Source organism: Massilia sp. IC2-477, assembly GCF_020707265.1.
GTDB lineage: Bacteria > Pseudomonadota > Gammaproteobacteria > Burkholderiales > Burkholderiaceae_D > Telluria.
Map to the genome: position 1 here is coordinate 171,644 of NZ_JAJFEQ010000007.1, position 56,038 is coordinate 227,681.

Below are 56,038 nucleotides of genomic sequence, written 5' to 3' on the forward strand. Positions count from 1 at the left end.
TCGATGACGTTCGCCCTCACTCCACCGCTTGCAGGGCCTTCTCAATATCCGAGCGCGTATATCCCTGGGCAAAGCGCTCGATGAAGTGGTAGGCATACGCCCGCAGATATGAGCCCTTGCGCACGGCGAGGCGCGTCACGTTCGGCGCAAACAGGTGCGAGGCCTCGATCGCCCGCATCCCCTTGTCGCGGCCGTGATCGAAGGCCATCGAGGCCACGATCCCGACACCCATCCCCAGCGACACGTACTGCTTGATGACGTCCGAATCCATCGCGGTGAGCACGATGTCCGGCGCCAGCCCGGCTTCCACGAAAGCCGCGTCGATGTGGCTGCGGCCCGTGAAGCCGACGTCGTAGGTAATCAGGGGATATTCGGCCAGGTCCTCCAGCCGCAGCGGCGTGCTGGAGGCGAAGATCGGGTGGCCTTCCGGCGCCACCACCAGGTGGCTCCAGCGGTAGCAGGGGAAGGACACGAGGTCGGGGAAGGCGCTCAGGCCTTCGGTGGCGATGCCGATATCGGCCTTGCCCGACAGGACCCATTCCGCGATGTGTTCCGGTGCGCTCTGCTGCAGGGCGATGCGCACGCCCGGGAAGGCGTTGCGGAAGGACTGCACCACCTGGGGCAGCGCGTAGCGCGCCTGGGTGTGCGTCACGGCCACCGTCAGCGTGCCGCTGTCCTGGGCCGCGAACTCGGCACTGGCCTGCTGCAGGTTCTCGGCTTCCACCAAGAGGCGCTCGACGATCTTGAGGATGCCCTTGCCCGGCGGCGTGAGGCCGGTCAGGCGCTTGCCGTTGCGCTCGAAGATGACGACCCCGAGCTCTTCCTCGAGCTCGCGGATCTGGCGCGACACGCCGGGCTGCGAGGTGAACAGCGCATTGGCCACCTCGGTCAGGTTGAAGTCGCGGCGCGCGGCTTCGCGTACGGAACGCAGCTGCTGGAAGTTCATATGCCTACCTTTCAGATACCTTCGCCGGCGTCGACGAAGACTTCGATACGGCGCGGCTTGACCACCAGGGTGTCGCCTTCGCGGAAGCCGTGACGCGCAAACAGTTCGTTCGGCATCACCGCCTCGATCAGCTGCTGGTTGTCGGCGCGTTCCAGGTCGAGCTGGGCCAGCGGTCCGATCGCATGCGCGCGGCGCAGCTTGGCCACGACTCCACCCTTGTCGCCTTCGCCCGGCGTATAGCGCTCGACGTCGAGGTCGTGCGGACGGACGTAGCCGATACCCTCGCCGCTGCCCGCATGCTGCGGCACGTCGAGCTTGACGTCGCCGCTGGCCAGCACGCCATCCTGCACGCGGCCGTGGAACAGGTTGACGTTGCCGAGGAAGCCGTAGACGAAAGGCGACGCCGGCTTGTTATAGACGGCATCCGGCGTGCCGAGCTGCTCGATGCGGCCCTTGTTCATCAGGACCACCTGGTCGGCCACTTCCAGCGCTTCTTCCTGGTCGTGGGTGACGAAGATCGAGGTCACGTGCAGTTCGTCGTGCAGGCGGCGCAGCCAGCGGCGCAGTTCCTTGCGCACCTTGGCATCCAGCGCGCCGAAGGGTTCGTCGAGCAGCAGCACGCGCGGCTCGACAGCGAGGGCGCGGGCCAGGGCGATGCGCTGGCGCTGGCCGCCCGAGAGCTGGGGCGGATAGCGGTCGGCGATCCAGTCGAGCTGCACCAGTTCCAGCAGCTGGCGCACCTTGTCGCGGATCTGCTGTTCCGACGGGCGCTCCTTGCGCGGCTTGACGCGCAGGCCGAAGGCGACGTTCTCGAACACGGTCATGTGCTTGAACAGCGCATAGTGCTGGAACACGAAGCCGACCTGGCGCTCGCGCACGTGGCGGTGCGAGGCGTCTTCGCCGTCGAGCAGCACGGCGCCGGAATCGGGATGCTCGAGGCCCGCGATCACGCGCAGCAGCGTGGTCTTGCCGCAGCCCGAGGGGCCCAGCAAGGCGGTCAGCTGGCCGTCGGGGAACTTGAGCGAAACGTCGTCGAGCGCGGTGAACTGGCCGAACTGTTTGCGGATGTGCTGGACTTCGATGGTCATGCTGCGTGCTCCAATATGCGTGTGTCTTCCTTGCGGGCCTGATGCAGGCGCCATTCGACAAAACTCTTCACCGCCAGGGTCACCAGTGCCAGCAGCGCCAGCAGGGACGCCACCGCGAAGGCGGCCGTGAAGTTGTACTCGTTGTAGAGGATCTCGACGTGCAGCGGCATCGTGTTGGTCTCGCCGCGGATGTGGCCCGACACCACCGAGACGGCGCCGAACTCGCCCATCGCGCGGGCGTTACACAGGATGACGCCGTACAGCAGGCCCCACTTGATGTTCGGCAGCGTCACGCGCCAGAAGGTGGACCAGCCCGAGGCGCCCAGCACCAACGCCGCTTCTTCCTCTTCCGTGCCCTGCTGCTGCATCAGCGGGATCAGCTCGCGTGCAACGAAGGGGAAGGTGATGAACAGGGTCGCCAGCACGATGCCCGGCACCGCGAACAGGATCTTGATGTCGTGCGCGGCCAGCCAGTCGCCGAACCAGCCCTGGGCGCCGAACAGCAGCACGTAGATCAGGCCGGCGATCACGGGCGAGACCGAGAACGGCAGGTCGATCAGGGTCAGCAGGATGCTCTTGCCGCGGAATTCGAACTTGGCGATGGCCCAGGCGGCGGCGACGCCGAACACCAGGTTCAGCGGCACCGAAATGCCGGCCGCGATCAGCGTGAGCTTGATGGCGGACACCGCATCCGGATCCTTGATCGATTCGAGGTAGGTGTCCCAGCCCTTCTTCAGGGCCTCGGTGAACACGGCGGCCAGCGGCACGAACAGGAACAGGGTGAGGAAAGCCAGCGCCACCGCGATGAGCAGGTAGCGCACCCAGTTCGGTTCCAGCACGTTGGTGGTGGGCCGGCGCGCCGGGGCGGCGGCTTTCGGCGCCGCCTTGATGTTGTCGAGGACTGCGCTCATCAGTTGCGTACCCCTTTTCCTGCACGTTTGCGAGTCCACGCCTGCAGCAGGTTAATCGTCAGCAGCAGGATGAACGAGATGACCAGCATGACCACCGCGATCGCCGTGGCGCCCGCGTAGTCGTACTGTTCGAGTTTGGTGATGATGAACAGCGGCGTGATCTCGGACACCATCGGCAGGTTGCCGGCGATGAAGATCACCGAGCCGTATTCGCCGGTGGCGCGCGCAAAGCTCAGCGCGAAGCCGGTCAGCAGGGCCGGCACGATCGAAGGCAGCACCACGCGCCAGAAGGTCTGCAGCGGCGACGCGCCCAGGCTGGCGGCGGCTTCTTCCAGCTCGCGCTCGGCTTCTTCCAGCACCGGCTGCACCGTGCGCACCACGAAAGGCAGGCCGATGAAGGTCAGCGCCACCAGCACGCCCAGCGGGGTGAAGGCAACCTTGATGCCGAACTTGGCGAGCTGTTCGCCGATCAGCCCGTTGTGCGAATACAGCGCGGTCAGCGTGATGCCGGCCACCGCGGTAGGCAGCGCGAACGGCAGGTCGACCAGCGCATCGACGATGCGCTTGCCGGGAAAGGTGTAGCGCACCAGCACCCAGGCGACGATGCCGCCGAAGATGACGTTGATGAAGGCGGCCAGCAGCGAGGCGCCGAAGGTGAGCTTGTAGGAAGCGACCACGCGTTCGGAGGTGACGGCGGTCCAGAAGGCGTCCCAGCTCATCGTGAAGGTCTTCAGGAAGACCGCCGAGAGCGGGATCAGCACGATCAGCGCAAGGTAGAAAATCGTGAAGCCCAGCGAGATGCCGAAGCCGGGTATCACCCGGCCAGGGGATCTGCGTGGCGCGATGTGCGTCTGCACGAGGGAGGTCATGGAAGCCCTTATTACAAATTCTTCTAACGGGCTACCATATTCGCACGCAGCCCTTATATTACAAACGAAGCATTTCTTATTTGTATAGACACGGCAGCTATTACGACGTCAGAACACGAGCTTGGCGGCGACTCCGGTCAAGGTGGTGGCCAACAGCGCGCGCAGGAAGCGTTCCGGCACCTTGCGCGCGGCCATGGCGCCCAGGGTGATGCCCGGCACCGAACCGATGAGCAGGGTCAGGAGCAGCATCCAGTCGATCGAACCCAGCCACCAGTGGCCGACCGCGGCGATCGCCGTGAGCGGCACGGCGTAGGCGATGTCGGTGCCGGCCACCTCGGCCGGCGTGAGACGCGGGTACAGCATGACGAGCAGCGTGGCGCCGATCGCGCCTGCGCCGATCGACGAGACGGTGACGAGCGTGCCCAGCACGACGCCCGAGACAATGGTGGCGATGGCGAGCGCCCTGCCCTGCAGCTGGCGCCGTGGGTCCGCATTGACCCAGGCCAGCATGCGCGCGCGGAACAGCAGCGCGACCACGGTCAGCATCACGGAGCCGGCAATGGAATAGCGGATCAGCTGGCCGATCTCGGCGTCGAGCCCGCCGAAGTACTTCAGTGCAAGCGTAGCCACCAGCGCGGCCGGCAAGGCGCCCAGGCACAGGCGGCCGACGATCGGCCAGTGGACGGTGCGGTTGAAGCGGTGGGTGACGGTGCCGACACCCTTGGTGATGGAAGCGAAAGCCAGGTCGGTGCCGACGGCAACCGAGGGCGAGACGCCGAACAGCAGGGTCAGGAGCGGCGTCATGAGCGAACCGCCGCCTACGCCGGTCATGCCGACCAGCAGCCCTACTGCGAATCCCGCGAAAATATACGTCGTCGACATGCCTCTACCCTTACGTTAAGCCACAGCGTAAGGGGGCTCGGCAGTAAAGCAAACAACAGGTTTCTTATTTGCTTATGCGACGGGTGGTGACGCGTGGGCGGGAAACCCGCCCACCCTACGGCTTATTTGTTTGGCTGCGGAGTCAGGCGCAGGTAAGGACGCGGCGAGGTATAGCCCTTCGGATACTTTTGCTCGATAACGGCCGGATCCTGCACGGTCAGCGGAATGATGACGTCGTCGCCATCCTTCCAGTTGCCCGGGGTGGCCACGGTGTAGCCGTCGGTCAGTTGCAGGGCGTCGATCACGCGCAGCACTTCGTCGAAGTTGCGGCCGGTGCTCATCGGGTAGGTGATCGTCAAGCGCACTTTCTTGGCCGGGTCGATCACGAACAGCGAACGCACGGTGGCGGTGGCCGAGGCTTCCGGGTGGATCATGTCGTACAGGCTCGATACCGACTTGTCGGCATCGGCGATGATCGGGAAGCCGACCACGGTCTGCTGGGTTTCTTCGATGTCGCGGATCCAGTCGCGGTGCTTGTCGGCGGGGTCGACCGACAGCGCGATCGCCTTGACATTGCGCTTGTCGAATTCGGGCTTCAGCTTGGCGGTCAGGCCCAGTTCGGTCGTGCAGACCGGGGTGAAGTCGGCCGGGTGCGAGAACAGCACCACCCAGGAATCGCCCGCCCACTCATGGAAGCGGATCTTGCCGATGCTGGAATCCTGCTCGAAATCGGGGGCGGTATCGCCGAGGCGTAAGGTCATTGTCATCTCTCCAGGTGATTGGACTGCGGAAGCCGGTCACGGCCGGCCACATCAAGCCATAGTCTAAGAGGACTTGGCAATTAATCAAACGACAGGTTTGTTATTTGCTTGTACCGAGGGCGACAGGGTTGCGCTGCCGCTCAGAGATAACGGTTGTACAACACAACCGCCCAGGTCGCAAGCGCCAGCAGCAGGGTCAGGGCGACGGCCGCGCTGCCCATGTCCTTGGCCACCTTGGACAGCGGATGGCGTTCGAGCGAGATGCGGTCGACGATGGCTTCGATGGCCGAGTTGATGATCTCGACGATCAGCACCAGGATCAGCACGCCGATCAGCACCAGCTTCTGGAAGCTGGACACCGGCAGCAGCAAGGCAACCACGGTGGCGATGGCGATCACCACGATCTCCTGGCGGAACGCCGCCTCGCTACGCCAGACCCAGGACAGGCCGTCCGCGGTATTGCGGCAGGCTGCCAGCAGGCGCGCGATGCCGCGCTTGGTCTTGAATTCGCTGATCGGGTGTTCCATGTGTTTATTGAATATAAATGCCGGGCTGTCATTATGCCGCGCGCAAGACAGCTTGCACACAGCAGCCCGACGGTTTGCATCTGCGTTTCACATCATGGTATAAAGGTGTGAATACTGCACTGCACCAACCACATCATGAAAATGGAAACCCCAGAACCGGCTTCGGCGCCTGCCGCGGCCAAGACCTCGATCCAGGTGATCGAGCGCATGATGGCGCTGCTCGACGCGCTGGCCACCTATTCCGATCCGGTGAGCCTGAAGGAGCTGTCCAAGGTGTCCGGCCTGCATCCCTCGACCGCGCACCGCATCCTGAACGACATGGTCGTCACGCGCTTCGTCGACCGGGTCGAACCGGGCACCTACCGCCTCGGCATGCGCCTGCTGGAACTCGGGAACGTGGTCAAGAGCCGCCTGTCGGTGCGCGAAGCGGCGCTCGACTTCATGCGCGCCCTGCACAAGAAGACCCAGCAGACCGTGAACCTGTCGGTGCGCCAGGGCGACGAGATCGTCTACATCGATCGCGCCTATTCCGAGCGCTCCGGCATGCAGGTGGTGCGCGCCATCGGCGGCCGCGCCCCGCTGCACCTGACCTCGACCGGCAAGCTGTTCCTGTCGATCGACGATGCAAAAACCATCCGCGGCTACGCCACCCGCACCGGGCTGGCAGGCCACAACAAGAATTCGATCACCGACCTGGCGCGCTTCGAGCGCGAACTGAGCCTGGTGCGCGCGCGCGGCTATGCGCGCGACAACGAGGAACTGGAGCTGGGGGTGCGCTGCATGGCCGCCGGCATCTTCGACGACAGCGGCAAGCTGGTGGCGGGCCTGTCGATCTCGGCTCCGGCCGACCGCCTGCAGGAAGAATGGCTGGAAGACCTGGTGCAGACGGCGTCCAGCATCTCGGCCACCCTGGGCTACCGCCCTGCCCCGGCCATCTGACGATCGCGGGTGGCCGCCCAGAACAGCAAGGCCAGCAGGCTGATCGCTGCCCCCAGGATGCAGACGCCGCTCCAACCCGCGTGGGTGAAGCTGAGGGTCGCACCCATCGCTCCCATGCCGCTGCCAAGCGCGTAAAACAGCATGTAGGCGCCGACCAGCCGGCCGTGGGCCTCGCTGCTGGTGCGGAAGATCATGCCCTGGTTGGTGACGTGGATCGCTTGTCCGCCAAGGTCGAGCAGCACGATGCCGGCCACCAGCGCCAAGGGCGACAGGTGCATGAAGGACAGGGGCAGCCACGCCAGGCACAGCAGGACCAGCGCCAGCAGGCTGGTTTGCTGGCCACGGCCCTGGTCGACCAGGCGTCCCGCGCGGGTCGCCGCCAGCGCGCCCACGGCGCCGATGAGGCCGAAGGCGCCGATGGCGGTGTGCGAATATCCATAGGGCGGTACGCTCAGGGCCAGGACCAGCGCGCTCCAGAACACATTGAATGCCGCAAACATCAGCAGCGCAATGATGCCGCGCACCTGCAGCACGCGGTTCCGGCGCAGCAGGACCAACATCGAAGCCAGCAGGGCGCGATAGGTCATGGCGGAGCGGCCGCCGGCAAGTCGCGGCAAACCGCGCCACATCAGGGCAGCCAGCAACAGCATTGCCGCGGCAGCGGCGAGGTACACGCTGCGCCAGCCTGCGAGGTCGCTGACGGCGCCGGCAAACACCCGAGCCAGCAGCAGGCCGGTGAACACCCCGCCCTGGGTTGCCCCAACGATCCGTCCACGCTCGTGTTCTCCCGCGCTGCTGGCGGCATACGCAATCAGGCCCTGCGTCATGGCGGTGCCGAGCAGGCCGGTCAGGAGCATGGCCGCCAGCAGCATGCCGGGCGATTGTGCACAGCCGACCGCGACCAGCGCGACCACCAGCAAGAGTGCCTGCACCAGCATCAGGCGGCGCCGTTCGACCAGGTCGCCCAGTGGCACCAGCAGGAACAGTGCAAGCGCGCAGCCGGCCTGGGTGGCCGTGATGACCGCACCTACGGCCGCGTGCGAGATCGAAAAGTCGACAGCAAGCGCGTCCAGCAGCGCCTGGGCGTAATACACGTTCGCGACGCTCATCCCTGCCGCGCAGGCAAACAGCCAGGCAAGGCTGGCGGGCATCATGGGTCTGGCATCGGGACAGGCGGCATGCATGGGCGCTCCGGAACTGGTTTCAATTTAAAACCAGTTGAAGCCTAGCCGAGGTGGTCTTAAAATGCAACCACTTTGCTTTCCAGCCTCCCGCCATGACAACTCCGGAACCCATCAGCAGCGAACCTTGTCCCGTGGCGAGGTCGGTCAACGTCCTTGGCGATCGCTGGTCGCTGCTCATCGTGCGCGATGCCTTCGACGGGATTGCCCGCTTCAGCGAGTTCCAGCGCAGCCTGGGGGTTGCGCGCAATATCTTGGCGGATAGACTGCGGCGCCTGGTCGATGGGGGAATTCTCGCGACCCGGCCCGCGGGCAACGGTAGCGCCTACCAGGAATATGTGCTCACCGAGGCCGGCAAAAACCTGTTTCCCGTCGTCGTCGCGCTGCGCCAATGGGGCGAGCGCAACCTGTTCATGCCCGGTGAAGCGCATTCGGAACTGGTCGAGAAGAGAACGGGCAAGCCGGTACAGCTGATGTCGGTCAGGACCGAAGACGGGGGCGTACTGGGGCCGGACGATGCCGAGGTGCGCAAGCTTGCGCCCTCGCCCGGTACGGACACTTAATGTAGTGCCGGGGGCGGCGCTGCCGCGCTGAAGTTGCCGATCGCCGGGGAAGCGACCTTCTCGCCGAGGGTGCCGGGCGTCAGCACGTCGAGCTTGCTCGGGGCCAGCGCTTCCAGGAAGCGGCGCACGCGGCCGGCATCGGCGGTGCGTGACATCTTCCCCTTCGAATCCAGGAACACCATGATCACGTTGCGGCCGTGGATGGCCGCCTGCATCACCAGGCAGCGCCCTGCTTCGTTGATGAAGCCGGTCTTCTGCAGGCCGATGTTCCAGTCCGGCAGCGCCACCAGGTAGTTGGTGTTCGCGTAGCGCATCGGGCGGCCGCTTGCCTTGACGATCGAATTCGGGGTGGTGGAATACTCGCGCAGCAGCGGTTCCTGGTGGGCGGTGGCGACCAGGCGCGCCAGGTCGCGCGCGCTCGACACGTTACGGCTCGACAGGCCGCTGGAGTCGACATAGTGGGTGTCCTTCATGCCCAGTTCGCGCGCCTTGGCGTTCATCGCGTCCACGAAGGCCCCGATGCCGCCGGGATAGTTGCGCCCGAGCGCGGAAGCAGCACGGTTTTCCGAACTCATCAGGGCAATATGCAGCAGTTCGCGCCGCGTCATGCGGGTGCCGACGGGCAGGCGCGAGCTGGAATACTTGTGGCGGTCGACGTCGGCGTCGGTGATGCGCAGGGTTTCGTCGAGGTCCTGCCTGGCCTGCACCACGACCAGGCCGGTCATGAGCTTGGTGATCGAGGCGATCGGCAGGGCAATGTTGGCATTCTTTTCGAACAGCACTTCCGAGCTGTTCTGGTCGAGCACGAAGGCAACGTTCGAGCGCAGCGACAGCGGATCGGCCGTGCGGCGCAGGCCAGCGACGTCGCCCAGGCTGCGCGGATCGACGGCCGCGGCGCCGGCGGCGCGGCGCACCAGTTGGTAAGTCACCTTGCGCTTGCCGCGCACCATCTCGACGCGGCGCACCATGCGCGCGCGGTTGTCGTCGGCGATGGCCTGGGCCAGGTCCTGGCGCTTGGCGCGGGTCTTGCGTACCGCCTTGCCCGAGGCCCGACGCTGTTTTTTCTTGACGACCTTTTTCTTGCCGGACTTGGCTTCGGCCGACGCACCCGCACCCGCACCGGCGCCCGCTCCGGCACCGTAGACGGGCTGGAACGCAAACAGCAGCGATACGACGGCGGCCAAGGCAAGTTTAAACATCTGGAAACCCTTCGACGCAAACTGATGAGATACGGAATGCAGTGTAGCTGAACGACGCCCCATCGCAAGCGAAACTTATATTCCGTGCGGCAACGTTCCGAAAAACGACAAACCGTTTCCAATCAAGTATTTACGTCCACCTCACTCGCGGAATTGCGTGAAATCTTGAACAGGCACGCGTTCGGTCACGAGGGAATTTTCTATGCGGCCGGGATCGGCCCAACCGAGCGCCATACCGCACACCACCATTTCATTCTCCGGCAACCCGAGCTGCTGCGCAATCACGCGGTGATACTGTGTGAAGGCTGCCTGGGGGCAGGTATCGAGGCCGCGGGCGCGCGCGGCGACCATGATGTTCTGCAAGAACATGCCGTAATCCAACCACGAACCCTGCTCCATGATGCGATCGATGGTGAAGATCAGGCCGACCGGAGCGTCGAAGAAGCGGTAGTTGCGCGCGTGCTGGGCCGCCATACCGGCCTTGTTGTCGCGCGTGAGGCCGAGCAGGCTGTACAAATCCCAGCCCACCTTGCGGCGCCGGTCGACATAAGGCGAGATCCATTCGCGCGGGTAGTAGGCGTATTCCTCGGTGTGCTGGCGCGCCTGCTCCGGGTCGGCGTTCACCGCCAGGATGGCCTCGCTCAGGCTTTGCTTCGCCTGCCCGCTCAAGACGTAGACCTTCCACGGCTGGGTATTGGTGCCGGATGGCGCGCGCGCGGCCACCTCCAGGATGCGTTCGATGTCGGCGCGCTCGACCGGCTTGTCCAGGAAGGCGCGGATCGAGTGGCGCGAGGCGATTGCCGCATCGACGGCTTCCTGCTGGGGGCTGATGATCATGAAGTCTCCTTGTTTTGAACGACGAATGCGACACCCAGCACGGCCACCGCCATGCCCGCCAGCGCGAGCGGACTGAAGGCCTCGCCGAACAGCAGCCAGGCCATGACGGCGGTGGTGGGCGGGGTCAGGTACAGCAGGCTGGTCACTTCCGTGGCGCGGCTGCGCCGGATCAAGGTGAACAGCAGGAAGATGGCGCCGATCGACAGCGCGAAGATCGACCACAGCCAGGCCACGATGAAGTCCATGCTCCAGGTAACGCTGGAAAAGCGCGGGTCCAGCCCTTCCAGCAGCACGGCCAGCGGCACGAGCACGGCCACGGTGGCGCCGAACTGGATCACGGTGCCGGTGCGCAGGTCGAAGCCCGGGCAATAGCGCTTCTGGTACATGGTGCCGGCCGTGATGCACAGCAGCGCGAACACGCACAGGGCGATGCCGGCCGCCGTCAGGCCGGCCAGGTGCAGCTTGGCCTGAACCACCAGCGCCACACCGAGCAGGCCGAGCGCAAAGCCCAGCCACTGGCGCGGCCGCACCCTTTCCTTGAGCAGCGGCGCGCAAGCGGCCGTCAGGATGGGCTGCATGCCGACGATCAGTGCGGTCAGCCCCGCGGGCATGCCGATCTTGATCGCGGCCCAGACGCCGCCCAGGTAACCGGCCTGCAGCAGCAACCCGGCAACCGCCACGTGCAGGACCTGGCCGCGCGGCCAGGGTGCGCGCACGATAAACACCACCGGCAGCAGCACCGCCAGCACGCCGAGGCAGCGCAGGATCAGGAAAGTGAGCGGCGGCGCATATGGCAGCCCGAGCTTGGCCACGATGAAGCCGGTACTCCACAGGAACACGAACAGCAGCGGAACGGGCGCCAGCCAGGTCGCCTTTGTGACAGAATGCGCGCTGCTTCGGGTGCTGGGGGACATGAATGGGATGCTGCAAAGCAGCCTGTTTCGGTGACTTGGCGGAACGACAAGGTGCTAGTCTAGCATGCCGACGGAAGCGGCTCTGCCTGCCCCTTCGCGGAGCGTTTTCTTGCGCTAAATCAAACGTAAGTCCTTGAAATTTCTTGCAATCAATGCATTCAAGAAATTTATGCACACTTTATGGTGCGTCGCATCAAATCTGCTTGACTCCCCCTGAAAACTGGATGAAAATTTGCCCTGTTGCGGTGCACAAAAAAAGATTTCGTTCCTAAAGACGGAAACATCTGCCTCACCGGTCCAAGCAACATTTCATCCACTGAACACATTGAATTTTGGAGAGCCACATGTTTGCAATTCCTGAGCAGTTTTCGAATGCCACCAAAGCCAACCTGGAATCGCAGTTCGCCCTGCTGTCCTCGCTGACCGCCAAGACCTTCGAAGGCATGGAGAAGCTGGTCGACCTGAACATCAGCACTGCCCGCAGCACCCTGGAAGATTCGTCGAACGTCGCCCGCCAGCTGCTGGGCGCCAAGGATCCGCAGGAATTCTTCTCGGTGACCGCGTCGCAGGCCCAGCCGACCGCTGAAAAGGCCCTGTCGTACAACCGCCAGCTGGCCGCCATCGCCACCGGCACCGGCGCCGAGTTCTCGAAGGCCGCCGAAACCCAGATCGTCGAAACCAACCGCAAGGTCATCGCCCTGGTCGACGAAGTGAGCAAGAACGCCCCGGCCGGTTCGGAAACCTTTGTTGCCGCCGTCAAGACCGTGATCAGCAACGCCAACGCCGGCTACGAGCAGTTCAGCAAGACCAGCAAGCAGGCTGCCGAAGCGATCGAAAACAACGTCAACGCAGCGGTGAGCCAGTTTTCGGCGACTGCTCGCAAGGCTACCGCTACTGCGACTGCTGCGACCCAGACCGCTGCCGCCTAAGCTGCGACTGGTCAATGAAAAAGCCGGGACGCTGTCCCGGCTTTTTGTTTTTCGGGCCACCTACTCGCCCAGGTAGGCCGCCTGCACCCGCGGATCATCCAGCATCTGCGCGGCATTGCCCGTCATGGTCAGGCTCCCCGACTCCATCACATAGCCGCGGTGCGCCGCCTGCAGCGCCAGCTTGGCGTTCTGCTCCACCAGCAGGATCGTGATGCCCTGGCTCGACACGTCGCGGATCACTTCGAAGATCTTCTCCACCATGATCGGCGACAGGCCCATCGAAGGCTCGTCCAGCAGCAGCAGCGTCGGGTGGCACATCAGCGCGCGCGCCATCGCCAGCATCTGCTGCTCGCCGCCCGACAGGGTGCCGGCCAGCTGGCTGGAACGCTCCTTCAGGCGCGGGAACACCGCGTACCACTTCTCGATGTCTTGCGCGATGCCCGCCTGGTCGTTGCGCGTGTAGGCGCCCATCAAGAGGTTCTCGTGGATCGTCATGCGGGTGAACACGCCCCGTCCTTCCGGCACCATGGCGAGCTTTTGCTGCACCATGCGGAAGGACTGGGTGCCGCGCAGGGGCTTCCCAAGATAACTGATCTCGCCTTCCACCTTGCATGGCGGGAGCGTGCCAGTGATCGCTTTCAGGGTGGTGGTCTTGCCGGCGCCGTTGGCGCCGATCAGGGTCACCAGTTCGCCCCGGTTCACTTCCAGGTCCAGGCCCTTGACGGCCTTGATGCCGCCATAGGCGACCTTCAGGCCAGATACTTTCAGGATGTTGTCGGTCATTGATGCGCCCCACCGAGGTAGGCCTTGATCACGGCCTCGTTGTTTTGGATCTCCCTAGGGGTACCTTCGGCGATCTGCTTGCCGTATTCGAGCACCGTGATGCGGTCGCACAGGCCCATCATCAGCTTGACGTCGTGCTCGATCAGCAGCACGGTCTTGCCTTCGTTCTTGATTTTCACGAGCAGCTCGCGCAGGGCCAGCTTCTCGGTGGCGTTCATGCCAGCCGCCGGTTCGTCCAGCGCCAGCAGCTGCGGGTCGGTCGCGAGCGCGCGCGCGATCTCGAGGCGGCGCTGGTCGCCGTAGGACAGGTATTTCGCGGTGCGATGCGCAAACTGGCCGATGCCCACGAAGTCCAGCAGCTCCTGCGCCCGCGCGCGGATCGCCGCTTCTTCTGCGCGCGCCGCCTTGTGGCGGAAGATCGCGCCGAACACGCCCTGGCGGGTGCGTACGTGGCGACCCACCATGACGTTTTCCAGCGCGCTCATCTCGCCGAACAGGCGGATGTTCTGGAAGGTACGCGCAATGCCCGCCTTCGCCACCTCGTGAGGAGCGGAGGGCGAGTACGGTTTGCCGGCGAGCTCGAATCTGCCGCTGTCCGGCTGGTACAGGCCCGTGATCACATTGAAGAAGGTGGTCTTCCCGGCGCCGTTGGGTCCGATCAGGCCAACAATCTGGCCGCGCTCGATGCGGATGCCGACGTCGGTCAGTGCCTGCAGGCCGCCGAAGCGCTTGTTCACGCCGGCGATGTTCAGAAGGATCTCGCTCATGCCTTGGCCCCCTCTTCGTCCTCGCGGGCCAGGGCGGCGTTCGGGCGCTCTTCCTTGTTCGGCGAAGGCCACAGGCCGGCCGGGTTGACCAGCATGATCAGCACCAGCGCCAGGCCGTAGAGCAGCTGGCGCAGCACTTCGGCTTCGATCACCACGGTGCCGAACAGCGCCTGCTGGGCCGGCTCCACCACGTGACGCAGCACTTCCGGCAGCGCCGCCAGCAGCACGCCGCCCAGCACCACGCCGGGGATGTGGCCGATCCCGCCCAGCACCACCATCGCGAGTACGGCGATCGATTCGGTCAGCGAGAACGATTCCGGCGACACGAAGCCCTGGAAGGCGCCGAACATGGCGCCGGCTACGCCACCGAAGGACGCGCCCATGGCAAAGGCGAGCAGCTTGACGTTGCGGGTATTGATGCCCATGGCCTTGGCCGCGATCTCGTCTTCGCGGATCGCGACCCAGGCGCGGCCCAGGCGCGAATGCTGCAGGCGCGAGGTAACAAAAATGGTCGCAATGGTGAGCGCCAGGAACAGGAAATAGTAGGCGTTCACCGAAGGCATCGAGAAGCCCCCGATGTGCACCGTGGCCTGCGAGCCCGCCTCGCCCGCCAGCGACACGCCGAACACGCGGATCGGGTCGATCATGTTGATGCCCTGCGGCCCGTTGGTGAAGTTGATCGGGTCGTTCAGGTTGTTCATGAAGATGCGGATGATCTCGCCGAAGCCGAGCGTCACGATGGCGAGGTAGTCGCCACGCAGCTTCAGGGTCGGGGCGCCGAGCAGCGCGCCGAACAGGGCCGCCACCAGGGCGGCCAGCGGCACGATCGCCCACACCGACAGGTGGATGCCGTTCTGCTGGATCTCGGGACCGAAGAAAGTCACCAGGGCTTCGCCCAGCGCCGGCGAATAATAGATCACCGACTCCAGCAGGGCCGCGAACTGGGGCGACGAGAACAGGCCGACCAGGTAGGCGCCCACCGCGAAGAAGGCGATGTAGCCCAGGTCGAGCAGCCCGGCGAAGCCGACCACGATGTTCAGGCCCAGCGCCAGCATGATGTACAGGAGCGCGATGTCGATGATGCGCACCCAGGAATTGCCGAACTGGGAAGCGAAGAAAGGAAAGACCAGCATCAGGGCCAGCACCACCGCCATGCTGGCGTAGGCCTGGCGCGGCTTGTGCTGGACGTCGAAAGTCAGGAGTGCCATGGTGTCCGTCCTCGGTTACGCGCGGTCCGCCACGCGCTCGCCCATGATGCCCGACGGGCGCAGGGTCAGCACGAGGATCAGCACGACGAAGGCGAAAATGTCCTGGTAGTGGCTACCCAGGAAGCCGCCGGTGAGGTCGCCGATATAGCCGGCGCCCAGCGCTTCGATGATGCCCAGCAGGATGCCGCCGATCATGGCGCCGTAGATGTTGCCGATCCCGCCCAGCACCGCGGCGCAGAAGGCCTTCAGGCCCGGCAGCACGCCCATGGTGAAGGTGATCGACGCATAGTTCGCGCCCCACATCACACCCGCCACCGCAGCGAGCGCGGCGCCGATGGCGAAGGTGGCGACGATCACGCGGTTCGAATCGACGCCCATCAGGCCGGCCACGCGCGGATTCTCGGCCACGGCGCGCATCGCGCGCCCCATGCGGGTGCGTTCGACCAGCAGGACCAGGGCGACCATCGCGGCGGCGGCCAGCACCAGCAGCAGGATCTGGGTGTGCGAAATCAGGGCGCCGCCAATCGACACCGGTTCCGGCGACAGCAGCTGCGGGAAGGGCAGCGGGCTGCGGCCCCAGATCATCATGGCGAAGGTCTGCAGCAGGATCGACACGCCGATCGCCGTGATCAGGGGCGCCAGGCGCGGCGCGTTGCGCAGGCGCCGATAGGCGACGCGCTCGATCAGGATGTTGACCAGCACCGCCACCGGGATGGCGCCGATGATCGCGATCGCCAGCTGCACATAGCCCGGCAGGCCGGGCGCATGGGCTTCCAGCAGTTTCAGGATGGTCAAGCCGATCATGGCGCCGATCATCAACACGTCGCCGTGGGCGAAGTTGATCAGGTTGAGGACCCCGTAGACCATCGTGTAGCCAAGGGCGACGAGGGCATACATGCTGCCCAGCACCAGGCCGTTGAGGATTTGTTGGATGAATGTTTCCATCGTGCGCGTTCGCTCTCCATTGCGGTCCAAGAAAAAACGGCACTCCGGGTAACCCCGCAGTGCCGTTCTGGCCTGGCGTTCATTCCGATTGCCATCATGATAAATGGCATTCAGGAAAACTTATACTGGAATTTGTTCCGTGTAATTACGCCGCCTTGGCGCCGTCCAGGCCTTTGGGCAGCGGGAACACGACGTTTTCTTCCACGCCCTCGAGCGCACGCACGCTGGCCGCGCCCAGAGCCTTGAGACGGTCGATCACGGCCTGCACCAGCACTTCCGGGGCCGATGCGCCAGCGGTCACGCCGATGCGCTTCTTGCCAGCGATCCATTGCGGATCGATGGCAGCGGCATTGTCGACCATATAGGCCGGCGTACCCATCTTCTCCGCCACTTCGCGCAGGCGGTTCGAGTTCGAGCTGTTCGGGCTGCCGACCACGACCACCACTTCCACCTGCGGCGCCATGAACTTGACGGCTTCCTGGCGGTTGGTGGTGGCGTAGCAGATGTCGCCCTTCTTCGGCTCGATGATGTTCGGGAAGCGCGCCTTCAGGGCATTGATGATGTCGGTGGTGTCGTCCACCGACAGCGTGGTCTGCGAGACATAGGCCAACTGGTCCGGGTTGTTCACCTGCAGCGTCGCCACGTCGTCCACGGTCTCGACCAGGTGCATACCCTCTTCCGCCTGGCCCATCGTGCCTTCGACTTCCGGGTGGCCGTCGTGGCCGATCATGACGATCTCGCAGCCCTGCTTGCGCATCTTGGCCACTTCAACGTGGACCTTGGTCACCAGCGGGCAGGTCGCATCGAAAATGGTGAGGCCACGCGCCTCGGCATCCGCACGGACGGCCTTGGACACGCCGTGGGCCGAGAACACCAGGGTGTTACCGGGCGGGACGTCTTCCAGTTCCTCGATGAAGATCGCGCCCTTGTTGCGCAGGTCTTCCACCACATAGGCGTTGTGCACGATCTCGTGGCGCACGTAGATCGGGGCGCCGAACTGGCGCAGCGCGCGCTCGACGATCTCGATGGCGCGGTCCACGCCAGCGCAGAAGCCGCGCGGCTGGGCAAGCAGAATTTCGTTTTCCATGAAGGTTTCCTGTTTTACAGAACCGAAATCAGTTTCACTTCGAATTGCAGGGACTGGCCGGCCAGCGGATGGTTGAAGTCGAACAGCGCGGTGGTCTCGCGCATTTCCAGCAGCACGCCGGCAAAGCGGCCGCCCTTGGGCGCGTTGAACTCGATCAGCTCGCCCACCTTGTAGTCGGCATCTGGCACCGAGTTCTCCGCCAGCGTTGCCTTCGACACCGGCTGGATCAGGTCGGGATTGCGTTCGCCGAAGCCTTCTTGCGCGGTGAGCTGGAAAGTCTGGTGCGCGCCCTCTTCCATGCCGATCAGTTTTTGCTCGAGAAAAGGTGCCAGTTGACCCTGGCCCAGCAGCAAGGTAGCCGGGGTGCCATTGAAGGTAGTGATGAGATCAGTACCGTCGGCGGTGGCCAACCGATAATGCAGGGTCAGGTAAGAAGATTCGTTGACGACGTTGGACATGTTCTTTGTGGTGACAGGCAGGCCCGTGACAGGCAAACCGCTATTGTAAGCCACGCCCGGCCCTCGCGCCTCCACGTGCCCTTTTTTATGGCAAGGATCAGACAATGAGAATCACCGAATGGCCCGAAGAGCAACGCCCGCGCGAACGCCTGCTGCGCGGCGGCCCCAGGGTACTGTCCGACACCGAACTGCTGGCGATCTTCCTGCGCGTCGGCGTGGCCGGGAAAAGCGCGGTGGCGCTGGCGCGCGACATGCTCGAGCATTTCGGCTCGCTGCACCGGCTGCTGCATGCGAGCTCGAGTGAATTCGGCGCCCTGCACGGCCTCGGCCCCGCCAAGTACGCCCAGCTGCAGGCGGCGGTCGAGCTGACACGGCGCGCAGTAGCCGAGGAGTTCGAGCGCGAAGGCATGTGCTCGCCAGAAGCGGTGCGCGCCTACCTGCGCCACCAATTCGCGCTGCAGGCCCACGAATCCTTCGTCGTCCTGTTCCTGGACGTGAAGAACCGCCTGATCAACTATGAAGAAATGTTTCGCGGCACGCTCACACACACCAGCGTGTATCCGCGCGAGGTGGTGAAAGCGGCGCTGCGGCGCAATGCTGCGGCCGTGATCCTGGCGCACAACCACCCTTCCGGCGTGCCCGAGCCGAGCGAAGCCGACCTGCGCCTGACCTCCAGCCTGGTGCAGGCCCTGGCCCTGGTCGATATCCGCGTGCTCGACCATTTCGTGGTGGCGGGAACACATGTGCATTCCTTCGCCGAGCATGGCCAGCTATAGGGGCGGAGGCGGAATAAGAGCGTGAAAACAGGGTGTTACGGAACTCATCGGCAATTGTTAAATTATGCGATTAGCATAAGACACAATTGTTTTTCGCAAGTGATTGATTTGTCGTGTGTTTCCACGCTATACTCTCGTTTTTCCAATCCTGGATATTCTTAAGGAGTGCACTATGGCACGTGTCTGCCAAGTTACCGGCAAGGGAGTGATGGTTGGCAACAACGTCTCCCACGCTAACAACAAAACCAAGCGTCGTTTCCTGCCGAACCTGCAGAACCGCCGCATCTTCGTGGAATCGGAAAACCGCTGGGTCTCCCTGCGTCTGTCCAACGCCGGTCTGCGCGTGATCGACAAGCTCGGCATCGATGCCGTGCTGGCCGACATGCGTGCCCGTGGCGAAAAAGTTTAATTAGGGAGCTATCATGGCAAAAACTGGCCGCGACAAAATCAAGCTGGAATCGACCGCAGGTACCGGTCACTTCTACACCACCACCAAGAACAAGCGCACCATGCCGGCGAAGATGGAAATCACCAAATTCGACCCGAAGGCACGCAAGCACGTGATCTACAAGGAAACCAAGATCAAGTAATCGATCTTGTTCCTCCGAAAAAGCCGCCGTCCCAGACTGGCGGCTTTTTTTATACTTGCGCTCAGCGGGCGCTCGGGTAAGCTTGCGCCACGATGACAGAACCGCAAGCCGCCCCACCCTTCCCGACCCACCGTATCGATGCCCTCGACGTGCTGCGCGGCTTCGCCCTGGTCGGCATCTGCCTCGTCAACGTCGAATTCTTCAATCGCCCCGTCGCCGAGTCCGGCGCCGGCATGGCGCCCGGCCTGCACGGCCTCGACTGGTTTGCCGCGTGGGTGGTCGCTTACTTCGTCAGCGGGAAGTTCTGGACCATCTTCAGCCTGCTGTTCGGCATGGGTTTCGCCGTGATGCTGGAGCGGGCCCGTACCAAGGGCCGCCCTTTCCTGCCCGCCTACCGGCGCCGCATCGCGGCCCTGCTGGTATTCGGCCTGCTGCACCACAGCCTGCTGTGGAGCGGCGACATCCTGATCAGCTATGCAATCGGCGCCCTGTTCCTGCTGCTGGCCCTGTTCGCGCGCGGGCGCTGGCTGCTGTTCGCGATCGTCTGCTGCATGGCCCTGTCGCTGCTGCCGGCACCCTGGCGCGAGTTGAATGGGCTGGCATTGCCGCTGGCCTTCGTGGGCCTGGTCGCGCTCTACCTGCGCGGCAAGCCGGGCGAGCCTGGATTTGCGCTGGCCATGATCATCCCCGGGGCACTGATCCTGCTGGCCGCACTGGTGCTGGTGCTGCAGGGATCGGAAGGCGCCCCCATGCTCGCCGTCGCAGGCAGCATCCTGCTCGCCCTCGGCCTGCTGGCCCGACGCCGTGGCGGCGAGGGACATGGCCGCCTGTGGCGCGCCGGCATCGCCATCTTCGTGCTGAGCTTCGGCTTCCTGGTTGCGGAAGGCGGCCTGCGCTACTTCTCTGCCGGCTCCCCGAGCCTGGGCCCGGCAGCCTCGACCGCCATCGACGGACGCGAAGTCGACCAGGACACCGCGCGCAGCCTGCGCCACCGAGAGCTGGTGCAGCGCATTGCCGAGGAACGCAAGGTGCTCACGCAGGGCAGTTACGCGCAGGCGGTCGCCATGCGGGTCGGCCACCTGCGCGAGCGCCTGCGCGACGAAGCGGGCTTTTCCATCGTGCTGGTCGGCGTGTTCCTGGTCGGCGTCTGGTGCGTGCGCAGCGGCATGGTAACCGAGCCTGTCCGGTGGCAGTCATTGCTGCGGCGCCTGGCCTGGATCGGCCTGCCGCTGGGCATCGGTGTCGGCCTGGCGGGCAGCCTGGTCGCGACCGCACGTCCTCCAGGCGTCGACGACCAGGGATGGGATTTCGCCTACGGCCTCCTGATGCTGGGCAGTCTGCCCGCCTCCTTCGGCTACATGGCCGCCCTGCTGCTGCTCCTGCAGCGCCGGCCGGGACTGGCGCGCGTGTTCGCGCCGCTGGGGCGCATGGCACTGAGCAATTACCTGATGCAGTCGCTGGTGCTGTCCCTGCTGTTCTACGCCCATGGCGCAGGCCTGTGGGGGATCGGGCGCGCGGCCCAGGTCGGCGTGGCGCTGGCGCTGTGCGCCCTGCAAGCCTGGCTCAGCGCGTGGTGGCTGAGGCGCCACCGCTATGGTCCGATGGAATGGCTTTGGCGTGCCTTTACGTATCTGCGCCTGCCGGAGCGGCGCCCCTCAGTAAATACAACACTGCCTTGACCCCGTATATTGCAATTTTCGCTGGACCGTGAAAGCATAAGGCGTTGTCGACTTCACCATCACCGGCATGTCCCAGCTGCTGAAGTTCCCTGCACTGCCTCTTCTTGCCGCCGGCCTGCTGTGCGCCCTGCCGGCACGCGCCCAGTCCCTTCCCGACGCGGTGCCGACGGTCGAAGTCAAGGCGGCCCATACCCGGCTGCTGCCGTACAAGGAATTGTTCTACCCCATGGCCAAGGCAGTCCAGCAAAGCCTGGCGGGACGCGCCGCGCTGGCGGTCCAGCTGCGTCCGGCGCGGCCCGGCGTGCGCACCGACGACCTGGCGGTCTGGCTGGAGGGAGGCGGCGAATCGCTGCCGGTGCGCGCGGACGCACATGGCCTGTACATCGTGCCCGTGGCCGACCGCATCGCTGCCCAGGACGGCAGCTTCTCCATCAACAAGAAGCCGTCCGACCTGCGCGCCAACCTGGTCCTCGTGCCCACCCTCGCCCCCGATGCCTGGACCATGGGCGAGATCCGGCGCCTGCTGCATGACGTGCACGCCACCCTCGACCCGCTGGTGCCCTGGCACCACCGCTTCCTGATGTGGGCCTTCACGCGCAAGCTCGGCGTGTCCGTGTGCAGCCTGTCGCCCAGCTCCTACGTGGACGTGCGCGACGGCGAGCGCCTGCTGGCCAGCTATCCCACCAGCGAGCCGGCGCGCAACCATGCGAATGCGCCGGTCTACTGCCACCGCTTCACCGGCAACGAAGACTTCGATCCGCGCGCCCGGCTGGTGCTGCCGGAAGATGCGCAGGTACTCCTGATCTGAACATAAAAAAAGGCTCCCCGCGGGGAGCCTTTCTCTTGCCGGCACAGGCCGGGTTTGCTTACGCGTAGCTGCGCAGGCGCAGCGAGAAGTCCTGCAGGGCCTTGATGCCCGAGGCTTCGGCACGTGCGCACCAGTCCTGCAGTTGCTGCAGCAGCTGGTCGCGGGTCGAGTGCGAACGTTCCCAGATTGCGCCCAGTTCCACGCGCATCTGGTGCATGGTTTCCAGCGCCTTGCTGTGCTGGAACAGCTCGACCAGCTGCTGCTTGTGCGAGGCTTCCAGCTTGGCCGGCTCGCGCTGCATCAGCTTGCGCGAGCTCTTCAGGAAGCGCGCTTCCAGTTCAGCCTTGTGCTTCAGGTGCTCGAATTCCTCACGGAAAGCGTGACGCACCGATTTCGCATACTTGGCCATCACGTCGTAGCGGTTGGCGATCACCGACTGCAGGGTGTCGAGGTCGGCCACCAGCTTGTCCTTGGCGAATTCCGGCTTTGGCGCAACCTTCTTGACCTTGGCCAGGCCCAGGGTTTCCAGGATGCGGATATAGCCCCAGCCCAGGTCGAACTCATACCACTTGCTCGACAGCTTGGCCGAGGTGGCGAAGGTGTGGTGGTTGTTGTGCAGCTCCTCGCCGCCGATCAGGATGCCCCACGGCAGGATGTTGGTGGCCGCATCGCTGCAGTCGTAGTTGCGGTAGCCCCAGTAGTGGCCGATGCCGTTGATGATCCCGGCCGCGGTGATCGGGATCCACATCATCTGGACCGCCCATACCGAGATACCGACGATGCCGAACAGGGCGAAGTCGATAAGGAGCATCAGCACCACGCCCATGGCGCTGTGCTTGGTGTACACATGTCGCTCGATCCAGTCGTCCGGGGTGCCATGGCCATACTTCTCCATGGTTTCCTTGTTCTTGCTCTCGGCGCGGTACAGCTCGGCGCCTTCGAACAGCACCTTGCGGATGCCGCGCGTTTGCGGGCTGTGCGGATCCTCTTCGGTATCGCACTTGGCGTGGTGCTTGCGGTGGATCGAGGCCCATTCCTTGGTCACCTGGCCGGTGGTCAGCCACAGCCAGAAGCGGAAGAAGTGGCTCGGGATGGCATGCAGTTCCAGCGCGCGGTGCGCCTGGTGGCGGTGCAGATAGATCGTCACGGCGGCGATCGTGATGTGCGTCAGTACCAGGGTGGCAATGACGATCTGCCAACCGGTGAAGTCGAGCAGGCCAGTCGACAGGAAGCTCAGCACGGCTTGCACGGGTTCGCTACTAAAGAAATTCATTCAGTCTCCATGGATATCGCGTCAGTACGCCAAACTTCTGGCGACCACAACCCGACATTTTACGCGGTTCCAGTGACGCGCGGCACGCGAAAGAGCCTTAAGGCATGCCTTATTTCAAGGTGCGGCGGGGGTGCGTGCCACAAGCGATGTGATATGTGCATCGAGCAGGCGCGTATCCATTGACGGATGACCAAGCTTGATCTCGCCCGACTGGACAAGTGCATGAATCTTCTTGTTCACATCGGAGATCGGCCCGCCCTGCCCGTTCTCGGGGTCGCCCAGCCAGAAGCCGACTTCCAGCTCGTAGCCGTCGGCGGCGAAAGCGTTCAGCAGCACGTTCGGCGCCGGATCGTCCAGCACCCGCGGCACACCGCGCGGCAGCGATTCGAGCAAGGGCATGATGACGGACAGGTCGCTGTCGTAGGACACGGTCAGCTTCGTGATGGCGCGCACGTTGCGGTTGGTCGAGGACTGGTTCAGCACCACGCCGGTGATCAGCATCTCGTTCGGCAGCAGGGTCTGGGTGCCGTCAGTCCCGCGCAACACGGTATAGCGCGTGTTGATGCGCGCCACCTTGCCGGAATATTTATCGAGCGTGATCGGGTCGCCGATGGTCAGGCTGCGTTCCAGCAGGATGATGAAGCCGGACACGTAGTTGCTCGCGATACGCTGCATGCCGAGACCGAGACCGACGCCGAGCGCACCGCCAAACACCGACAGCACGGTCAGGTCCAGCCCCGCCAGCGACAGGCTGAACAGCACAGCGACGAGGATCAGCACCGCCCGGCTCATGCGCGCCAGCACGACCTTGATCGAGCTGTGCATGCGGTCCACCTTCATCAGGCGTTCTTCCAGCGCGGCGCCGGCCCACAGCGCCAGCATCATCAGGACCACGATCGAGACAATGCCCTCGACCAGGTCGGCCAGCACGATCTTGTGCTTGCCGACCGGCAAAACAGTGCGGTCGAAGAAGCGGATCACCTCGGGCAGCACGCCCGTGATGTGCAGGGCCACGCCCAGCCAGACGATCAGGGCAAAGATCTTCTCGAAGGTCTGCAGCGCCTCGCCCAACTGGCCACGGCGCGCGAACACCCGCCGCAGCAGGTAGAAGAAGGTGCGGATCACCGCGAACGAGGACGCCAGCGGCACCGCTACATCGAGCAGGTGCACGCTCTGGTAGTTGTCCAGGACGGCGCGGGTGGTCACCAGGAGGCCGAGGATCAGCAACGGCGGCAGCACGCGGCTGAAACTGGCCATGCCGAGGCCGATCAGGCCACGTTGCTGCTCCTGGTGGCTGGCCAGCCAGGACCGGTGCATCAGCCGCGCCAGGCCCCAGCCGACGGCGACGCACAGGACAATGGCAAGCGCCTGCCACAGGATGGCAGGCTGGCGGATGTCGCCGAACAGGTCGGCCAGCAGTTGCTGGAGCGGCATATTCCAGTTTTACGCGTCGTCTGCCGGCTCGGCAGCCTCAACGGCCTTGGCCTTCGCCTTGCGTTCCAGCACGGCAGCGAAGAAGCCGTCGGTCTGGTGCTTGTGCGGCAGCATCTTGAGGTACTGGTCCATCTCGAGCGGGATCTTCTGCTCGGCCAGCACCTGGCTTGCCGGCACCAGTTCGAAGTCCGGATGGGTGGCCAGGAACTGCTCGACGATGACGTCGTTCTCTTCGTTCAGCAGGCTGCAGGTGGCGTACACCAGGCGGCCGCCGTTCTTGACCAGGCGCGCGGCGCCGTCCAGGATCGATGCCTGCTTTTCCTGCATCTCGGCAACCGCTTCCGGGCGCTGGCGCCACTTGACGTCCGGGTTGCGGCGCAGAGTGCCCAGGCCGGAGCAAGGCGCGTCGACCAGCACGCGGTCGATCTTGCCGGCCAGGCGCTTGATCTTGGCGTCGCGCTCGTGCGCGATCAAGACCGGATGCACGTTCGACAGCCCGCTGCGCGCCAGGCGCGGCTTCAGCTTCGACAGGCGCTTTTCCGACACGTCGAAGGCGTACAGGCGGCCGGTGTTGCGCATGGTCGCGCCCAGCGCCAGGGTCTTGCCGCCGGCGCCGGCGCAGAAATCGACCACCATCTCGCCGCGGCGCGCGCCGAGCAGCTGGGCCAGCACCTGGCTGCCCTCGTCCTGCACTTCGATCGCGCCTTCCTTGAACAGCGGCAGATTCTGCAGCGCAGGTTTCTTCTGCACGCGCAGGCCCAGCGGCGCATACGGCATCGGCTCGGCCGCGATCGGCGCCTTGGCCAGTTCGGCGATCACGTCGTCGCGGTTGGCCTTGATGGAGTTCACGCGCAAGTCGAGCGGCGCCGGGGTGTTCAGCACGGCGGCCAACTCCAGCGCCTCGGCCTCGCCGAATTGCGCCACGAGCTTGTCGTACAGCCAGGCCGGCAGGTTGGCGCGCATCTGCGGCGGCAGCAGACTGCGGTCGACTTCCTTGACGCGGGTGAGCAGATGGGTTTCTTCCTCGCTCAGGCCGCCGAGGGCGTCGATGCCCACGGTCTCGGCCAGGCCCAGCAGGGCCAGCTTGCGCATCGAGGGCGTGTTGCCGGAGCCGGCGAAGTCGGTGTAGAAGGATTTGTTACGCAGGACGGCGTACACCGCCTCGGCGATGACGCCGCGCTCGCGGCCGCCGAAACGGGGGTGGTCCTTGAAGTAGCGCGACAGGGTGACGTCGGCGGGCGACGTGAAGCGCAGGATCTCGCGCAATACTTCTTCGGTATTGCCGATGATCGCTGGAGGCAATCTCATGGTGTTCCTTAATTAAATGCTTGTGGTTTCGGCGGGCGCGAGGATGCGCACCTCACCGTTTTCAATACTGAGCCTGTCCTCGACGAACAGGCGCACCGCATACGGGTAGAGCTTGTGTTCCTCGACCAGCACGCGGGCGGACAGGGTCTCTTCGGTGTCGCCAGGGAGCACCGGCACACGCGCCTGCGCCACCACCGGGCCATGGTCGAGCTCGGCAGTGACGAAGTGGACGGTGGCCCCGTGTTCCTTCTCGCCGGCGTCGATCGCCTGCTGGTGCGTGGCCAATCCCGGGAACAGCGGCAGCAGCGAGGGGTGGATGTTCAGCATGCGACCGGCGTAGTGCTCGACGAAAGGCGCCGTCAGGATGCGCATGAAGCCGGCCAGCACGACGAGGTCGGGCGCGAAGCGGTCGATCGTCTCCTGCAGGGCAGCGTCGAACTCGGCGCGGCTCCCATATTCCTTGTTCGCGACAACGGCCGTCGGGATGCCGCGGGCACGGGCGAAATCCAGGCCCTTGGCTTCCGGCTTGTTGCTGATAACGGCCGCGATACGGGCCGGCCAGCCCTCCGCTTCCAGCGCGCGCACGACCGCTTCCATGTTGCTGCCGCGGCCGGAAATGAGGATCACGATGTTTTTCATAGCGCGCATTGTACCGTATCGCCGGCGGGCAACCGCGGCGGACGGCGCTGCGGCCAGCGACTCAGACCGGAATCGCGAAGGAGTAGAATACGCGGAACGGGACTTTCTTTTCGGCCCAGAATTCGGCCGCGTCACGGAACACGTCGAGCAGGTTTTCGCGTGCTTCCTTGTCGAATTTCTGCGCACTCGGCAATTGCTCGAGCACGACGAGGAAGCCAGGCTGGGGCCCTGCTTCGGCCACGGTCTCGGTCAGGCACTTGCGCAGCGCGTCGAAGTTCTTGCTGCAGGGTTTGGGGAAATAGAAGTTCTCGCCGATGCGGGCGCACACCTGCTGCTTAGTCAAGGTATTGGCGCAATGCGCATAGAGAAAGTGATGACCCAGGCGTGCAGCCTCCTGTTGCAGTTCGGCGACGCGGAACGCGCGGATCGACTGCACCAGATTGGGCGGCACTCTCATCAACAAACTCATTTTTTCCTCAGGCTGACCAGATGGGTGTGATGCGGCGCCCACAGCGCTACGCGTCGCGACGGCTGACATCCGCCACATTCTTCTCTCCCGTAGTTGTTTCCGCAGGCCAATTAAAGACCCTTAGTGTGTAAGGGTAACGTTTTGTGGTATTGGAAGCAACCCAAATGTGATCCAGGGAATCCCATTTGTAATAATTAGTATGTTCACATATGCACAACTTGTCGCTCCACCAACAGCTCTGCCATTCTGGCGGGGGATGCGAAAAGCTTGCGTTGCTGTTACATTTTGTTGCCACAGGGATTCGATGAGTTCGGCAGATCGGATTACCATAGGAACCATGGAAGTCCGGTCGGTCCCCACCCCACCAGACCCGTCGAATACACCACTACGAGGTAAGACCATGAACTTTCAAGCCAAACTGATCATCGCCGCCGCGGGCCTGGCTGCCCTGCCCCTGGCGCAGGCCCAGGATTTCGAAGATTTCGGCCGCGTGGTGCGCGTGCAGCCGCGCGTGGAACAGATCCGCACCCCGCGCCAGGAATGCCGCACTGACTACGTGCAGGTGCCGGTGGAGCAGCAACGCGGCGTTGGCGGCGGCATTGTCGGCGGCATCGTCGGTGGCCTGCTGGGCAACCAGGTCGGCAGCGGCAGCGGCCGCGTCGCTGCCACGGCAGCGGGCGCGATCGCCGGCGCCATGGTCGGCGACCGCGCGGAAAACGCCAACCGCGGGCCTGGCGGCGTGCAGGAACAGGCCGTGCGCCAGTGCCGCACCGTCGAAGCCTACGAGTCGCGCACCAACGGCTACGACGTCACCTACGAGTACCGCGGCCAGACCTACACCACGCTGATGAACCGCGATCCGGGCAACCGCGTCCGCCTGCGCGTCTCGGCGCAGCCGGTCGACGGCTACTGATCCTCAACCGGCTCCGCGCCGGCTTCCCGCAGCGCCCTTGCGCTGCGGGAAGCCCTCCCCCGATAATAGGGCGATTCAACCAGGTTGCCCTATGCTCATCAAACGCAAATCCATCGAACAGGCCGAATCCTCGCGCCGTCCCGCGCGCAAACCCAAGTTCGCTCCCGTCACCCTGTCCGAACAGGACGGCGTCCGCTACCTCCACTTCGGCACCGAATGGGTGCAGGGTGCGATGCGCATCCGCAAGCCGGACTGGCCGGAGCTGGAATACGCGCAGCAAATGATGGCCTGGATGCTGTTCATCGAATCGCCCCGCGCCATCGCCCAGCTGGGCCTGGGCGCCGCAACGCTGACCAAGTTCTGCTACCGGCAGTTCCTTGACGCGAGCGTCACCGCCGTCGAGCTGAACGAATCCGTGATCGCCATCTGCGCCTCGATGTTCAAGCTGCCGCCCAACGACGAGCGCCTGAACGTGCTGGAAATGGACGCGATGGATTTCGTCCTCGACCCGGCGAATCACGGCGCCTTCGACGTCCTGCAGTGCGATTTGTACGACGCCACCGCACGCGGCCCGGTGCTCGACACGCCCGAGTTCTACCAGGCCTGCAACGATTGCTTGGCCGAGGATGGCATCATGACGGTCAACCTGTTCGGTGACCACCCGAGCTTCGCGAAGAACCTGAAGGCCATGAAATTCGCCTTCGATCACGTGATCTGCCTGCCGGAAGTCCATGAGGGCAATGTCGTGGCGCTGTGCTTCCGCGACAGGCCGCAACTGGACAAGGAAGCGCTGGCTGCCCGCGCCGCGCAGATTGTGGCGGCGACCAAGCTGCCGGCCAAGTCCTGGGTCAAGGGCATCCTCGCCGCCAACTAGAACGCTCATTACGGGAGCCGAACGTGACCACGCAAGCCGTCCCCACCACCTCCAAGGCGCCGCGCCTGCGCGCGCTCGACCTGCAGTCCATCTTCTCGTGGCTGCTGGCCGACGGCATCGTCACCAAGGACACGGTCAAAGCCCAGTTCGCGCAGGCGCAGGCGGTATTGAAAAACGCGGCGGGGTCGATGCATCCGCTGACGGCCGTGGCCCAGTGCAAACTTGTATCTGCGCTGCCGCCGAACCGCCTCTTGACGCTCGACCTGCTCACCGAATGGTGCGCGACCAAGGTCGGCCTGCCCTTCATCCGCATCGACCCCTTGAAAATCGATTTCACCAAGGTGGCGGACGTGATGTCCGCCAGCTATGCGGCCCGCTTCAATATCCTGCCGGTGGAGATGACTGCCTCCACGCTGGTGGTGGCGACGGCTGATCCGGCCAACGTGGAATGGGAAGCGGAAATCGCCAAGGTCTCACGCCGCAAGATCGAACTGGTGCTGGCCAATCCGCTCGATATCGGCCAATACATTTCGCAATTCTTCAGCCTGGCCAAATCGATCCGCGACGCCAACCGCCAGACCGGGCAAGACCTGGCAATGCGCAACAACTTCGAGCAGCTGGTCGAACTGGGCAAATCGAACAAGCAGTTCGATGCGAACGACCAGCACATCGTGAATATCGTCGACTGGCTGTGGAGTTACGCGTTCGAACAGCGTGCTTCGGATATTCACCTGGAACCGAAGCGCGAATTTGCCGTGATCCGCTTCCGCATCGACGGCGTGCTGCATCAGGTGTACCAGGTGCCGGCGGTGGTCATGATTGCGATGACAGCGCGTATCAAGCTGCTGGGACGGATGGACGTGATCGAAAAGCGGCGGCCGCAGGATGGGCGCATCAAGACCCGTACCGCCGGCGGCCAGGAAGTCGAATTGCGCCTGTCGACGCTGCCGACCGCATTCGGCGAAAAGCTGGTGATGCGTATTTTCGATCCGGAAGTCGTCGTCAAGACGCTGCCGGAACTCGGCTTCCCGCCGGACGATGCCACGCGCTGGGATGCGTTGACCAACCGGCCGCACGGGATCATTCTCGTGACCGGGCCGACCGGCTCCGGCAAGACCACCACGCTGTACACGACGCTGAAGGCGCTGGCGACCAGTGAGGTCAATGTCTGCACGGTGGAGGATCCCATCGAAATGGTCGAAGCCTCGTTCAACCAGATGCAGGTACAGCCGGGGATCGAGCTGTCGTTCGCCGACGGCGTGCGTGCGCTGATGCGTCAGGATCCGGACATCATCATGGTGGGCGAGATTCGCGATTTGCAGACAGCCGAAATGGCGATCCAGGCGGCGCTGACCGGGCACCTGGTGTTTTCGACGCTGCATACGAATGACGCACCGGCCGCGGTCGTGCGTTTGCTGGAGCTGGGGGTGCCGGATTATCTGCTCGAAGCGACCCTAATCGGCGTGATGGCGCAGCGCCTGGTGCGCACGCTCTGTCCGGAATGCAAGGCGCCTGGTGGAGAGCTGAGTGATGAGGTGTGGCAGAGCATTGGTGGGGCGTGGAATATTCCGAAGCCGGATACCGTGTATCGGCCCATCGGTTGTCCGGAGTGCCGCCAAACGGGCTATCGGGGCCGCACGGGTATCTATGAATTGCTGACGGTGAGCGAAGGGTTTGCTCACGCGGTGCGTGAATCCGCCGATATCCAGAAGCTGCGGCAGCAGAGCGTCGCTGATGGCATGAAGCCGCTGCGCATTGCCGGCGCGATGAAGATCGTCGAAGGCTTCACTACGGCGGATGAGGTCCTGAAGGTGACCGCGGCGCTAGTGTGAAGTGCTGCTGCACAGTTAGCACTAGCGCAAACCCGAACGTCCGGCTATAATGCTGCCTCTTTCGGGTCGTTAGCTCAGTTGGTAGAGCAGCGGACTTTTAATCCGTTGGTCGCTGGTTCGAGCCCAGCACGGCCTACCAGAATTAGTTGTAGCAAAGAAGGCGTTACGAGTGATCGTGACGCCTTTTTTGTTTAGCGCATCCCTATTCCTCACTTATTTCCCAAGAAAAAACTCCTGCAAGGAAAGCTCTTCGCTTCGTTGATATTCCCTAGTGTTTTTCTTGCTTGGCTAGCTTGATCGACTCGACGATGTGATCCCACATTGCAACAGCTTGATCATTTTCGATTTGAGTCGTTGTGCGGGTCCCGTCGCTTAATGGCTGACCAGAATCCAAAGAGAGAGAAATACTAGGAGTAGTTTTTCCGGGATTCTTCCGTCTAGTTTCAAGCATAAACTTCAATACGTGCTCTCCGGCTCCCACGATATGTCCAATTCCAAGCCACTCATCAGTAAGCATTCCTGCTGTTGTGCGCTGTCGAGCCCTGAGCACCTCGGTCCTAACTTTCAGCTCTTGCAAAGCAAAGCTGTCACGCTTCATCCTATCAGATAATGTCATTGGATCATCATGCGAAAATGTTTCAACGCCAATCTCGAGCACTAATCCACCATTGTCGCGATAGGTAAATTTGCCATTCTCCTGCGATAAATTTGACTGGATCACGACCGGACCAAGGCAGAATCCAAGTCCTACATTACTGACATCCAAACTCATTATCGACTTTGATAATTTCTTTAATTGCTGTTCAGCTTCCAAATACGCATTACCGAAGGAATCTAGTCGCAGTTTGACCATCGCATTTCCACGCAAAAAGAACATCTCGCTGAAATATGCATCATCGATTTCCTGCGCTCGAAACAACGTTGAGCCGTCGGGAAGAACCGTGTCCATCTTCAAAACATCAACAGCCTTGCTTTCCGACCTACTGAGTTCAGAACGCCGCTTCTGAACCTCAATATTAAACTTTGTCTTTGTCGTTATGCCAGATTGAACAAAGATATCAATCTCCGGATCCTGTGCGATTGCATCCTCGATTTTAAATATTCCTGTTGTAATGTTAGAGGCTTGAAGAGAAGTTGGAATATTTATTAAGTGCCTTCCTACACAGTGCACCACATCGGCGCGGACGTACTTTTCGACGCCTTCTTCACTGTGATATCTGCATCCAAACAGAATTGAGAACGACATGGCCAATAAAATTCTGAGCATATATTCTGCCGTTCAGGAAAAATTCATGCCCGCATATAGCTATTGACTGCGAGATGACAGAACCGGTACAGAGCTAACGGGCTAAGGTCTTTTACATTGAAGAACTCCACGCCCTAACCGCTCTGCCTCGTTCTGCGCGCGTGATCTCAGCGCCTTCACGTTACTTAAATCCTTCGGCTCAACCGAATTGCTAAGCTCAGCAGCATAACAATAGCCACCTTCGGCGGCTCCATCCGATAAATAGATCACCGGTACAGTTGCGTCTTCTGGATACCGATTTGATCTCACGTCCACCTCGTAAGCAACATCCTCTATCTCGTCCCCATTGAGATCAGCATAAATTGGTTTCGACGCTCGTGCACAGTCATCATAATTTGCTTGAGAAGGAACCGCAATTAACTTTGGGTTATGCAATCCAGATGACAGGGTCACGAGTCGACAGTAAGAATTCGCGCTTCTTAAGAAACTTACCTTTGCCACTACCAGCATTAGTTTGTTTGGTTGCGTTGAGCTCCACCGAAAGAACGAGCCCTTCGTACTTATACTCGGTCGTCCTTCAGGCATATCGTCTCGATTTTCGAATGCCGAAGGCAAAATATTTGACGCAATAGAAATATCCTTGGCACTTGGCTCCTGGCCTGTCGGGACGGGTCTTACTGCGGATGCTGCACTGCTAGCAACCAACAAACTAGTAATACATGCAGTCAGAACACTAGCGCGGCCGTTGGGGGGTAAAGTCGACATAAACGTCATGATTAGTTCCTCGGTAATTAACAGCAAACCTAGTGTTCTCGTTTAGACCAACGTCATCGTGCAGATATCGCTCAATAAACTTTGCATATGCTTGTCGTTCAACAAAACCATAACCGCCACCATTTACCAAAACTGAAACTCGGCCGACCTCTTGCGGCGTCAACCCTTTATCAGCAACGCGATTGATGTTCAGATTACGCCCAATCTTCTTTGAAACCCAGTAGTGTGCGCCTGAATCACAAGCATTAAAGCTATCGGTGGAAACGATATCTGGATCAAACCGCGGAGCCCAGCTTTGCGAACTGCCGACAATTTGTCGGCTTCTCCCTCTAGGATCAGACCAATAATGCAGAGATCTGCTATCGATACGCCGATCTTTATAAACGTGTCCATCAGGAACGTTGGGAAATGATCGGTACAGACCATAGGAGTTGTAGTTATCCGGCCAAGTCAACTGCATAATTCCTCGACCATAAAATGCTTGGTAAAACTCCATTGCCGGCGCAGCCCAAAAGAGTGTTCCATCTTTCTTGCGCGACTGATAACCTTTGCCAACCTCTTCCATTGTTCTCCACAAACCCGTCTCTATGTACGTTTGCGCTAGAAAATGAGCTTGTCTAAGTCGGGTCGAAATTCCATACTTTCGCATTGCCATATTCAGCTCTGCGACGTATGGACGCATACGTTCAACCGCAGTACCCCAAGGGACAACTGCAGGCTTCGCAGGATCAGGCCCTGATCGGCGAGGTAAAAGACCAGCAAGTTCGTCAAGACTAAGCCAGCTACATTTACGAAAGTGTTTAACAAACATTACTGGATTCCAATGCCATAACGCACCCTCTAACGCTGCTGTTTCAAATCCCAACGTCGATATGTGACTCCGTAACAATGCATAGTCCTTGTCGTCAAGCGGTTCTGGACAGACATCAGATTTTTGCTTGAGCCACGACCAGCGAGCATCTATTGTCTTGACATTCCACTCTGATGGAATTTTGCAAATTACTCTGTCAAGGCGACGTTTTACATGTGGATTTTGGAATGCCACACGCAATTTTGTCTGTATTGAGGAGCTTTTTGTCCGCTCATCGCCCGGTGCAATTAACGACAGGACAACATCTGAATCACAACGGCTATCCCGATCTGCAGAGTCATCGGCGATAATCCAACCGCACCATTCAGGCAAGTCGGCATCACTGTATTTTCTGATTTGACTGGCGTTGAAGTTTGCCCACCCTACGCCTCCAGGGTAGCTAATTTCCCTCCAATGAGGGACATCGGCGCTTAATGGTTTCTCTCTAATTTGGTTGATTACTCGACCGAATCGAAGCTGCTCGTATAGCGCACTTACCGGCGGTTGGGTCGATGCGGGTAGGGAATTTCGGATTGTACAGGCCCTTGAATATAACTGATATTCGGCCTCATTTTCGGTAACAATCGAACCGATTGGGATGCCGTTCTCATCATAAGTCCTTGTAAGTGCGCTCCCCTTGTTCTCATATTGTCCGTCGCCACAGTTGTAATACAGCTCAACGACCAGCGCATTTTGGACGACGTGGACTTCCGGGATCGGTAGCGTCTGTGATAAATTTTTTTGCCCCGACACATCTGCGGCAATCTGCGCTGTTGCTGAACTATCGAGAGGTTTTAGGCGGAATATCTTAGTTCCCGGAGGTAGCCAAAAATATATGGAACCATAGACACAGTCAGTCCGACCATCCTTCTCGAATTTCAAACCACCTTTGTCTCTACCGCCCAATTTCCGAAGATTTTCGTCGTCACATACGATTTCAAAATGAATCTTTCGCTGATTGCTTCCGTATATTTGGCCTGCCTGACCTAGTACATCTTTTCGATAAATCTTGCGCCCGACTTGGACCGCTGGCTCAACTTCGGCAAGATGCATATACACTGATGTGAACTTGACATTACTCGCTTCCGGCCCGGCGCCGATATCCGTCTCATGCTGGATTACGACACAACCGTTATCTGTCCAACCCCCATGATAATTTTGAGGGTGATTGATATCGTTTTGACGTGCTACCGGGGCGCGCACGAATAATACGGTTCCATTCGCCACACATCGTACTCGTTCGGCTTTCCCACTTGTGTCCGGTGCCGTAAGGTGCACTCCACCATGCCAACCCATGTTAAAACTTACCGGATAAGCGCCGTCTCCCGGAGCACCTGCTTGCATCGCATAGTCGAGCCACTGTTCTTCAGACTGTCCTTCAGAACGGGGCGGTAGAAACGGAGGACTGATTAGCATAGGCAACGGAATTGTTGAAGCAATTCTTCACAGAGAAAAAGGGTAAGCCTTTTTGATTTCGAATGGCTCATGCGGCAAGATCGGTAGTTCGCGCGAGATTCTTTTCGGTCCCGTCAGGCTTTTTTTCCCAGCATGGATCGATATTTTATTGGGGCACTGCACTACAATGTTGCCATCCCTGATAGTGAGACTGGCCCCGCCAGCAGTCGACAGACGAATGGATTTGGACGAGGCCCAATCGACATGTCCATTTGCACTGATGACCTTTATATCTTTCCGCGCTTGGACGTTCAGCTCATCGGCTTGGGCCTGAACGTCGACCGCATCTTTTGCGGAAATGAGCTGCAACCCCAGATCGTTTTCTTCCGCCTTGACGGCTCCCCCCAGTGCGCCAGTTACCTGCCCGGTATGCATCCGCGTCTGCCCGCTGCTGACATATTGCATGTCTTGCCCACATACCAGAGCCGCAGTCTCGCCACCGGCAAGCTGTACGCTCTGCCCTGCTACAGCGTCGAATCCCGCCTGGGCCGCGATCGCAACAATGGGATCGGTCGTATGGGGCACCTTTGTCTCGCTGCTGCCCGTGTTCTTCGCATCAACGTCGGAACGGGCCTGAGCGAGCGATTCGGTACTGACCATTCCGGAGGCCACCATCAACACGGCCTTTAGTGGCGCCAATTTGTCGTCGAGTGCACTTACACTTGCTCGGCTAACACCTAAATGCGTCGCGAGTGCAACGGTTTGATGTGTGGAGGCTGCTGCGCTGAAGGAAGCTGCCAGCTGCTCGGAAGTAGTTTGCATCGCGATTCCAGCTGCGTTCTCCCCGACAGCATCGCGTACGGTAGCGTTATGGTTGATCTTGTAACTGGAAATTTGCAGACCAGCGCCCGCCCTCCCCGCCCCGTACGCATCCGTGCGCATCTCCGCACCTAACCCGCGGCTACTGCCGCGGTAGTTATCCGCAAGGTGTATTAGTTGTCCAAGGTTTAGCTCGCTGCCCGCGTGCGTGTTTTTCGATTGCACATGACTTTGTCCATCGGTGTCATCGAATAGCAGCTGAGAGTAGCCATAGCCCCCAAATTCCTTGCTACGGACTCCCCATTGCGCCGCAGGGTTGCGGTGTCCAGCACTGTCAACGGACCCACCATGCCATATCGGGCTGTGCCCACCACTGAGGTTTGCCTGGCCCGAGGCTGAGTGATCACGCGCAGACTCAAAACAAGAGATGTCTGCCTCACCGTCACGACGCCCACCTGGTGTAGCAAAGACTCCGCCCTCCCCTTGCCCGTTATAGAGCGCGCCCACAACGATCGGGCGGTCGATGTCGTTCTCCAGGAACTGCACCAGCACTTCCTGTCCGATGCGTGGTAAAAATTGCTGCCCGATTCCACCACCAGCCGAACGCTGCGCAACGCGCACCCAGCAAGTTGCGTCGTCACTTTCCTGCCAATGAAAACGAATCCGCACACGCCCCAGCCTGTCGCAGTACAACTCATCCGCGCCACTCGGCTGGTCGCAGCCATCCGCACCGACGACGATCGCACTTTGCGCGCCAAAAGCTGCTGGCTTCCGACCGGCGCGGCCATCACTGGCTAATTGCGGACGCCAAATGAGCTCGCTCGAAACGGCACTGAAACAGTTGGCATACCCCGTCTCCTGTGCCTGCGCAATCGCCAATTCCGAGTCCTCGGGCATGTCCACACGCGTCAGCTCTTCGAGCAGCTCCGGTATCGGCCCGAACAACTCGGTTAGCGCATGCGCTGCCGTCGGCGGCATGTTGTTCACGCCAATACTGAAAACCCGGAGCACAGTGAACGATCCCGACTCGCCCAACTGCTGCAACGGAGCCTCAAGCACTTGCACCCGAGTCCCCGCACGTAAAGTCCTGACGGTCGACCGCCCCTGCCACATCTGCCCCCGCGCCTCCTGCTCCTGCATGCGCAGGTCCGCATAGTGCTGCGCCTGCTGCCAGTCCGCATACGCATACTGCCCCGGCACCTCGAAAGATTCGAGCACCGGCAACTTGCCGTAGGTGTAGTGGGACGGCGAACTGGCCGCGACGACCTGTTTCGCCTTGTAGTCATAACTGAGCACCGTCGTCAGCGAGGCATGCAGGCGCCGTTGCGCCGATAGGGACTGGATGCTGTCCGATTCCTCCACCGAGCGCGCGCCGTGGAAGCGAATCCCGCCGAGCGCCTCGCTACTGGCGTCTTCCGGCACCGCGCTGCGCTGGCTGCTGTCCGTGAACAGCACCAGCCCGGGTCCTGCTTCAGTCTGTTCGTGCCGCCAGCACAGCCCCTCGTCAGCCAGAAGCCGCTGCACGAAGTCCAGATCGGACTCACGGTACTGACAGCAATAACTGCGCGGCGACACCTCCGCCAAGAAAGGCCCGGTATCGTCGCTCCAGCGCCAGCGCGCCCGTGGCTGGTAGGCGGAGAACACCGCATCGACGATCTCCACGACACTCTTGTCCTGCCACACCCGGCAATTGCGCACTTGTCCCAGGCGCCACAGCCATGAACAAATACGAATGCGGTAGCGCGCCAGCCCGCCATCGCTGCCCAGCATGGCGGCTTCGCAGATCTCTCCGGCAAAGCGTTCCCGCGTCCCGTCCGCCAGCGCGATTTCCAGGGCCGCCGGCAGGCCGAGCAGGCTCTCCAGCTCCAGGTAAGCATCCGTGGACAGCGCAATCACATCGCGCGTGCCCACTTGTTGCACTCCGTCGTCGGCAAAGAAGGCTTCGACCACCAGCCCGGTTTCCTCACCCTCTCCCACCTTGAGTTCGTACAGCCGGCTTGCGCTGCTGAACTCAGCCAGGGCGGCAAAGATCTGATCCGTCAGCGTCGTGCTCATGACCGTGGCATTTCCTTGTGGACTCGTCAGCCGAAGTCCCCACGATATAAGCAGTCCGCACAGCAATTCTTGCGCCGCGTCATCAGTTGCAGACCTCGGCAATTGAACGCGCCCAATCCCTACAAAGGATTAAGATATTTACAACTTCTTATTCCTGCGCCGTCACGTGAAATTCATCCAGAACATCTTCCTCGTCGGGTACATGCTGATCGTCGCCCTGTTCTTCGTCTGCGGCGTCGGGCTGATCGTGCTGGCGGCGGTGGAAACCTGGGGCGCGCTCGACCCGCGCGTCGAGCTGAAAGTGCGCGAACGTTTTGAATTGATACTGGAATGCGTTGGCCTGCTGACCATCGCGGTGGCTTCGCTGGAGCTGGGCCAGACGGTGCTGGAAGAAGAGGTGCAGCGCTCGGTCAACATCAGCGCCCCGACGCGGGTGCGGCGCTTCCTGTCGCGCTTCCTGATCGTGGTCGTGGTCTCGCTGTCGATCGAGTGCCTGATCGGCGTGTTCCAGTTCATGCACGGCCGGCCCGAATACCTGCTGCACTCGGCCGCCATTGGCGTGGCCGCGGCCGCCATCCTGGCCACCTGGGGCATGTTCGTGCGCATGAACGTCGACGCGGAAAAGCTCGAGCCGCATTCGATGCGCGAGGTCGTGGCCGAGGACAAGGAAATCGAAAACTGAATATCAGCGCTTGAACAGCCCGCGCACCAGCGAGTCGACCACACCTCGGGTCACGGCTTCCTTCACCGTCCCCGTAACGGACGCCGGGGCCTGCTTCTCCTGCGATGCTTCGGGCGCCGCCTCCTGGCCAGCCATCGCGGCATTCATCGCCGCTCCCATGCCCGGCATCAAGGAAGCGACCGACTTCAGCCGCACCTTGACGTCCCATTGCGGTTCCCAGGTGATCTTCGGATCCTTCGGCCGCGGCGGATAGGCCATGTTCAGCTCTTCGCCATACGCAATCACGCGCGACATCGACATCGCACCGACGGCTTCCTTCGGCGCCATGCACTCAGTGGCCGAGGCGGGCAGCAGCACTTTCTCCTTCTGCCACTTGCTGATGGAACCGTTCGGCTGGTAGTTCACCAGCCCCATGCCCATGTCCGGCAACTCGCTTGAGGTCCAGTAGACCATTTCCATCTCGTTGCCCTCGGCCTTGCCGGTGTCGCGCATGCCCATCGCCTGCACGAACCAGGCGCTCGCCTGCTGCATCGGCTTCCACTTGAACAGCACGCCATTGCCATCGTCATTGCGGGCCGCTTCGACGGCGGGCATCAGGTCGTGCCGGGCGTCGATGTTGAACTTGAAGCCGTCCACCACGCCATCGCCGGCAAAGCCGTGCTCGCCAACCATCGAGGCGCCATCCGGCAGGCGGCGCGCATCGATCTTGTTCGGCCACACGGGACGGCCCAGCGCCGGGCCAGGTACGCGCGAGGTGGCGCTGCGGTTCTGGAAGAATTTGTTGAACTGGGCAGGATCCATCTTGGCGAGATCCAGCACCAGTGGCTGGCCCTTGCGCACTTCCGCGCCGCAGCCCCAGTACAGATACATTTTCCCCTTCGGCATCTCGAACTTGACCGGTTCCGGGCTGTCTTGCGTATCGCCGACCTCCACCGGCGCCTGCTCCGGCGCCAGCAGGTTCAGCACCGGCGCCAGCTTCGAGCCGGCCGGCACGCTGTGGGTTGCCGTCTTCAGCTTGCCGTTGTTGCGGGTCAGGAGCGTCACGTCCATCCAGCGTCCGGGACTCCCGGTCTGGGTCATGCCGAAGGTATTGTCATTGTTCCTGGCGCCGAACAGGCTGCCCATCAAGCCGCCCGCACCCGGCATCGGCGCACCGCCCGAAAAGGTCGCGAGATCGATGTAGGCCTGGCTGACCGGCGGTTTGACTTTCTGCACCGGCTGGGCTGCCAGGGCGGACGGCAGGACACACAGGCCGGAAACGGCAAGCGCGAGGTGTTTTGGCAAGTACATGGGACTTCCTATGAGGATGAATTGACGAGGCCGATTTTGCTGCGAGGCCCGTTTCGATCCCATCCCCCCGGGAGGGGGAAACTTGGCCCGGCCAACAAATTGACACGAAGCACTTGGATATTCGCGCAAACGTCGCTATAATCTTGGCTTCTTCGGGTCGTTAGCTCAGTTGGTAGAGCAGCGGACTTTTAATCCGTTGGTCGCTGGTTCGAGCCCAGCACGGCCTACCAAGATTCAGCAAGGAAGGCGTCATGAGCAATCGTGACGCCTTTTTTGTTTTTGCGCGTCATATTGCTGTCATCCCCGCCTCCTATGCTGTCGGTTTTTCAACTCTGGAAATCCGACCATGCCGTTTCTCGACCACGCTGCCCCACCGACCACCCTGCGCATCCTGGGCGCCGCCCTGCTCGCTGCCGGCCTGCTTGCCGGCTGCGGCAGCAGCAGCGATGACGACGAAGAACTCACGCCCAAGACGCTGACGATGGAAAAGATCGGCAGCTACAACGGCGGCAAGGCCGGCGCGGCCGAGATCACGGCCTTCGATGCGGCCAGCAAGCGCCTGTTCGTGGTCAATGGCGCCAACGGCACGGTCGACGTGCTCGACCTGTCGACGCCGTCCGCGCCGAAACTGGTCGGTACCATCAACGTCAGCAGCCTCGGCAGCGGCGTCAACAGCGTCGCCGTCCACGACGGCCTGGTCGCGCTGGCGATCGAAGCGGTCCCCAAGACCAGTCCCGGCACCGTGGCCTTCTACAATGCCGCCGACCTCAAGCTGGTCAACAGCGTCAAGGTCGGCGCCCTGCCCGACATGCTGACTTTCACCCCGGACGGCCGCACCCTGCTGGTGGCCAACGAAGGCGAACCGAACAGCTACGGCCAGGCCGACTCGAGCGATCCGGAAGGATCGGTCAGCATCATCACGGTCAACCGCGGCGGCACGCCGACGGTCGCCACTGCCGACTTCCGCGCGTTCAACGGCCAGGAAGCCGCCTTGCGCGCCCAGGGCATCCGCATCTACGGCCCGGGCGCCAGCGCGGCCCAGGACTTCGAACCGGAATACATCGCCACCAGCGAAGACGGCCGTACCGCCTGGGTCACCCTGCAGGAAAACAATGCCGTTGCGACCGTCGACGTCGCCACGGCCAAGGTCACCGCGATCAAGCCGCTCGGCACCAAGAACCACAACCTGGCAGGCATGGGCCTGGACGCCTCGGACGAGGACGGCGGCACGAATACCAACAGCGGCACGCCGGCGGTGCGCATCGCTCCCCAGCCGGTGAAGGGCATGTACCTGCCGGACGCGATTGCGCGCTTCACGGTCGACGGCACGGCCTACCTGATTACCGCCAACGAAGGCGATGCGCGCGCCGACTGGCCCGGCTTCAACGAAGAATCGCGAGTGCGTACCCATTGCAGCGCCGGCCTCGACCCGGCCGTGTTCGGCAATGCTGCCAACCTCATCCTCGACTCGAACCTCGGCCGCTTGCGCATCACCACCACCCCGAACGGCGGCAGCGCCGGCAAGAACGCGGCTGGCCAGTGCACCGAGCTGTACACCTTCGGCGCCCGTTCCTTCTCGATCTGGGACACCAGCCTGAACCGCGTGTACGACTCGGGCGACGAGTTCGAACAGAAGACCGTGTCGCTGCCGAACGCCCGCTTCAATGCCAGCAACGATAACAACGACCTCGATGGCCGCAGCCCGGCCAAGGGTCCGGAGCCGGAAGGCGTGGTGGTCGGCCGCTTCGGCAAGAAGACCTATGCCTTCATCGGCCTGGAGCGCGTCGGCGGCGTGATGGTGTACGACGTCAGCAAGCCGTCGGCGGCCAGCTTCGTCACCTACCTCAACACCCGGACCAACGACACCGGCGACCTGGGTCCGGAAGGCCTGGCCCTGATCCCGGCGGATAAATCCCCGAACAGCAAGCCGCTGCTCGTCGTCGGCAACGAGGTCAGCGGCACTACCGCCATCCTGCAGATCAACCTCAGCTACTAAGCCGATCCGGGAAATGCCGGCCGTGACGGTTGGCATTTCCCGCCGCGCCGCCGATAATCGGCGCCATGCCTTATTCCATCGCTGCCCCCGTCCACTTCGAACTCATCATCAAGAAGAGCCGTTTCATTGCCTGCGTCCAGCCGATGCCGGACCGCGCCGGCGCCCAGCAGGTCGTCGCCAGGCTGCGCGCGGAACACCCGGGCGCTGCCCACGTGTGCTGGGCGCTGCTGGCGGGCGGCCAGTCGGCTGCGGTCGACGATGGCGAGCCGAGCGGTACGGCGGGCCGGCCGATGCTGGACGTGCTGCGCCACCAGGACCTGGAAGGCGTGCTGGCCACCGTGGTGCGCTACTTCGGCGGCGTCAAGCTGGGCGCCGGCGGCCTGGTGCGCGCCTATACCGACAGCGTGGCGCAAGCCCTGCTGCAGGCGCAGAAGGTGCCGATCATCAAGCTGCAGCAGCTGCGCTGCAGCGCCCCGTATGCGCTCGAAGGCTTGGTGCGGCGCGAACTCGACGCTGCCAGCGCGCAACTGGTGGCGGTGGCGCATGGCGACGAGGTGCTGTTCGACTTCAGCCTGCCGGCACAGGATGCGCCTGGGCTGCGTACGCGGCTGGACAATGCCGGCCATGGCCGGATCGGCTGGCCGCGCATCGACGACGCGGCGCCTGCATAGCCCTGGGCTATACCTGTCATCACGACTCGAAAGCGGACTGAGGACGCGCCGCGCGCTATAGTGGCCGATCCACTTCGACATTCCACCGCGTTTTGATCAAGAAAAGTCTCCTTCCCCTCGCCCTGGGCGGCTTCGGCATCGGCATGACCGAATTCGTCATCATGGGCATCCTGCCCGACGTCGCCAGCGGCCTCGGCATCAGCATCCCGCAGGCCGGCCACCTCATCACCGCCTATGCGCTCGGCGTCGTGGTCGGCGCGCCCACGCTCGTGAGCCTGATGGCGCACCGCCCGCCGCGCAGCGTCCTGATGTGGTTCATGGCGATGTTCACGCTGTTCAATGCGATGTCGGCCTTCTCGCCCAACTACGAGATGATGATGCTGTCGCGCTTCATGGCCGGCCTGCCGCATGGCGCCTTCTTCGGCGTCGGCGCCGTGGTCGCCAGCCGCCTCGCGGACGAAGGCAAGGTGGCGGCCGCGCTGGCCACCATGTTCACCGGCCTGACGCTGGCCAACGTGCTGGGCGTGCCTGCCGGCACCTGGCTCGGCCACAACATGAGCTGGCGCGCCGTGTTCCTGGTGGTAGCGGCGATCGGCCTGGTCACCGTGCTGGCCCTGCGCCAGCTAGTGCCGCACATCGAGGCCAAGGCGCGCACCAGCCTGCTGCACGACCTGCGCATCTTCCGCAGCCCCGCCCTGTGGCTGGCGCTCGCCATCACCTCGATCGGCACCGGCGGCTTCTTCGCCTTCTTCAGCTATATCGCGCCGCTGCTGACCGACGTCACGCACTTCGCGCCGGCGACCATCCCGATGGTCATGACCGTGGTCGGAGTCGGCATGACGGTCGGCGTGCACCTGGGCGGCCGCCTGGCCGACCGCGTGCCGCCGCTGCAGTCGATCCTGATCCTGCTGGGAACGATGACGGTCCTGTTGCTGTGCAATGGCCTGTTCGCCAGCTCGCAGCCGGCCATGCTGGTGCTGGCCTTTGCCACCGGCGCCAATGCGCTGGCGCTGGGTCCGTCGATCCAGATGCTGCTCATCGAGCATTCGCGCGAGGCCGAGATGCTGGGTTCCTCGCTGGGACAATCGGGCTTCAATATCGGGAATGCGACCGGCGCCTTCCTGGGCGGGATCCCGCTGACGCTCGGCTATTCGTACGCGTCGCCGCAATGGGTCGCGGCCGGCCTCGCCCTGGCGGGCGTGGCGCTGGCCCTGGCGATGCTGATGCAAGGACGCGCACAGGCGCGCGCCGCCTGCGGGGCCTGAACCCGCAGGCTCAGGCCGCGGCCGGCAGCGCCCGCACGCGCTTGCGGCGGCCGGCGACGGCGACGGCCACGCCAGCCAGCATCAGCGCCAGGGTGCCCGGCTCCGGCACCGTGATGTTGGATCCGTCGGTGCGCAAATCATTCACGCCTGCCAGTTGCGTCGCTGTGAAGTAATGGTTGGAATTGACCTGGATGGTCGAGTTCCAGCTACCCACCACCACCTGGCCATTAATCACGCCCCAATCGGCGGTGACGGCCGCCTTCGGCGCCAGCACGCTGCCGATGATGCCCTTGACGTTGAGCGCCTTTGCATCGGGGAAGTTGAACAGCACGTTGTAGTTGCTCAGCGGCTCGAAGCTGATGCCGCCCTCGTTGAACGTGGCGCTTTCACCCATGACATTGAAGATCAGGGTCTGGCCGGCCACCAGCTTGTCCAGGGTCCAGCTGCTCGAGGTACGGAACATGTCGGCCGAAACGTTGAACACGTCCACGCCACCCTTGCCGCTGCCGCTGACGACAACACCGCTCCACAGCTTGCTGACGCTGCCCGTTCCCTGCACCGAGGCCAGTTCCTGCGACAGCTTGAGGAAGGCGGTCGAGGTGCTCCCAAAATTGATCGGACTGACGGGCGTGCTCAGCGGCATCGCCGCGTTTTGCAGGAGGGTGTTGCCGCCGACGTAGATCTTGCCCTTGTCGATCGATCCACCCTTGAGCGTCAGGTCGCCCCCTGCGATCAGCGCATGGCTTCCGTAGGCTGCCTTGCCGTTGGCATTGATCGAGTAGGAACTGATGTTCACGTTGCCGCCAGCGATGACGGCACCCTCCACATCGCTCGATTTGGCTGAGAAATTCCCCAGCGTATAGATATTGGCACCGCCCATCATGCTACCCAGGTCGATGACGCCAGCCTGGGCCGTACCGCACGCAAGAAGGCTTACGATTATTGACGCATGAGCAAGTGCCAATCGACGCATGATAATTCTGATGGGAAATTTTAGATTCCCCATAGTATCATCAAATTTAGCAATTTGCTCATGCAAGCGCTGTCAATACCTCCTTCGTCCAGACCACTGTCGCAAATTCGCCATGCAGGCTGGCCAGCGCCGCATCATGCATCTCTTGCGCCGTGAAATGGCGGCCGTCCGGCCCGGTGCGTTCGAAGGTCGCCGTGGCGTCCGCCATGAACCAGGTCTCGAAACCAAGGTTTCCGGCCATGCGCGCCGTCGTCGACACGCAATGGTCGGTCGTTAAGCCCACGATCACCACGGTCCCGATGCCAGCGCCGCGCAAGCGCGCCTCCAGGTCGGTGCCGATGAAGGAACTGTTCACGCTCTTGACGATCACCGCTTCGCCCGGCAGCGGCCGCGCTTCCGGCTTGTGTTCATAGCCGGGCGTCCCCGGGCGGAACAGTCCGGCAGGCGAGGCCGAGCGATGCTGGATGTGGAAGACCGGCCGCCCGCTGGTGCGCCAGGCTGCGAGCAACGCAGCGACCTGCTTCTCGGCCTCCGGGTTGTTGCGCCGGCCCCAGCGCGGGTCATCGAAAGCCTGCTGCACGTCGATGCTGATCAGGGCGGCGTTGGGTGGCAGGGTCTTCATGCTTGGTCTTGGTAAATAGCTCGGAACGCCATCCTCTACCGCCGGCAACAATGCCGCAACCGAAATGGCGGATAATGGCTGGCTTGACATGAAGGATTTCGATGGCATGAAGCTGAGCCAACTGAAGATGCTGGTGGCGGTGGCCGACCATGGAAGCTTCAGCGCCGCCGCCGCGGAGCTGGGCTGCACCCAGTCGCGCATCAGCCATGGCATCGCCGAACTCGAAGGCGAGCTAGGCGTCAGCTTGCTGGCGCGCGGCCGCACCGGTTCGGCGCCGACCGAAGCCGGACAGCGGGTCGTGGACAAGGCGCGCCAGATGCTGCGTCTGGAACGCGGGCTGATCGAAGCCGCCCGCGCCGATGAGGAGGTAAGCGGCACCGTGCGCATCGCCTGCTTTCGCAGCGTTGGCACCCATCTGTTGCCGCACGTGCTCGAAGCCCTGGCGCAATCGCAGCCGCGACTGCGGGTCGAAATCGACGACAGCTGCGAGGAGCGGGCCGACATCCCCCGCGCGCTGCAGGACGGACTGGCCGAGATCGGCATCGCCCAGCTGCCGCTGGGCGCCGGGTTAGATGCCTATCCTTACCTGCACGACGACTACGTGCTGGTGGTGCCGGCCGCGCTGGCGCTGCCGGCAATGAACACGTCCGGCTGGCCGGAGCTGGGCGCCCTGCCCTTCATCACGCTGGCCTGCAGCGGCGCGGCCGAGATCCTGGCGCGCTGCCGCGCCGCCGGCTTTGCGCCCGAGCCGGGACGGGTGCTGGCCAACGACACGAGCATTGCCGCCATGGTCGGACGCGGCATGGGTTATGCGATCCTGCCGCGCCTGGCTACTTTCCCGGAAGCGCTTGACGTCAGGATCCTGCCGCTGCCGATTCCGGCGCGGCGCCAGTTCGCCATCGCCGGCTTGCCGGGCGTACTGCGCCAGCGGCCGGTGCGCGCCGTGGTGCGTGCCCTGCGCGAGCGCAGCCTGGCCGCGCGCACGGGGGCGGGCCGGGCCGGCATCATCGGGTGGGAATAGTCAGACCAGCGAGGCGTCGCCCAGGGCCTGGGCGGTCTCGGCCGCTTCGCTGCGCAGCAGCTGCAGCGTGGCGGCGTCCAGCGGACCGGCTTCGTGGTCATCGAGGCGCGGCGCGCCCAGGGGCGAGTCCACCAGCGCGTAGCGGTTGGCCAGCAGCAGGGTATCGAGCAGGGTGTGCGGCTCGGGCTGCAGCACGCCGTCGCGCAGGGCGCCGATGGCTTCGGCCACGTCGGCCGGAATGTCCAGCTTGCGCATGATTTCCGCGCCCGCCACGTCCTCGACCAGCACGCCCCAGCGATCCGTGTCGTCTTCCAGCAGGCCGGGGAATTCGTCGGCGCGCGACAGCAGGTAGAAGCCGCCCACCTCGTGCACGATGCCGGCGAACAGCGCGGTGTCGGGATCGACCCTGGTGACGTGGCGCGCCACCGAGTGCGCCAGCGCCGCCACCTGGGCGCTGTGGGTCCACAGCTGCTCGGCCTTGGCGCGCAGGATCGGATCGGCGATGCGGTGGCCGAACTGGCGCACCATCAGGGCGGCAACCAGGCCGCGCAGGCGGCGGTAGCCGATGCGCAGCACGGCGGCGCGCACGTTGGTCACCTGCATGCCGCCCGCGCCGCTGCCGTAGGCCGCGGTGTTGGCCAGCGCCACGGTGCGCGCCGCCAGCTGCGGTTCGGACAGCACGAGGCGGATCGCCTCGTCCACATGGCAATCCGGATCGTCCAGGGCCAGCTGCAGGCGCAGCACGGCATTCACGCTGGTGGGAAAGGTAATGTCCCCACGCGCGGCCTGGGCAGCGATGTATCCGAAGGCTTCAAGTTTGTTCACGCAGGAATTATACCCTTGCCCCTGCCCCTGCCTGGCCGTTAAGTTAGCAAAAATGAAAAAAGCCCGCACGGCGAGGTGCGGGCTCCGGTATTGCGAAGGTGCAGCGGCTTACTTCACCTTGATGGCGCTCTTGACCTTGGTCACGCCTTCGACGCCCTTGGCGACCTGCTCGGCGCGCTCGGCCTCGGCCTTCGAGTCGACGAAGCCGCTCAGCATGACGACGCCCTTCTCGGTCTCGACCTTGACTGCCAGTGCGCTGGTATCCGGCGCAGCGGCCAGGCCGGCCTTGACCTTGGCGGTGATCGCCGTATCCGACATGGCGGCCGTGGTGCGCGAACCGGCGCGCTCGGTCGCCTTCTCGGTCTTGTCGGCGGCGGTCGAGGCGGTGCTGCGGGTCTTGTCGCCGACGTTCTCGGCGGCGCGTTCGGTGCGCTCGGCGGCGCCCGAGGTCACCTCCCTGGTCTTGTCGGCCACCTTGCTGGCCGCTTCCTTGGTCTTGGCGACGGCGGTCGCGGCAGCGGCGCGGGTCTTCTCGCCGGCGCGTTCGAGGGCGGTGTCCGGCTTGTCCTTGTTCTCGACCAGGCAGGCGGTCTTGTTGCCCTTCTCTTCGCACTTCTCGACGGCAGCCGACTTCACCGGATCCTTGGTGTCGGTGCTGGCGACCAGGCCGGCGCTGCCTGCCGCGGTAGCGGCGGTGGCGCCGCTGCCGCCGGTGCTGCCGGCCTTGCTGTCAGCCTTGCTGTCAGCGCTGCCGCCGGCAGCGGCCAGCGCGGCGGTGCGCACCGACTTGGCGTTGTTCATGCAGCTGTCCTTGGCGTTGCCCTTCATGGTGTCGCACTTCTCTTCGGCCAGCTCGTACTCGGCATCGGCCAGCTTGCGGCGCGCCGCTTCGCGGTTGGAGGCGGTGTTGTCATACTTCGTGACGGCAGCCAGCTCGGCCTTGGCGCGGGCAACGTCGGCCTGTTCCTCGCAGATGTCCTCATCCTTGAGCGCGTCGCATTTCTGCTTGGCGGCCTTGTGGTCGGCTTCGACCTTCTGCATGGCCGTGCGGTAGCCGGCGGCGTCGTTCTGGGCGAATGCGGGAGCCGCGGCGATGGTGGTGCCGGCAACGGTGGCCAGCAGGGCGGCGAGGAGTCGGTTCATGATGTGTCCCTTGGTGTCGGTTGTTGTGATGTCATCATTAAACGCCCACCACCCCGCGCTATCTGTGCGACAGCGTACACACACCCGCTTCCTCGTCATTACGCGGCCTCGACTGTTGCCGGGCCGCCTCCTTCATTCGGTCGCCAGCAGGCCTTCACGCCACAGGACGGCGACATCGTCGAAGGGCGCGCCGGCCTTGCCGAACGCGGCGCCGTCGCCCGCCAGGCGCACCCAGGCGCGGGTATCGTGGCCGCTGCGCGGCACCGCCACCTTGTCGCGCACGCCGGCCAGCCAGCGGTACACGCGCGCATACTCCTCCGGCTTGCTGCGCCGGGTCCAGGCCAGTGCGGCCAGGTCGGCAAAGCCTTCTTCGCGGCGCGTCTCGCGCATCGCCTTCGAGGCGGCCAGCAGCGACGCATCGGCTGCGTGCTCCTCGCCCACTTCCACGAAGCCGGCCGGCAGCACGTGCCAGGCGCCCTGCGCATAGCGCCAGCAATGCGCGATCTCGTGCGCCGCCATGGCTTCGATCAAGGCGCCCTGCTGCGCTTCGGGAATCCCGGCCAGCACGGTCTCGGCATCCGGGTTGTTACGCAGGGACATCACCAGCTTGCAGCGGCCCTTGTCGAAGCCCATCGCCAGCGGCACGTCGCCGGGACGCGGCTGGGGCTGCACGGTGATGTCGAGGGGGAGCTTGAGCTGCTGGGAATAGGCCAGCACCGGCCCGGCCGCATCCAGCCAGCGCTTTTCCAGCGCGGTCAGTTCGGCGGCATGCAGTGCCGGTGCGCACAGGATCGCAGCGATCGCAGCGGTGGTGAAGGGCTTGAACATGGGCTTACTCCGTAGGACGATAAAATGCCTATCGGCAATTCTAGCCCGGGATGAAGCCCCACTTTCGGGAAAATATTTGTCTGTGTTGAGAAGATCAACGCTGTCAGTTTTGCACTGACGGCGTGGGCTCAAGACCGTGCAATGCCGGCGCCACGATGGCGGCCAGGCGCTGTGCTTCGGCTTCCATCGCCGCCGCCGCGCTCGAGGCCTGCAGCAAGGCCGTGGTGCGGCGCGTGCTTTCGCTGCGGTCGGGCGGCGGGCCTTCTACCAGGCTGATGGCCGAGGTCACGGCGGTGACCCGCGACACCGCGTTGGCGATCGCCTGCAGCGCGCCGGCGTCTTCCATGTGGGCCACCGGGCTGCCGACCAGGTCGCGGATATCCTTCACCACCGCCGTCGAGCGCAGCGCCAGCGCCTGCAATTCCTGCACGACAGCGCTGCTGTCCTCGTCCTGCTCGCCGGTGCGCAGGGCATGCACGGCGGCGTCGAGCGCCAGGATGTTGGCGCGGAAGGCCAGGCCGTCGATGGCGCCGACGATGTCGTCGACGCGTTTCGGGGGGATGGCGGCGGGCGCCGCCGCGACGTCCTGCACCGGCGCTTCGTCGGGCGCGGCCGTCGGCGCAGGCCGCAGCCCGCGCACCACGTACCAGGTGCCGAACACGGCCGCCGCGACGGCGCCCGCGCACAGCAGCACGATCCACTGCCCGAAGCCGGACGCCAGCCGGCGCGCATTCGCCATGTCGTCGGCCGCCAGCTTTTCCTGCAGGTCGACGAAGCGCGAGACGCTGGCCAGCCAGTCGACGAAGGCCGGCGCCGCCTGGCTGGCCAGCAGGGCCCGGGCTTCCTGGGTTTCGCCGAGGGTGTGCAGGGCCAGGACGCGCTCGACCAGCGGGCGGGTGCGCCTTTCCTGTTCCTTGATCGCGGCCAGGGCGTCCCGCTCCTCGGGCAGGATGCCGGGCAGCTCATGGAACAGTGCATCGAGCGGCGACGCCGCGCGCGCATAGGCGTCGGCCGAAGTCTTCAGGCGCGCGATCGGCGTCACGGCCGCGGCCGGGTCGGAGGCGAGGACGAGGTCGCGCATGGCGATCGAACGATCGCGCACGCTGGCGCGCAGCTCGAAGGCGTAGCGCTGCTTGATGCCGCTCACATCGTCGATGCGGAACAGCAGATGCTCGATCTGCCCCGCGCGCGCCGCGGCGAGCACGGCCAGCGCGATCATCAGGAGAATCACGGCGCCGTAGCCGATGGCCAATCGCGCGCCAGTGGAAAGGGGCTTCGTCGTCATGTTCTAGTCTGAGGGCTGTGGGAATTGCTCCAAAGCAATGCTGCGACTATAACACGGCCCCTGTATGGACTGAGGGAGCTTTCAGCTGAAGTTAAGTAAATTCGGCGGCACTGTTGCGTACGTGCCAATCGAGCCGCCGAATGCCCTGGCCAGCGCCTTACTTTGCCAGCGCTGCCGCCGTCACGAAGCTTGGGCGTATGTCGTTCGGCACGCTGGACTTCAGCTTGTCGAGCGCCTTCTGCACTTCCGGACGGATCACCACGTACTTCGTCATCATCGCCTTGGCACGGGCATAGTCGCCGGTGGCTTCGATGGTGAGGAATTCGCGGTCGAGGTCGGCCACGGCCGCCTTGATCTTCTTGAAGTCCACGGCGAACGTGCCGTCGCCATTGGCCACGAACGCGCCTTTGTCGAGCAGGTAGTTGACCTGGATCGCCATGCCGCGCGCATGCGAAGACGTCAGGCCGAAGTGCAGGGTACGGAAGCTCGAGGCCAGGAAGGTGTTATACAGCTTGCGCTCGGCCGCCTCGCCCTGCCCCAGCGTGTCCTTCAGCAGACCCTTGTCCATCATGTAGCCAAGCGCCCACAGGCCGGTGATGTCGGCCTTGGCTTCCTCAATGGTCGAATAGGTGTCCTTCAGGTCCTGGCGCGGGGTCGATTCCTTGCCGTCCTTCTTCGTATGGTGCGGACCGAGGCCGTGCATGATCTCGTGCGCCAGGATGTGGGTGAAGAAGGAATCGAAATCGAGGTCCTTCTGGTCCTGCGGGTGCAATACCAGCTTCGAGATCGGTTTGAGGGTCGATTCGAACTTCGCTTCCTGCACGTTCTTCAGCATCACGCGCTTGGAGCCGCGCTCGCGGATCACGCGCTCGTCGTTCGGCAGGTTGTAGGCGGCGGTCTGCACGCCCATGTTGCCGTCGCCCGCGCCGAAGACCTGGTTGACCACCACCATCGGGGCGATCGCGCCGACCTTCGGGTTGCGGTACTGCTTGTCGACCGGCAGGTTGTCTTCCAGCTCCTGCAGGTGCTTGCCGAAGAAGGCCAGCTTCTGGGTTTCCTTCTGGTCGCGCACGCTGACATAGGCTTCGAACGCCGCCTTGTAGCCGAACAGCTCGTCGTTATAGGTCTCGTAGGGACCGATGGTGACGTCGACGGGCGAATCGAGGTCCATCCAGGCGAAGTCCGAAGCCAGGTAATCGTTGGACAGGAAGGCATCCGCACGCAGGGTGAGGAATTTCTTGAGCGAAGCGTTGTCGGTCGAGGCCGCGGCTTCGCGCAGCAGCTTGGCCAGCTTTTCCAGGTCCGGGCGGTACTCATCCGAATACCTCACGGTGCGGAACTTGCCGTCCGGGCCAGTCCGGATGACGGTGAAGAACCACTGCGCATCGGCCTTCTGCGCGGCGGGCAAGCCGTTCATCCAGCTTTCCAGCGCTTCCTTGCCGGCGTTCTCGGGATAGAAGTTGGCGCCGAGCGGCTTCTTGGCCGGGATCTTGATGCCGGCATACTCCGCGGGCATGAAGGACTGGTTGTCGTCCAGGCCCGACCACGGCCCCTTGTTCAGCCAGAAGGCGTTCTGGCGCGCCTTGCCCAGTGCCGAATTGTCCTTCTGCAGCGCGGCCCACAGGGCTTCGTTGCCGGACCAGCGCTGGCGCAGCTGCAGGGTGTCGATGATCTTCGCCGCCTCGATCAGCTTGACCATCGCGGCGCGGTCGCCTTTCGACAGCTTCGAGGTATCGGCCTTCAGCTCGGCCGGTGCGAAGCGCTTGGCCATGCTCTGAAGTTGGGCGGCAGTGGCTGGTTCTGCCGCCTGCGCATAGGCGGCGCCAAGGGCGGCGACCAGCACGAGGGGAGCGAATAGTTTGTTCATGGTGTCTCCTGTCAGCTTGTTATAGTCGGGCGATTTTACTGCGGGTCGAGTGCCGGCCCGGTGTACTTCATCAACAGGCCCTTCGGCCCCACCGCCCAGCCCTGGGTCGGGCCGGCGAAGCCGACCGTGTTCATCGGTGTCTTGTCGAGTTCGGTCCACGTGCGCCCGCCATCGCGCGAATAGCCGGAACCCGCCAGGCCGCCCGCAACGAGCGCACGCGGCGCGCCCGGCACCGGCACGACCACCGACATGTAGCCGGCTGGCGCCACCTGCACCGGCGTCCAGCTAGCGCCGCCGTCCGTCGTGAATGCGCCGTTGGTGCCGGCCATGCGGGTTTCCTTGTAGTCGCCGCCGGCCGCGAAACCCTCTTTCGGATTCAGGAAGGCGACCGAGAACACGCCGCGCGCGGCGGCGCCGGCCGGAATCGGGGTCGAGGAAACGCGCCAGGTCTTGCCGCGGTCGCTGGAGTGGAAGACGCGCGAGCTGGCGCTGCCGCCAGTGGCGATCCAGGCGTTGCTGCTACCCGCCACGGTGAGGCAGGTGCCGCTGGCGGCGAAGGCGCCTTCGTTCGGCATCGCTTCGATACCTTTCGAAGCGACCTCCTGCCAGGAGCGGCCACCGTCGCTTGTGGTGTAGACCTGGAAGCTGCCCTTGACCGGGTCGCCGAACAGGATGCCGTTGTCCTTGTCCCAGAAGGCGATCGCGTCCCAGAAGCCCTCGGCGACCGGGTTGGTCACGATCAGCTTCCAGGTAGCGCCGCCATCGTTGGTGCGATAGATGCGCGAAGCCGCGCCGGGCCCCGCCCCCATCACGACGGCGGTATCGGCATCAAAAGCCTGGATGTCGCGGAAATCGATCTTGTCGGCGTCCGGCACCTGCAGCGCCTGCCAGTTGCTGCCGTCGACCGTGCGCAGCACGGTGCCCTTGGCGCCGCTGGCCCAGGCCACCTTGCCGCTGACGACCGACAGGCCGCGCAGCTCGGCGCCAGTGGGGCTGGTGACAGCTTGCCAGGATTGGGCGCTGGCCGCGCTGGAAACCAGCATGGTGGCGGCGAACAGGACGCGTGCAGGAAGAAGCATGATGCGGATCCTCGTAGGTTTAAGTGATCCGCATTGTAGCCTTACTTTATTGGGGTGCCTTCGCGATGGTGGCCAATGCTTCGCCCTGCTCCCAGCCGCCGCCGAGCGCGCGCGCCACGGCGACAGTCGCCAGCAGGCGCTGGGTGCGGATCTGCGCCGCGGCACGGTCCGCCGCCAGCGAAGTGCGCTGGGCCTCGGTCACGTCGAGGTAGGTCGACACGCCGCGCTGGTAGCGCGCCTGCGCCACCAGTAGCGCACGCGCCGCCGCCTCTTGCGACTGCGCCTGCACCTCGCCCTGCTGCTGGCGCTGCTGCACGTCCGACAGCGCATCTTCCACTTCGCGCAGCGCGGTCAAGAGGCGCGTCTGGTGGTTGGCCACCGCTTCTTCGTAGCGCGCCTTCGACAGCGCCAGGTTGGCGCGATTGCGGCCGCCGTCGAACACGGGCAGCGACAGCGCCAGCGGGCCGAAGGAGAACTGACGTGCGCCGCCGCTGGCCAGGTCGCGCAGGTGCTCGGAGGCGAAGCCGAAGTTCGACGTCAAGGAAAGCGAGGGATAGAAGGCGCCTTCCGCCACGCCCACCTGGGCATTGAAGGACTTCAGCTGGGCCACGCTCGCCGCCAGGTCGGGGCGCTGCCCCACCAGGCTGGCCGGCAGGCCGACCGGGATCGCGGGCGGCTGCGGCAGCTGTGCCCTGGCGTCGCCGGCCAGCAGAGGCGCGCTCGGCGACGCGCCCACCAGGGTGGCCAGCGCGTGTTCGACCGTATTGCGCTGGCGCTGCACCTCGTGCAGGTCGGCTTCGGCATTGGCGCGTTCGATGCGGGCGCGCGAGACGTCCAGTTCGTTCGTCAGGCCGGCCCTGAAGCGGGCCTCGATCAGTTGCTGGGCTTCCTGCCGCGCCGCCAGCGCGTTCTTCAGCACGGCCAGCTCGGCGTCCAGGCCGCGCAGCTGCCAGTAGGAGCTCGCCACTTGCGACGACAGCATCAGCAGCACGCCGTCGCGGTCATCCTGGGCCGCCAGCGCCTGGGCGTCCGAGGCTTCGACCACGCGGCGCACGCGGCCCCACAGGTCGAGTTCATACGAGAGCGAGGCGCCGACACTGAAGTTGTTGCCTTCGATCGAGCGGCCACCCAGGGCGATGCCCTGCGAGGTCTCGCTCGAGGTACGCGAGTTCGATACGCCCGCGCTCACCGCGACGTTCGGCATCTGCCCGGCACGCACCACGCCCAGCTGGGCCTGGGCCTGCAGCAGGCGCTGGGCCGCTGCCTGCACGCCCGGGTTGTCGCGCAGGGCGCGCTGTTCCAGGCCGTCGAGGGTGCTGTCGCCGAACACGGTCCACCACTGGGCCGGCAGGCGCGCCGCCCCGTTGCTGGACGCCGCGTGGCGGAAGGACGCATCCTGCGCGTTGGCCGGCGCCTTGAAGTCGGGACCAACCGTGGTGCAGCCACCGAGGGCCGCAGCCAATGCACTAACGAGTACGATTTTCTTCAGCATAGTCATTCTCAATGTTCGATATCAGTGGGCGCATTAGTGGGCACCTGAGGCGCCACCCGGCGACTTCACCTTGTCCGCCAGACAGATCGCGGCGATGCAGCCGATCAGCACCAGGCCGATGATCCAGAAGCCGTCGTTGTAGGCCATCACATAGGACTCGCGCCGTACGATGCGGTCGATCACGGCCAGCGCCTGGTTGGCTGCCGTCGCCGGGTCCATGCCGCTTGCCATGAAGCCCTGGGTCAGCTGGTCCAGGCGCTGCTGGGTCGCCGGCGCATACTGCGACACCGCCTCGCCCAGGCGCGCCGAGTGGAAGTGCTCGCGGTTGGTCAGGCTGGTGGCCAGCAGTGCGATGCCGATCGAGCCGCCCAGGTTGCGCGTCATGTTGAACAGGCTCGAGGCCGAGGGCATGTCCTTCGGCGGCAGGCCCTGCATCGCGAAGTTCGACAGGGTCAGCATCACGAAGGGCTGGCCGATCGCGCGGATCACCTGGGTCATCATCAGCTGGTCGTAGCCGGTGCTCGCGTCCATGAAGGCGTTCATCAGGCAGGAGCCGCCGAACAGCAGCAGGCCGAAGGAACACAGGATGCGGTTGTCCACCTTCGAGGACAGCGCCGCCGCAAAGGGCATCACGAGCAGCTGCGGCAGGCCGACCCAGGCGATGACTTCGCCGATCTGCATCGGGGTGTAGCCGGCGATCTGGCCCAGGTACAGCGGCAGCAGGAAGGAGGAGCCATACAGGCCCATGCCGGTCACCGCCGACAGCACGGTCGCGACCAGGAAGTTGCGCTGGCCGTAGAGGCGCAGGTTCACGAACGGGTCCGGACGCGAGAAGCTCACCGCCACCCAGCCCAGGATGCCCACCAGCGACAGCGCAGCGAAAGTCACGATGAAGCGCGACTCGAACCAGTCCTTCGAATTGCCCTCTTCCAGGAAGATGGTCAGGCAGGCCAGGCCGAGCGCCATCAGGCCGATGCCGAGCCAGTCGGCATTGAGCAGGGCCTTGAAGTTCGGCTTTTCCGGATCGAGGCCGTACAGCATGCCGGCGATCAGCAGCACGCCCGGCACCCAGTTGATGTAGAAGATCGAGGGCCAGCCGTACAGCTCGGACAGGTAGCCGCCCAGGGTCGGGCCCATGGCCGGCGCCAGGGTGGCCGTCAGGCCGAAGATCGCCATGCCGACCGCGCGCTTGGATGCGGGCAGGCGGGTCATCACCAGCGTCATCGCCATCGGGATCAGCGCGCCGCCGGTGAAACCCTGCAGCATGCGGAACACGATCATGCTTTCCAGGTTCCAGGCCGCGCCGCACAGGGTCGAAAACAGCAGGAACAGGGCCGTCGTGCCGATCATGTAGTAACGCACCCCGAAGGCGCGGGCGAACAGCGCCGTCATCGGGATCACGACGATCTCGGCGCACAGGTAGGCGGTCGAGATCCAGGAGCCCTCTTCCTGCGTGGCCGACAGCGTGCCG

Annotated in this window: 52 protein-coding genes and 2 tRNA genes (1 of these 54 only partly in view); 18 read left to right on the forward strand and 36 right to left on the reverse strand. The window is 63.6% G+C overall.

Translation table 11 applies throughout. The annotated features are described in order from the left end of the window. Positions 1-16: 16 nt before the first annotated feature. The 7 genes from LK542_RS15950 to LK542_RS15980 form a co-directional block, all read right to left on the reverse strand. The gene (locus tag LK542_RS15950) at positions 17-946 is read right to left on the reverse strand and encodes a CysB family HTH-type transcriptional regulator (RefSeq protein ID WP_227812639.1); all 930 of its coding nucleotides are present in this window, start codon (positions 944-946) and stop codon (positions 17-19) included. Between the two features lie 11 nt (positions 947-957). Next, positions 958-2,034: a sulfate/molybdate ABC transporter ATP-binding protein gene (locus LK542_RS15955; protein WP_227799444.1), complete on the reverse strand. Its 1,077-nt coding sequence runs from the start codon at positions 2,032-2,034 to the stop codon at positions 958-960. After that, on the reverse strand, positions 2,031-2,945 hold the full coding sequence (gene cysW / locus LK542_RS15960) for a sulfate ABC transporter permease subunit CysW (protein ID WP_227799445.1): 915 nt from the start codon (positions 2,943-2,945) through the stop codon (positions 2,031-2,033). The genes LK542_RS15955 and cysW overlap by 4 nt, the downstream gene beginning before the upstream one ends. Further along, positions 2,945-3,814, reverse strand: a complete 870-nt coding sequence (cysT, locus tag LK542_RS15965; protein WP_227799446.1) for a sulfate ABC transporter permease subunit CysT — start codon at positions 3,812-3,814, stop codon at positions 2,945-2,947. Before cysT ends, cysW begins: the two co-directional genes overlap by 1 nt. Positions 3,815-3,922: 108 nt before the next feature. Then, entirely contained in the window at positions 3,923-4,696 is a 774-nt protein-coding gene (locus LK542_RS15970) for a sulfite exporter TauE/SafE family protein (protein WP_227799447.1), read from the reverse strand. A gap of 122 nt (positions 4,697-4,818) precedes the next feature. Further along, on the reverse strand, positions 4,819-5,457 hold the full coding sequence (locus LK542_RS15975) for a peroxiredoxin (protein ID WP_227799448.1): 639 nt from the start codon (positions 5,455-5,457) through the stop codon (positions 4,819-4,821). Between the two features lie 140 nt (positions 5,458-5,597). Next, positions 5,598-5,984: a diacylglycerol kinase gene (locus LK542_RS15980; RefSeq protein WP_227812640.1), complete on the reverse strand. Its 387-nt coding sequence runs from the start codon at positions 5,982-5,984 to the stop codon at positions 5,598-5,600. 135 nt (positions 5,985-6,119) lie between these two features. Between LK542_RS15980 and LK542_RS15985 the strand changes: the two genes are divergently transcribed. Further along, the gene (locus LK542_RS15985) at positions 6,120-6,923 is read left to right on the forward strand and encodes an IclR family transcriptional regulator (protein WP_227812641.1); all 804 of its coding nucleotides are present in this window, start codon (positions 6,120-6,122) and stop codon (positions 6,921-6,923) included. Here the strand turns inward: LK542_RS15985 and LK542_RS15990 are convergent. After that, positions 6,899-8,107, reverse strand: a complete 1,209-nt coding sequence (locus LK542_RS15990) for an MFS transporter (RefSeq protein WP_227812642.1) — start codon at positions 8,105-8,107, stop codon at positions 6,899-6,901. The genes LK542_RS15985 and LK542_RS15990 overlap by 25 nt on opposite strands. A 92-nt stretch (positions 8,108-8,199) precedes the next feature. Between LK542_RS15990 and LK542_RS15995 the strand changes: the two genes are divergently transcribed. Further along, positions 8,200-8,667 carry a helix-turn-helix domain-containing protein gene (locus LK542_RS15995; protein WP_227812643.1) on the forward strand — a complete coding sequence of 156 codons (468 nt, stop codon included), beginning with the start codon at positions 8,200-8,202 and terminating at the stop codon, positions 8,665-8,667. Here the strand turns inward: LK542_RS15995 and LK542_RS16000 are convergent. The 3 genes from LK542_RS16000 to LK542_RS16010 all read right to left on the reverse strand — a co-directional run bounded on the left by LK542_RS16000 (position 8,664) and on the right by LK542_RS16010 (position 11,617). Further along, positions 8,664-9,866 (reverse strand): serine hydrolase, encoded by a 1,203-nt coding sequence (locus LK542_RS16000; RefSeq protein ID WP_227799452.1) that lies wholly within the window; start codon positions 9,864-9,866, stop codon positions 8,664-8,666. The two genes, LK542_RS15995 and LK542_RS16000, sit on opposite strands and share 4 nt — an antisense overlap. Before the next feature lie 141 nt (positions 9,867-10,007). Further along, the gene (locus LK542_RS16005) at positions 10,008-10,703 is read right to left on the reverse strand and encodes a nitroreductase (protein ID WP_227812644.1); all 696 of its coding nucleotides are present in this window, start codon (positions 10,701-10,703) and stop codon (positions 10,008-10,010) included. Then, positions 10,700-11,617: a DMT family transporter gene (locus LK542_RS16010; RefSeq protein WP_227812645.1), complete on the reverse strand. Its 918-nt coding sequence runs from the start codon at positions 11,615-11,617 to the stop codon at positions 10,700-10,702. Before LK542_RS16010 ends, LK542_RS16005 begins: the two co-directional genes overlap by 4 nt. 344 nt (positions 11,618-11,961) lie before the next feature. Here LK542_RS16010 and phaP point away from each other — a divergent pair, with 344 nt between their 5' ends. After that, entirely contained in the window at positions 11,962-12,546 is a 585-nt protein-coding gene (gene phaP / locus LK542_RS16015; protein WP_227799455.1) for a TIGR01841 family phasin, read from the forward strand. Between the two features lie 60 nt (positions 12,547-12,606). Here phaP and LK542_RS16020 read toward each other — a convergent pair whose 3' ends face one another. The 6 genes from LK542_RS16020 to LK542_RS16045 form a co-directional block, all read right to left on the reverse strand. Then, entirely contained in the window at positions 12,607-13,329 is a 723-nt protein-coding gene (locus LK542_RS16020; RefSeq protein WP_227799456.1) for an ABC transporter ATP-binding protein, read from the reverse strand. Beyond that, positions 13,326-14,096, reverse strand: a complete 771-nt coding sequence (locus LK542_RS16025) for an ABC transporter ATP-binding protein (protein ID WP_227812646.1) — start codon at positions 14,094-14,096, stop codon at positions 13,326-13,328. Before LK542_RS16025 ends, LK542_RS16020 begins: the two co-directional genes overlap by 4 nt. Then, positions 14,093-15,304, reverse strand: a complete 1,212-nt coding sequence (locus LK542_RS16030) for an ABC transporter ATP-binding protein (RefSeq protein ID WP_227812647.1) — start codon at positions 15,302-15,304, stop codon at positions 14,093-14,095. The genes LK542_RS16025 and LK542_RS16030 overlap by 4 nt, the downstream gene beginning before the upstream one ends. Before the next feature lie 15 nt (positions 15,305-15,319). Then, the gene (locus LK542_RS16035) at positions 15,320-16,249 is read right to left on the reverse strand and encodes a branched-chain amino acid ABC transporter permease (RefSeq protein WP_227799459.1); all 930 of its coding nucleotides are present in this window, start codon (positions 16,247-16,249) and stop codon (positions 15,320-15,322) included. 145 nt (positions 16,250-16,394) lie between these two features. Then, positions 16,395-17,336 (reverse strand): 4-hydroxy-3-methylbut-2-enyl diphosphate reductase, encoded by a 942-nt coding sequence (gene ispH / locus LK542_RS16040; protein ID WP_227812648.1) that lies wholly within the window; start codon positions 17,334-17,336, stop codon positions 16,395-16,397. 14 nt (positions 17,337-17,350) lie between these two features. Further along, a complete protein-coding gene (locus tag LK542_RS16045) occupies positions 17,351-17,794 on the reverse strand; it encodes a peptidylprolyl isomerase (RefSeq protein WP_227799461.1) in 444 nt (147 codons plus the stop codon). 104 nt (positions 17,795-17,898) lie between these two features. Between LK542_RS16045 and radC the strand changes: the two genes are divergently transcribed. The 5 genes from radC to LK542_RS16070 all read left to right on the forward strand — a co-directional run bounded on the left by radC (position 17,899) and on the right by LK542_RS16070 (position 21,647). Then, complete coding sequence (gene radC, locus LK542_RS16050; protein ID WP_227799462.1) at positions 17,899-18,570, forward strand: DNA repair protein RadC; 672 nt, start codon at positions 17,899-17,901, stop codon at positions 18,568-18,570. A gap of 172 nt (positions 18,571-18,742) precedes the next feature. Then, entirely contained in the window at positions 18,743-18,979 is a 237-nt protein-coding gene (rpmB, locus tag LK542_RS16055; RefSeq protein WP_026354825.1) for a 50S ribosomal protein L28, read from the forward strand. Positions 18,980-18,992: 13 nt separating this feature from the next. Further along, positions 18,993-19,160: a 50S ribosomal protein L33 gene (gene rpmG / locus LK542_RS16060; RefSeq protein ID WP_005665735.1), complete on the forward strand. Its 168-nt coding sequence runs from the start codon at positions 18,993-18,995 to the stop codon at positions 19,158-19,160. A 92-nt stretch (positions 19,161-19,252) separates the two neighbouring features. After that, positions 19,253-20,839, forward strand: coding sequence for a DUF418 domain-containing protein (locus tag LK542_RS16065; RefSeq protein ID WP_227812649.1), 1,587 nt, complete (start codon positions 19,253-19,255; stop codon positions 20,837-20,839). A gap of 67 nt (positions 20,840-20,906) precedes the next feature. Beyond that, positions 20,907-21,647, forward strand: a complete 741-nt coding sequence (locus LK542_RS16070) for a hypothetical protein (protein WP_227799464.1) — start codon at positions 20,907-20,909, stop codon at positions 21,645-21,647. A 58-nt stretch (positions 21,648-21,705) separates the two neighbouring features. Here LK542_RS16070 and LK542_RS16075 read toward each other — a convergent pair whose 3' ends face one another. The 5 genes from LK542_RS16075 to LK542_RS16095 all read right to left on the reverse strand — a co-directional run bounded on the left by LK542_RS16075 (position 21,706) and on the right by LK542_RS16095 (position 26,848). Continuing rightward, positions 21,706-22,920: an acyl-CoA desaturase gene (locus LK542_RS16075; RefSeq protein ID WP_227799465.1), complete on the reverse strand. Its 1,215-nt coding sequence runs from the start codon at positions 22,918-22,920 to the stop codon at positions 21,706-21,708. Positions 22,921-23,034: 114 nt separating this feature from the next. Continuing rightward, positions 23,035-24,354 (reverse strand): mechanosensitive ion channel family protein, encoded by a 1,320-nt coding sequence (locus tag LK542_RS16080; RefSeq protein ID WP_227812650.1) that lies wholly within the window; start codon positions 24,352-24,354, stop codon positions 23,035-23,037. 9 nt (positions 24,355-24,363) lie between these two features. Then, the gene (locus tag LK542_RS16085) at positions 24,364-25,662 is read right to left on the reverse strand and encodes an RsmB/NOP family class I SAM-dependent RNA methyltransferase (RefSeq protein ID WP_227812651.1); all 1,299 of its coding nucleotides are present in this window, start codon (positions 25,660-25,662) and stop codon (positions 24,364-24,366) included. Positions 25,663-25,674: 12 nt separating this feature from the next. Further along, entirely contained in the window at positions 25,675-26,301 is a 627-nt protein-coding gene (purN, locus tag LK542_RS16090) for a phosphoribosylglycinamide formyltransferase (protein ID WP_227812788.1), read from the reverse strand. 61 nt (positions 26,302-26,362) lie between these two features. Then, entirely contained in the window at positions 26,363-26,848 is a 486-nt protein-coding gene (locus LK542_RS16095; protein WP_374040150.1) for a barstar family protein, read from the reverse strand. Positions 26,849-27,170: 322 nt separating this feature from the next. On the opposite strand from LK542_RS16095, the gene LK542_RS16100 reads away from it, so the two are divergent. From LK542_RS16100 to LK542_RS16115, 4 genes are all read left to right on the forward strand, one after another. Next, positions 27,171-27,683: a glycine zipper 2TM domain-containing protein gene (locus tag LK542_RS16100; protein WP_227799469.1), complete on the forward strand. Its 513-nt coding sequence runs from the start codon at positions 27,171-27,173 to the stop codon at positions 27,681-27,683. A gap of 91 nt (positions 27,684-27,774) precedes the next feature. Continuing rightward, positions 27,775-28,557, forward strand: a complete 783-nt coding sequence (locus LK542_RS16105; protein WP_227812653.1) for a spermidine synthase — start codon at positions 27,775-27,777, stop codon at positions 28,555-28,557. 23 nt (positions 28,558-28,580) lie between these two features. Further along, positions 28,581-30,389, forward strand: coding sequence for an ATPase, T2SS/T4P/T4SS family (locus LK542_RS16110; RefSeq protein WP_227812654.1), 1,809 nt, complete (start codon positions 28,581-28,583; stop codon positions 30,387-30,389). A gap of 63 nt (positions 30,390-30,452) precedes the next feature. Further along, positions 30,453-30,528 (forward strand) — tRNA-Lys (locus LK542_RS16115). A gap of 129 nt (positions 30,529-30,657) precedes the next feature. Here the strand turns inward: LK542_RS16115 and LK542_RS16120 are convergent. The 3 genes from LK542_RS16120 to LK542_RS16130 form a co-directional block, all read right to left on the reverse strand. Next, a complete protein-coding gene (locus LK542_RS16120; protein ID WP_227812655.1) occupies positions 30,658-31,656 on the reverse strand; it encodes a T6SS immunity protein Tli4 family protein in 999 nt (332 codons plus the stop codon). Between the two features lie 712 nt (positions 31,657-32,368). Then, positions 32,369-34,312: a hypothetical protein gene (locus tag LK542_RS16125; RefSeq protein WP_227812656.1), complete on the reverse strand. Its 1,944-nt coding sequence runs from the start codon at positions 34,310-34,312 to the stop codon at positions 32,369-32,371. Positions 34,313-34,702: 390 nt separating this feature from the next. Then, entirely contained in the window at positions 34,703-37,528 is a 2,826-nt protein-coding gene (locus LK542_RS16130; RefSeq protein WP_227812657.1) for a type VI secretion system Vgr family protein, read from the reverse strand. Between the two features lie 166 nt (positions 37,529-37,694). On the opposite strand from LK542_RS16130, the gene LK542_RS16135 reads away from it, so the two are divergent. Beyond that, entirely contained in the window at positions 37,695-38,210 is a 516-nt protein-coding gene (locus tag LK542_RS16135) for a hypothetical protein (protein WP_227799475.1), read from the forward strand. A gap of 3 nt (positions 38,211-38,213) precedes the next feature. Here the strand turns inward: LK542_RS16135 and LK542_RS16140 are convergent, their stop codons facing one another. Further along, positions 38,214-39,500, reverse strand: coding sequence for a hypothetical protein (locus LK542_RS16140; protein WP_227812658.1), 1,287 nt, complete (start codon positions 39,498-39,500; stop codon positions 38,214-38,216). 154 nt (positions 39,501-39,654) lie between these two features. On the opposite strand from LK542_RS16140, the gene LK542_RS16145 reads away from it, so the two are divergent. The 4 genes from LK542_RS16145 (at position 39,655) to LK542_RS16160 (ending at position 43,432) form a co-directional block, all read left to right on the forward strand. Next, positions 39,655-39,730 (forward strand) — tRNA-Lys (locus tag LK542_RS16145). Between the two features lie 116 nt (positions 39,731-39,846). Next, entirely contained in the window at positions 39,847-41,496 is a 1,650-nt protein-coding gene (locus LK542_RS16150) for a choice-of-anchor I family protein (RefSeq protein WP_227812659.1), read from the forward strand. Positions 41,497-41,561: 65 nt separating this feature from the next. Further along, the gene (locus tag LK542_RS16155) at positions 41,562-42,167 is read left to right on the forward strand and encodes a YigZ family protein (protein ID WP_227812660.1); all 606 of its coding nucleotides are present in this window, start codon (positions 41,562-41,564) and stop codon (positions 42,165-42,167) included. A gap of 92 nt (positions 42,168-42,259) precedes the next feature. Further along, on the forward strand, positions 42,260-43,432 hold the full coding sequence (locus LK542_RS16160) for an MFS transporter (RefSeq protein ID WP_227812661.1): 1,173 nt from the start codon (positions 42,260-42,262) through the stop codon (positions 43,430-43,432). A gap of 10 nt (positions 43,433-43,442) precedes the next feature. On the opposite strand, the gene LK542_RS16165 is transcribed toward LK542_RS16160, so the two are convergent. Beyond that, positions 43,443-44,438, reverse strand: a complete 996-nt coding sequence (locus LK542_RS16165) for a choice-of-anchor A family protein (protein ID WP_307728978.1) — start codon at positions 44,436-44,438, stop codon at positions 43,443-43,445. A gap of 25 nt (positions 44,439-44,463) precedes the next feature. Then, on the reverse strand, positions 44,464-45,027 hold the full coding sequence (locus tag LK542_RS16170) for a cysteine hydrolase family protein (protein ID WP_227812662.1): 564 nt from the start codon (positions 45,025-45,027) through the stop codon (positions 44,464-44,466). Between the two features lie 106 nt (positions 45,028-45,133). Between LK542_RS16170 and LK542_RS16175 the strand changes: the two genes are divergently transcribed. Then, the gene (locus LK542_RS16175) at positions 45,134-46,048 is read left to right on the forward strand and encodes a LysR family transcriptional regulator (RefSeq protein ID WP_227812663.1); all 915 of its coding nucleotides are present in this window, start codon (positions 45,134-45,136) and stop codon (positions 46,046-46,048) included. On the opposite strand, the gene LK542_RS16180 is transcribed toward LK542_RS16175, so the two are convergent. From LK542_RS16180 to LK542_RS16215, 8 genes are all read right to left on the reverse strand, one after another. Then, the gene (locus LK542_RS16180; RefSeq protein WP_227799483.1) at positions 46,049-46,873 is read right to left on the reverse strand and encodes an HDOD domain-containing protein; all 825 of its coding nucleotides are present in this window, start codon (positions 46,871-46,873) and stop codon (positions 46,049-46,051) included. 108 nt (positions 46,874-46,981) lie between these two features. After that, entirely contained in the window at positions 46,982-48,016 is a 1,035-nt protein-coding gene (locus tag LK542_RS16185) for a BON domain-containing protein (RefSeq protein WP_227812664.1), read from the reverse strand. Positions 48,017-48,148: 132 nt separating this feature from the next. Next, positions 48,149-48,844 carry a hypothetical protein gene (locus LK542_RS16190; RefSeq protein ID WP_227812665.1) on the reverse strand — a complete coding sequence of 232 codons (696 nt, stop codon included), beginning with the start codon at positions 48,842-48,844 and terminating at the stop codon, positions 48,149-48,151. A gap of 103 nt (positions 48,845-48,947) precedes the next feature. After that, positions 48,948-50,129, reverse strand: coding sequence for a methyl-accepting chemotaxis protein (locus LK542_RS16195; protein ID WP_227812666.1), 1,182 nt, complete (start codon positions 50,127-50,129; stop codon positions 48,948-48,950). Between the two features lie 157 nt (positions 50,130-50,286). Then, positions 50,287-51,996: a hypothetical protein gene (locus LK542_RS16200; protein ID WP_227812667.1), complete on the reverse strand. Its 1,710-nt coding sequence runs from the start codon at positions 51,994-51,996 to the stop codon at positions 50,287-50,289. Between the two features lie 35 nt (positions 51,997-52,031). After that, on the reverse strand, positions 52,032-53,075 hold the full coding sequence (locus LK542_RS16205) for a YCF48-related protein (RefSeq protein WP_227812668.1): 1,044 nt from the start codon (positions 53,073-53,075) through the stop codon (positions 52,032-52,034). A gap of 46 nt (positions 53,076-53,121) precedes the next feature. Continuing rightward, positions 53,122-54,567 carry an efflux transporter outer membrane subunit gene (locus LK542_RS16210; RefSeq protein ID WP_227812669.1) on the reverse strand — a complete coding sequence of 482 codons (1,446 nt, stop codon included), beginning with the start codon at positions 54,565-54,567 and terminating at the stop codon, positions 53,122-53,124. Between the two features lie 33 nt (positions 54,568-54,600). Then, positions 54,601-56,038 carry the 3' portion of a DHA2 family efflux MFS transporter permease subunit gene (locus tag LK542_RS16215; RefSeq protein WP_227812670.1) on the reverse strand. 167 nt of this gene lie beyond the right edge of the window, so only the last 1,438 of its 1,605 coding nucleotides appear in the window; its start codon lies beyond the right edge, outside the window; its stop codon occupies positions 54,601-54,603.

What these genes read in the sequence shown, in the direction of transcription:
- LK542_RS15995 (WP_227812643.1), top strand. Translation starts at nt 8,200, where the DNA reads ATGACAACTCCGGAACCCATCAGCAGCGAACCTTGTCCCGTGGCGAGG.
- LK542_RS16155 (WP_227812660.1), top strand. Translation starts at nt 41,562, where the DNA reads ATGCCTTATTCCATCGCTGCCCCCGTCCACTTCGAACTCATCATCAAG.
- LK542_RS15950 (WP_227812639.1), bottom strand. Translation starts at nt 946, where the DNA reads ATGAACTTCCAGCAGCTGCGTTCCGTACGCGAAGCCGCGCGCCGCGAC.
- rpmG (WP_005665735.1), top strand. Translation starts at nt 18,993, where the DNA reads ATGGCAAAAACTGGCCGCGACAAAATCAAGCTGGAATCGACCGCAGGT.
- LK542_RS15975 (WP_227799448.1), bottom strand. Translation starts at nt 5,457, where the DNA reads ATGACCTTACGCCTCGGCGATACCGCCCCCGATTTCGAGCAGGATTCC.
- LK542_RS16005 (WP_227812644.1), bottom strand. Translation starts at nt 10,703, where the DNA reads ATGATCATCAGCCCCCAGCAGGAAGCCGTCGATGCGGCAATCGCCTCG.
- rpmB (WP_026354825.1), top strand. Translation starts at nt 18,743, where the DNA reads ATGGCACGTGTCTGCCAAGTTACCGGCAAGGGAGTGATGGTTGGCAAC.
- LK542_RS16035 (WP_227799459.1), bottom strand. Translation starts at nt 16,249, where the DNA reads ATGGAAACATTCATCCAACAAATCCTCAACGGCCTGGTGCTGGGCAGC.
- LK542_RS16105 (WP_227812653.1), top strand. Translation starts at nt 27,775, where the DNA reads ATGCTCATCAAACGCAAATCCATCGAACAGGCCGAATCCTCGCGCCGT.
- LK542_RS16200 (WP_227812667.1), bottom strand. Translation starts at nt 51,996, where the DNA reads ATGAACAAACTATTCGCTCCCCTCGTGCTGGTCGCCGCCCTTGGCGCC.
- LK542_RS16010 (WP_227812645.1), bottom strand. Translation starts at nt 11,617, where the DNA reads ATGTCCCCCAGCACCCGAAGCAGCGCGCATTCTGTCACAAAGGCGACC.
- phaP (WP_227799455.1), top strand. Translation starts at nt 11,962, where the DNA reads ATGTTTGCAATTCCTGAGCAGTTTTCGAATGCCACCAAAGCCAACCTG.
- LK542_RS16070 (WP_227799464.1), top strand. Translation starts at nt 20,907, where the DNA reads ATGTCCCAGCTGCTGAAGTTCCCTGCACTGCCTCTTCTTGCCGCCGGC.
- radC (WP_227799462.1), top strand. Translation starts at nt 17,899, where the DNA reads ATGAGAATCACCGAATGGCCCGAAGAGCAACGCCCGCGCGAACGCCTG.
- cysW (WP_227799445.1), bottom strand. Translation starts at nt 2,945, where the DNA reads ATGAGCGCAGTCCTCGACAACATCAAGGCGGCGCCGAAAGCCGCCGCC.
- LK542_RS16030 (WP_227812647.1), bottom strand. Translation starts at nt 15,304, where the DNA reads ATGGCACTCCTGACTTTCGACGTCCAGCACAAGCCGCGCCAGGCCTAC.
- LK542_RS16065 (WP_227812649.1), top strand. Translation starts at nt 19,253, where the DNA reads ATGACAGAACCGCAAGCCGCCCCACCCTTCCCGACCCACCGTATCGAT.
- LK542_RS15980 (WP_227812640.1), bottom strand. Translation starts at nt 5,984, where the DNA reads ATGGAACACCCGATCAGCGAATTCAAGACCAAGCGCGGCATCGCGCGC.
- LK542_RS16140 (WP_227812658.1), bottom strand. Translation starts at nt 39,500, where the DNA reads ATGTACTTGCCAAAACACCTCGCGCTTGCCGTTTCCGGCCTGTGTGTC.
- LK542_RS16000 (WP_227799452.1), bottom strand. Translation starts at nt 9,866, where the DNA reads ATGTTTAAACTTGCCTTGGCCGCCGTCGTATCGCTGCTGTTTGCGTTC.
- LK542_RS16205 (WP_227812668.1), bottom strand. Translation starts at nt 53,075, where the DNA reads ATGCTTCTTCCTGCACGCGTCCTGTTCGCCGCCACCATGCTGGTTTCC.
- LK542_RS16025 (WP_227812646.1), bottom strand. Translation starts at nt 14,096, where the DNA reads ATGAGCGAGATCCTTCTGAACATCGCCGGCGTGAACAAGCGCTTCGGC.
- LK542_RS16125 (WP_227812656.1), bottom strand. Translation starts at nt 34,312, where the DNA reads ATGCATCTTGCCGAAGTTGAGCCAGCGGTCCAAGTCGGGCGCAAGATT.
- LK542_RS16095 (WP_374040150.1), bottom strand. Translation starts at nt 26,848, where the DNA reads ATGTGGCGGATGTCAGCCGTCGCGACGCGTAGCGCTGTGGGCGCCGCA.
- ispH (WP_227812648.1), bottom strand. Translation starts at nt 17,336, where the DNA reads ATGGAAAACGAAATTCTGCTTGCCCAGCCGCGCGGCTTCTGCGCTGGC.
- LK542_RS16195 (WP_227812666.1), bottom strand. Translation starts at nt 50,129, where the DNA reads ATGACGACGAAGCCCCTTTCCACTGGCGCGCGATTGGCCATCGGCTAC.
- LK542_RS16175 (WP_227812663.1), top strand. Translation starts at nt 45,134, where the DNA reads ATGAAGCTGAGCCAACTGAAGATGCTGGTGGCGGTGGCCGACCATGGA.
- LK542_RS16045 (WP_227799461.1), bottom strand. Translation starts at nt 17,794, where the DNA reads ATGTCCAACGTCGTCAACGAATCTTCTTACCTGACCCTGCATTATCGG.
- LK542_RS16100 (WP_227799469.1), top strand. Translation starts at nt 27,171, where the DNA reads ATGAACTTTCAAGCCAAACTGATCATCGCCGCCGCGGGCCTGGCTGCC.
- LK542_RS16150 (WP_227812659.1), top strand. Translation starts at nt 39,847, where the DNA reads ATGCCGTTTCTCGACCACGCTGCCCCACCGACCACCCTGCGCATCCTG.
- LK542_RS16080 (WP_227812650.1), bottom strand. Translation starts at nt 24,354, where the DNA reads ATGCCGCTCCAGCAACTGCTGGCCGACCTGTTCGGCGACATCCGCCAG.
- LK542_RS16130 (WP_227812657.1), bottom strand. Translation starts at nt 37,528, where the DNA reads ATGAGCACGACGCTGACGGATCAGATCTTTGCCGCCCTGGCTGAGTTC.
- LK542_RS15955 (WP_227799444.1), bottom strand. Translation starts at nt 2,034, where the DNA reads ATGACCATCGAAGTCCAGCACATCCGCAAACAGTTCGGCCAGTTCACC.
- LK542_RS16190 (WP_227812665.1), bottom strand. Translation starts at nt 48,844, where the DNA reads ATGTTCAAGCCCTTCACCACCGCTGCGATCGCTGCGATCCTGTGCGCA.
- LK542_RS16170 (WP_227812662.1), bottom strand. Translation starts at nt 45,027, where the DNA reads ATGAAGACCCTGCCACCCAACGCCGCCCTGATCAGCATCGACGTGCAG.
- LK542_RS15990 (WP_227812642.1), bottom strand. Translation starts at nt 8,107, where the DNA reads ATGCATGCCGCCTGTCCCGATGCCAGACCCATGATGCCCGCCAGCCTT.
- LK542_RS15985 (WP_227812641.1), top strand. Translation starts at nt 6,120, where the DNA reads ATGAAAATGGAAACCCCAGAACCGGCTTCGGCGCCTGCCGCGGCCAAG.
- LK542_RS16185 (WP_227812664.1), bottom strand. Translation starts at nt 48,016, where the DNA reads ATGAACCGACTCCTCGCCGCCCTGCTGGCCACCGTTGCCGGCACCACC.
- cysT (WP_227799446.1), bottom strand. Translation starts at nt 3,814, where the DNA reads ATGACCTCCCTCGTGCAGACGCACATCGCGCCACGCAGATCCCCTGGC.
- LK542_RS16210 (WP_227812669.1), bottom strand. Translation starts at nt 54,567, where the DNA reads ATGCTGAAGAAAATCGTACTCGTTAGTGCATTGGCTGCGGCCCTCGGT.
- LK542_RS16085 (WP_227812651.1), bottom strand. Translation starts at nt 25,662, where the DNA reads ATGAGATTGCCTCCAGCGATCATCGGCAATACCGAAGAAGTATTGCGC.
- LK542_RS16075 (WP_227799465.1), bottom strand. Translation starts at nt 22,920, where the DNA reads ATGAATTTCTTTAGTAGCGAACCCGTGCAAGCCGTGCTGAGCTTCCTG.
- purN (WP_227812788.1), bottom strand. Translation starts at nt 26,301, where the DNA reads ATGAAAAACATCGTGATCCTCATTTCCGGCCGCGGCAGCAACATGGAA.
- LK542_RS16165 (WP_307728978.1), bottom strand. Translation starts at nt 44,438, where the DNA reads ATGGGGAATCTAAAATTTCCCATCAGAATTATCATGCGTCGATTGGCA.
- LK542_RS16120 (WP_227812655.1), bottom strand. Translation starts at nt 31,656, where the DNA reads ATGCTCAGAATTTTATTGGCCATGTCGTTCTCAATTCTGTTTGGATGC.
- LK542_RS15970 (WP_227799447.1), bottom strand. Translation starts at nt 4,696, where the DNA reads ATGTCGACGACGTATATTTTCGCGGGATTCGCAGTAGGGCTGCTGGTC.
- LK542_RS16020 (WP_227799456.1), bottom strand. Translation starts at nt 13,329, where the DNA reads ATGACCGACAACATCCTGAAAGTATCTGGCCTGAAGGTCGCCTATGGC.